Origin of the sequence: Pseudomonas sp. 6D_7.1_Bac1, from assembly GCF_025465945.1 — a bacterium.
Classification (GTDB): Bacteria; Pseudomonadota; Gammaproteobacteria; order Pseudomonadales; family Pseudomonadaceae; genus Aquipseudomonas.
This window is the reverse complement of the sequence record NZ_JANLNW010000052.1, coordinates 171,742-227,768: the sequence shown is the minus strand read 5'-3', so window position 1 is coordinate 227,768 and position 56,027 is coordinate 171,742. Positions and strand designations below refer to the sequence as shown.

The window sequence follows — 56,027 nt, the reverse complement described above, 5'->3', positions numbered from 1 at the left end:
TTCTTGAAAACCTCGCGATGCGGGGTGACATCACCACTGACTCGGTCATTCTCAGCGACTTCGCATTGCTCTGCTGCATACCTTTGCGCGACGGTTGCGATGTGCTGGATGTCATTGCGCGACGTATGGATGCAGAACCGTCCTGACGTCACAAGGGGGCGCTGTTTCAGCGCCCCCTTGTGTTCAAGCGGATGTCATGCAGCGTGCTGATCCATCCCGGCTTTCCGACAGTTCTAACTGTAGTTTGGCCGATTTCAGGACCTGTTTTCGGCCTCGTTGAGCGAACCTGCTGCCGCCGCCGCGATGCAGAATTCGTCGGCGCGCACCAGGCCCTGACGCCGCCTCCAGATCTTGACACCACAAACCATGCATGCTAGCGAGTGCTATACTTCTTTCGAATTGCATGAAGTGTGCAACGTTCCCCTCGGGTACAGATACCGACTGCAAATCTCAGTTAACGGCTGCAGGACAGAGGAGGTCTACAGCAAACACGAGATGGGAGGTGTGGTATGAATCGGCACTATTACATCAGTGACAATCTCGACGATCTTGAAACCGTTGAAAATGAATTGGAAGCCAACGGCATCAATACCGAACAAATTCATGTGCTCAGTGAAAAAGTTGCTGATGTTGAAGAACATCACCTCCACGAAGTTAACTCGTTAATGAAACAAGATACTGTTCACTCTGGCGAGATTGGCGCGGTGGTCGGTGTGCCACTCGCGGCGCTGGTCCTTGGCGGCGCCTATTGGCTGGGTTGGACCAAATCCGCCGCAGGCTGGGTGCCTTTTATCTTCCTTGCCATTGTTATAGTGGGCTTCTGCATCTGGGAAGGTGGTTTTTTTGGTATCCAGGTGCCAAACACTCACTTCCGCAATTTTAAACAGGTAGTAGAAGAGGGAAAACATATCTTCTTCGTGGATGTTGAGCCGGATCAGGAGTCGGTATTGGACCGGGTAATCAAACATTATCCAAGGCTGAAGATCGCCGGCACGGGAACGGCAGCCCCCCACTGGACAGTAGCCTGGCTGCACAAATGGCATCAGTTCAAGCGAGTGATATCGGGTTAGCCCCTGGAGGTTTAAGGCCATCCGGAAGTCACTTATTGGCCGAAGAAAATGACCCGACTGAGAAAAACATAGTCTGCCTCGGTGGCCATCAGCCCGACGAGCACCAGTAAACACAAAGGTGGCACCAATATGGCGTAGACCATGGCCAACCGTTCCCAGGCCATATGCATGAAGATGGAGACAATTAAACCTGCCTTCAACAACATGAGCGTGATAATCAGCGACCACCTGAGGTAGCCCTGGAAGTGAAAGTAGTCGACAAGATACGACAGCGTGCTGAGGACGAATAGCAGTCCCCAGATTTTAAGGTACAAACTAATTGGATGTTGCTGACCCTGAGCATGCGCCATCATCAGTGCTCCTCTTCAGAACCTGTTCACGACCTACCATAAATAGAAGAAAGCAAAAATAAACACCCACACCAAGTCCACAAAGTGCCAGTAAAGCCCGGCTATCTCGACGATCTGATAGTTTCCGGAGCGCTCAAAATCTCCGCGCAATACTTTCAGCGCCACAATGCTGAGGTAGATGACGCCGACTGACACATGCAGTCCGTGAAAACCGGTAATCATGAAAAAGCTGGCACCAAATTGTGCCGCCCCCATAGGGTTCCCCCAGGGACGCACCCCTTCTGCGATGAGCTTGCTCCATTCAAATGCCTGCATGCCGACGAAGGTCACACCCAAGGCTGCGGTCGCCAGCATCAGGGCCGTGGTTTTCGCGCGATCACGGCGGTAGGCGAAATTAACTGCCATAGCCATGGTGCCGCTGCTACTGATCAGCACAAAGGTCATGATGGCGATCAGAATAAGTGGGATTTCTCTACCGCCGATCGTCAATGCAAACACTTCACTGGGGTTTGGCCAGGCGCTGGTGATGGTCATGCGTACCGACATGTAGCCGGTTAAAAAACAGGTGAATACAAAAGTATCGCTGAGCAGGAATATCCACATCATCGCCTTGCCCCAGGGGACCTGCTTGAAAGCCTCTCTATCCGAGGACCAGTCGCTGGCGATGCCCTGCCATCCTGGTACAGGCGGTGAGCTGGGTGGATTGGATGAACTGGACTCGACTGGGGCTGGTGGGTGCGATGCCATGGCTTTTCACCTCAGGCCGCAGAATCTGGCGATGGCTTCATAGGTTGCCGGCGTACTGGTCAGCAGAGCGAATAGCACGAACCAAAGACCCAGTAAGTAATGCCAATAGATGGCACAGAGCTCTACGCTGGCGCTGAGTTGCGGCAACGGCACGCGATGCAGGAATTTAGCGACGGTTCTGCTCCAGGCTATCAGCCCGCCCAGCAGGTGGAACCCATGCAGGCCGGTCAACAGGTAGAAGAAACTGTTGGCCGGATTGCTGGCGACAAAGTAGCCCCAGGCGACAAACTGCTGCCAGACCCAGAGTTGTCCCGTCAGAAAGGCAACTGCAAATACGCCCCCCAATGCGAAGCCAATGACCGTTGCGCCCAGTCGAGCCTTTCGGGCGGCCATGCGCGACCACTGCAGTGCGATGCAACTGAATACCAGAAAAGCCGTATTCAGCCATAGCTGCCATAGATTGGCTAACGGCGCCAAGGGCTCTGTCAGGGGTAGCCAGTCGGCCATCTGTGAGCGCTCGATAAAGGCGACCAGGAAGAGAAAGAATAACGAGCTCACCACGGCCAGAAACAAGCGCAGGCCTATTCTTGCGTTTTGGATTCTATCGGCACCCTCGGCGGCCTGAATACCCTCAGGATCGCGACTCCAACTGCCGCCGGGGTCAGCGCCGTCGGCGTTTCTCAATAGCAGTCTGTTCATGTTTTAACGTCCGCTATCTTGGTTCCGGCACTGAGTTGCCGCATCTGCTCAAGCTCCTCGGCGGAGACCGTTTGCGGAACGAAATCCTGTTCTATCCCCGGCACACTGTAGTCATAGGCCCAGCGATGCACGACCGGCAGCTTCGCTCCCCAGTTACCGTGTATCGGCGGGGTGTTCGGCGTTTGCCATTCCAGACTGGCCGCGCCCCAGGGATTACTGCCTGCGGGCTTGCCTTTAAATACACTCCAGGCCAGGTTGAACAGGAACAGCAGTTGGGAAACGCCGACGGTCAATGCGACTACCGTAATGAAGGCATTCAAATCTTGCGCCGACTGCGGGATGAACGCGTAGTTTTCATAGGCGTAGTAGCGACGTGGCATACCCTGGAAACCCAGGTAGTGCATGGGGAAGAAGATGGCGTAGGTGCCCAGAAAGGTAATCCAGAAATGCAGCTTGCCCAGGGTGTCGTTCGTCATGCGCCCGGTAACTTTCGGGAACCAGTGATAAATGCCGCCGAACACCACCAGTACCGGTGCGACACCCATGACCATATGAAAATGGGCCACGACGAAATAGGTGTCCTCGAGCGGAATATCCACAATCACATTGCCGAGAAACAACCCGGTCAGACCGCCGACCAGGAAGGTGACGATAAAGGCCAGGGCAAACAGCATCGGCACGGTTAGATGGATGTCGCCCCGCCACAGGGTCAGCACCCAGTTATAGACTTTCAATGCGGTCGGCACCGCGATGATCAAGGTGGTGGTGGCGAAGAAAAAGCCAAAGTAGGGGTTCATTCCGCTGACATACATATGGTGCGCCCAGACCACAAAGCTGAGTACGCCAATCGCAATAATGGCCCACACCATCATTCGGTAGCCGAAGATACTTTTACGCGCATGCGTGCTGATCAAGTCGGAGACCAGGCCAAACGCAGGGAGAGCAACGATGTAGACTTCCGGGTGGCCGAAGAACCAGAACAGATGCTGGAATAATATTGGGCTGCCACCTTGGTGATTGAGTTGCTGCCCCAGCGAGATAATCGCCGGTATGAAGAAGCTGGTGCCCAACAGTTTGTCAAACAGCATCATGACGGCACTGACAAACAACGCCGGGAAGGCCAGCAAGGCCATAATCGAGGCCATGAAGATTCCCCATACGGAGAGCGGCATGCGAAACAATGTCATGCCGTGCGTGCGCGCCTGCAACACCGTGGTTACGTAGTTCAACCCGCCCATGGTGGCTGCGACAATAAAAATCGCCAGTGAGACGAGCATCAGTACGATGCCCCACTCGGTCCCCGGTGTCCCCCGAGTAATGGACTGTGGTGGATAAAGCGTCCAGCCCGCACCAGTGGGGCCGCCAGGGACAAAGAAACTGGCGAGCAACACCAGTACCGCCAGCAGGTAGAACCAGTAACTCAGCATGTTGACATAGGGGAAGACCATGTCGCGGGCGCCCACCATCAGTGGGATCAGATAGTTGCCGAAGCCACCCAGAAACAAGGCCGTCAGCAAATAAATGACCATGATCATGCCGTGCATGGTCATCGCCTGATAGTAAGTACTGGCGTCCATGAACCCCAAACTACCGGGGAAGCCTATCTGCATGCGCATCAAGTCGGACAACACTAGGGCTATAAAACCCACGAACAAAGCCGTCAAGGAATATTGAATGGCTATGACCTTGTGGTCCTGACTCCAGATATATTTGGTCAGGAAACTTTTGGGTTCGTGCAGTGCTTCTGTTTCGGCTTGCTCCGCATAGGCCATCACGTCATCCTCCAGCTGAAGTTTCGGTGTATTTCTGGCTGCTTTACGGCTGCTTTCCTGGCTGCGCCTTGCTCGCATCAGCGTCGGCATTCGCTTGGGATTTGATAAAAGCGATCAGTGCGTTCAACTCCTTTTCACTCGGAGCAAAGGTCGGCATGACGGGCGCATAGCCCTTGATGATTCTGGTATTGGGCTTAAGAACTGTTTCTTTGATATAGCCCTCATCGACCTTTATCGTCGTACCGTCGGCAAAGGTTTCTGTCTTGCCATACAGGCCCTGCCAGCTGGGGCCGACGCCCTTACTGCCATCGACACTGTGGCAGGCCAGACAGCCGAACGACTTGGCCAGCCGCTGTCCCTGCGCCGCCAGGTCGTCACCTGGGCCCGGCGCTCCGCTGGCAGAAAGTTCATTGCCTTGCTGCGCAGTACCCAGTGATTTGATCAGGGCGACGAGAGCACCCAGTTCATCTTCATTGAGAGTATAGGCCACCATGACCGGCGGGTAGCCCTGTACCCGTCGGGCCTTTGGATCGAGGATCGCCGCTTTCAGGTAGGCCTCATCGACTGGCACACTGGTGCCATCGGCAAGCTGTTCAGTGCGGCCGTACAGCCCCTTCCATCCCGGGCCGAGACTGGCACTGCCATCCTGGCTATGGCAGGCACTGCAGCCGTGCTTTTCGACCAACAGGCGGCCTTTTTCCAGCACGCTGTCCCGACTGGGCCTGGCCGCTGTCGCTAATGTCTGCGCAAACGTCGGTTGGCTGCTCAGCCATTGATCGAAGGCGTCCTGTTCTTCCACGATCATATGCCCGCGCATGTTGTAATGCCCTACGCCACAATATTCAGCGCAAAGGATTTCATACTTCCCGGTTTTAGTCGGTGTAAACCAAAAGTACGACACCATCCCTGGCACCATGTCCATCTTGCCGCGCATTTGCGGTACATAGAAATTGTGCAACACATCTTTAGAACGCAGTAAAACCTTTACCGGCTTATTGACCGGAAGATGAACTTCACTGCTTATTACAAGCACATCGTCCTGCCCAGCAGGATCATTGGGATCAAGGCCGAAGGGATTGGTGGCATCAACAAATTTAATATCCGATTTTCCCAGTTTCCCGTCTTGGCCGGGAAAACGAAAGGCCCACTGCCACTGTTGGGCGAGCACTTCAAGTTCATAAGCTTTTTTCGGTACCCGGACGAAATCACTGTAAACAACCAGACCGGGCGCCAACAACCCGACAATACCTACCGAGGTAACGATAACTAACCATAATTCCAACTTTTTATTTTCTGGCTGATAGGCCGCCTTGCCCCCCTCCTTGTGACGATAACGCATCACGGCTACCGCCATAAATACCGTGACAGCGATGAAAAATATTCCGGTAATGATCAGGGTGATGAACAGGGTGGTGTCTATTGACCCCCAGTTGGAAGCTGCCGGTGTCGCCTGCCAAGGCGCGAACATGTTGAACAGCACTGAGGCAACAACGATTAGAATCAAGATAATTGCTATTGCCATTTTCTCTTCATCCTATCCCAATCACTGTTACTCATTGGTTATGCAAAAGCATCGCCACTAAACAACATCGTCAAACTAATATTAATCTGACGCCCAGGCACCTATCCTGATGGCCAAGTCTGCAAGAAGTATAGTGGATACGCCGGGCTGAGCCTGGAACGAAGCCCGGACGAAACCACCGTCCTCAACGTCCGCCGCTCGCTGGAGAAGCACGAGCTGGCGGGCGGAATCCTGGCGGTGATCAACGGCGACTTGGGCGATCGTGGGCTGTCGCTGCGCCAAGGCATCATCGTCGACGCCACACTTATCAATGCGCCGAGCTCGACCAAAAACCAGGACGGCAAGCGAGGCCCGGTCGCCAGCTATACTCAACTACTAATTAGGGACGACAGAGATCGGCCAGAAGCGGCCCCCAAAAGACGAACCCTGCCCATGCGTAGTGGTCAAGATAAGTGATGGCATCGCAATCGATAAACTGGAGGTTCCGCTATGAGTGCCTTGACGATCGAAGGCTGGTGTAAAACCAGCGGCGCCCAAAAATCCACCCCGGTGGGGGAAATCCATTTCTACGTCGATGGCCCTCTGCATTTGCGTCTGGAGGAGGCCGAAGAACGCCTACAGAAGTCCCACGAGCGTGAAGCCATGGTCGATGTCGATTTGGACTCGATGGATTTGATCATTCCAGAGGGATACGGCCCTTTGTCCGACTGCCAAATGCGTGTCTATTTGCATGACGAACGCGGTCAGTTTCATCTGGTCGGGCACCGAGCGAGCGATGGTAGCTTGATCTATACCAATGCGGTTTTGATTGATCAGCTGATTGAGTAGCGACTACGTCTGTGTGAAGACGTCCAACGTCGTGATGGCTTGACGGGGGATGCGGAGACAAGAAAACCGGTCCTCAGTGACTAATGCCGGTCAGTTAAGCCGTTACGCGAACCGTAGCAGCTGGCGAAGCCTGCGTTCGGCTGCGAAGCAGTCGTAAAATCAGACACCCCGTTTTTTCAGGTTAACCGTGGAGGCAGGATTTACGGCCGCTTCGCAGCCGAACGCAGGCTTCGCCAGCTGCTACGGGGGAATGTGCCGAGCCTGAAATTCTTTAACTGACCGACATTATCCTCAGTGACCGGTTTTTTTATGCGCGCTGTTCAGCAAAAACGCCCGTTGCGCAGGCATTGAAGGAATCAGAAACACTCCTGCACTGCTCCAGAACGCCGCGCCTTGCGGCGCTTTCTACACTGTTCCCTACCACTCATCAGCTCTACCACTGGCAGCGGTGGTTATAGTGTTGATAACAAAATTTCAGTAGGTATAGTAACCACCTACACAGCACAGGGAAGTGATGTGAATAGCCGATATTTGATAACGCAAATCGTCGCAGACGGCTGGTATCTGGTACGGGTCAGGGGCAGTCACCACCACTTCAAGCATCCCACGAAGCCCGGTCTGGTTACCGTCCCGCACCCGAAAAAGGATTTACTGACAAAGACTGCCGTCAGCATTTTGCAACAGGCCCTGCTGTATTGAATCGGCGTACAGCACCCGGAGGACAACGAACATGCTTTACCCAATTGCGATTTCAATGGGCGATAACGAACACGCCTGGGGCGTGGAAGTGCCGGATATTCCGGGTTGCTTCTCGGCCGGCGATGACCTGGACGATGCGATCGCCATGGCGCGCGAAGCCATCGAAGGTCACTTCGAGATTCTCGCCGAAGACGGCTCGGCGATTCCGCCCGCCAACAAAGTCACCGTGCACGCAGCCAATCCGCAGTACGCCGGCGTCACCTGGGCGCTGGTGGACATCGACGTCACCAAGTACCTGGGCAAGGCGCAGAAACTCAACATCACCCTGCCCGGCTATTTGCTGACGCGGATCGACGAATACGTGCTGCATCACCCGGAAGAGAAAAGCCGCTCCGGCTTCCTGGCCTCGGCGGCGTTGAAAGTGCTGCAACAGGGCTGAATCGCCCAGTAGCGGAGCACCTTAGCGGGTCGCGACGATAAACAAACGCGGGAACGGCAGCAGCACCGAGCCATCGGCCAATACCGGGAAGAACGGTTCAAGGGCTTCCAGATATTGCGCGAGGTACTGCGTCTTTTCTGCCTCGTCGAGCGGCTCAAGAAACGGCCGCAAGCCGCTGCCCTTGAACCACTCGACCACCGCCGCAGGGCCGCCCGCCAGCGGGTGATGGTAGGTGGTGCGCCACACATCGACCCGCGAGGTGTACGAACACAGCATCTGGTAGTAAGTATTGGCGTCGTCCAGGGTCGTCCGTTGCCCGGCGACGTCCGCAAGCTTGTTGGCCCAGGGACCATTGCTGGCGACTTCACGCATCATCCGATGCGACGGTTGATCGAGGTTGTCGGGCATTTGAATCGCCAGGCTGCCACCGGGCGCGAGCTTGGCCACCAACGACGGCAACAGCGTGGCGTGGTCAGGCAACCACTGGAACACCGCATTGGCGAAGATCACATCGAACGGGCCAGGCTCGCTCCAGGTGGCGATATCGGCGGTGTCAAAACGTACGTCCGGCAAGCGTTTACGCGCGGCGTCGATCATGTCGGCCGAGCTGTCCAGCCCACACACCGTGGCGTTGGCAAAGTGCTGCGCGAGCAATTCGGTGGAGTTGCCGGGGCCGCAACCGAGGTCGATCACCGAACGCGCATCGGTAGTGGGGATAGCGGCCAGCAAGTCACGCGCCGGGCGCGTGCGCTCATCTTCGAAAGCCACATACTGTTTGGCAGACCAGCTCATCGCGTACTCCTGTGACGGATCAGGACATGAGCGACGCGCTAGACTTCGCGTTTCGCTCGTGGGGCGCCAGTAAGCGACGGGGCTGCCAATTTCGTCAAGACTCGGTTGGAGGAGGTGGAGCGTTAATGTGTTTGCAGGTTGATCCCGATTCATCAGCTTGCAGGCTCCCCGTCACCACGCTACCCTTCCACCGTCGCTGCCAATTCAGCGACCGGGCTTGGTCGCCCGACTCGATACAGGCGCAACAGCGCCCCAGTTCACGATTGCAGGCGCTTTTTTGTGCCCGCAAACTCGTGCAATGGCGGCTGTGCGTGGGAGGGCTTCGGCCCTGCCGGGTTCCTGTATCTCCGGTCGACCAACCTGCGCACAGCTGCCACCCATTTGTTTGGTCGCAAACGTGGTAGCTCTCACTTTGATACGGGGGTTTTACCTATGCACACCTTCAATCCGTCCAAAATCCGCGCCACCCTTCACTCGGCCCTCCACTCCCTCGGAGGTGCCCAATGACCGATCACTCAGACATCAAAACCATAGGCATTGCGCCGTTCGGCTATTGCGGTGATTCCGATCAGCCGTTGTTTCGCGTTAATCGTGGTGTGCAGATTCGTGAAGCGCTGGAGCGCGCCTCCGACATGCTGCATTGCGCGAAAGTGCTGGCGATGGACGCCGCGATGGAGCGCGACAAGCACAGTTATGCCTGGGCCTCGCACTACTTGATCGAGATGAGCAAAGCGGTGGTGGATGATGTGGTGAAGGTGGTCACGCCGATGTCGGGTAAGCGCGATCGATAGACGAGCCCGTAGGTGCATTTCAAAAAATCGACACAAAAAAGAGCGACCTGTGCAGGCAATGCCAGTCAGTTAAGCGCAATCCATGTGGGAGCGAGCCTGCTCGCGATAGCGGTGGATCAGTCAACATTGATGTTGAATGTTATGCCGTCATCGCGAGCAGGCTCGCTCCCACAGGTTTGTGCCTTAACTGACAGACATTAACCTGCACAGGTCGCTTTTTTGATTTGGAGAAACGCTGGATCTAGCCGACCCAGCCGCCCGCTCGCCAGTGCCAGCCATCGTTATGCTGTTCCCAATGCGGGTGCACATAATGGCCCGGGCGTACCGGCTCCCAGTGCCCGCGAACGGCGACATAACGTCCGCCGCCCCAGCGCCAGTAACCGTGCGACCAGACATAACCCGGCCGACCCGCAGGCTCCACTTCGATCACCTGGACCGGTGGCGGCTGTGGTGCAACGACTTCGACGTACTCGCGCGGTGGCGGACGTCGCTCATACACCACTCGCTCTTGTACGCACCCTGATGCCGCGACAACCACCGCGACCAATGCCGCGTAACGTAACCACATGCTGCCTCCCGAGGCGTAGCCGCCCGTAGCGTGAACCTGTAAAACCATGCCCCCTTTACCGCCGCGCTCCTGCTTGGCGTATGAGTCTTTGTAACAGTTGATATCTGTCTAAAACCTGAACCCACCCACAGGAAATGTGTAAAGAAAAACTGACCTTCCACAGATCGCAGAACCTGTGAGACAAAGTGGAACGCCTCCGTTGTTGAGCCGTTTTAGATGCACGTTATTCAGCATCGCGTCAGCTACACGAGTGGAAACTACACTGGCCACTGTCGATGTCTCTCTTGATACTCGGGAACCTCCTACATGCACGTGCCATCCGCCGTTTTGCGCCCATTGTGTCTGTCGGCCTGTTTGTTGTTTCCCGCACTGGCCTCGGCCGGTACGCCCGCTGCGCTCAACCCGAGCGACATTGCCTGGCTGCGCCGCGATGGCTTCGATCTGGATGCCGCCAACCTGGCGCGCTTGCGCAGCATGGGCCGAGAAGGTCTGCTTCAAGCCCAGTTGGACGACCGCCTGAACGATCCCTTGCCACCGCCGATCAACGCGCTGTTGAACAGTTATCCGGTGCTGAGCACGCCACCCGAATCCTTGCTGCTGGCGTTCAAAAGCCAGCAGGAACAGCTCAAGGCCATGCCCGAAGGCGACGCAAAAAACGCCGCAAAACAAGACGCCCAACAACACGCCAATGAACTCGCGGAGCAGGCCCGCGAAGCCGTGCTGTTGCGCGCGGTGTATGGGCCCAATCAGCTCAAGGAGCAGTTGGTGGGTTTCTGGCTCAACCACTTCAGTGTGTTCCAGGGTAAAGGTCGCCTACGGGTGCTGACGGCAGACTACGCCGAACACACAATCCGCCCACACGCCCTGGGCAAATTCAAAGACCTGGTGATGGCCACTCTCAAGAGTCCGGCGATGCTTGAGTACCTGGACAACGCGCAAAACGCCCAGGGCAAGGTCAACGAAAACTACGCCCGCGAACTGATGGAGCTGCACACACTGGGTGTCGGCTCAGGCTATACCCAGCAGGACGTGCAACAACTGGCGTTGATTCTGACCGGCGTCGGGCTGATGCCGCTCGATGGCCGGGTGCAGAAGTTTCCTCCACGGCTTCAAGCCTTGGTGGTGCGTGAAGGGCTATTCGAGTTCAACCCGCGTCGCCACGATTTCAGCGACAAGGTGCTGCTCGGCCAACCGATCAGAGGCAGCGGTTTTGATGAAATTCGCCAGGCCGTTGAGCTGATTACCCGGCAGAAAGCCTGTGCGCATTTTGTCTCGCAACAGCTGGCCGAATACTTCGTGGCCGATCAGCCGCCGCCCGCGTTGGTGGAACGGATGGCCAAGACCTTTCAGGAAAGCGACGGCGATATCGCCCAGGTGATGCGCACGTTGTTTGAGTCCAAGGAATTACTGCAAAGCGCCGGCACCAAGTTCAAGGACCCGATGCAGTTTGTGGTGTCGGCGGTGCGGTTGGCCTATGACGGTAAACCGGTGGCTAATGCCAAGCCGATGATCAATTGGCTCAACCAGTTGGGGCAGCCGGTGTTCGGCCGCGTGACACCGGATGGCTGGCCGCTGGAATCCAGCGGTTGGTCGAGCTCGGGGCAGATGTCCAAACGTTTCGAAATCGCTCGGGCGATCGGGCGCGGGGATAACCGTTTGTTTACCCCGGAAGGCAGCAACCTGCCCGGTCCCGGATTTCCGCTGATCACCACGCCGTTGTTCTACGAAGCCGTCTCTTCACACCTTTCTGCTGCGACCCTCGGCGCGCTGAACAAGGCCGTGTCGCCCCAGGAATGGAACACCTTTTTGCTCGCCTCGCCTGACTTCAATAACCGCTAAGTTGCGTAATAAGGTGCCGCCATGAATCGTCGAGAACTGCTGATTGCCGCTGCGGCCGCCGCAACCCTGCCGTCCCTGTCGTTTTCCGCAAAGCTGTTCGCCGCCCCCGTTTCGGCACCGCGCTTACTGATCGTCTTTCTGCGCGGCGGCTACGACTGCAACAACCTGCTAGTGCCCTACTCCAGCGACTTTTACTACGAGTCGCGTCCAACACTGGCGATTGCCCGGCCGGATTCGCATAACCCCAACAGCGCCATCGCACTGGACAGCCATTGGGGCCTGAACCCGGTTTTACGTGATTCGATCTACCCGTTGTGGCAGCGCAAACAGATCGCCTTCGTGCCGTTCGCCGGCACCGATGACTTGTCCCGCAGTCACTTCGAAACCCAGGACAACATCGAGTCCGGCGAGCCGACCCAACAGCGCCACCGTTACGATTCAGGCTTTCTTGCACGCTTGTCGCGTCAGGTGCCGAACAGCGCGCCCATCGCCTTCACCGATGCCTTGCCCCTGTGTTTCCAGGGTGGCAGCGCCATTCCCAACATCTCGTTGCGCGGCAATTCGAAGCCTGCCTTCGATGACCGGCAATCGGCGATTCTCTCGTCAATGTACAAAAACACACCCTACGCCGCCTCTGCAGCCGATGGCCTTGAACTGCGCCAGCAGGTGTCGAGGGATCTGCAAGAAGAGATGGTCAAGGCCAATCGAGGTGCGCCGAATGCGCAGAACTTTGCAGCCCAGACCCGGCGCATGGCAACGCTGATGCGCGACCAGTACCGACTGGGATTCGTCGATGTCGGCGGCTGGGATACTCACGTCAATCAGGGCAGCACCAGCGGCCAGTTGGCCAATAACCTGACGAACCTCGGTGAGGGTCTGGTTGCCTATGCCCAGGCGTTGGGCGGTGAATGGAACAACACCACCGTGGTGGTCGTCTCGGAGTTCGGCCGCACCTTTCGTGAAAACGGCGCCAAGGGCACTGACCACGGGCATGGCACGGTCTATTGGGTACTCGGCGGCAACGTTCGCGGCGGGCGCATCGTCGGCGAACAGGTGGCGGTCAACCCGCAAAACCTGCTGCAAAATCGCGATTACCCGGTGCTCAATAATTACCGGAACCTGCTCGGTGGTTTGCTGGGACGAACCTGGGGCTTGTCCACTTCGCAGTTGCAGAACGTGTTTCCCGGGGCGCGTCCGGATGCCTTGCAGTTGGTGTGATCAGCGTCAGAAGAAGCACCGATCATTCCTGAAAATGAACATTGTCCGATACAGAGCATCCGCTCTGGATAGCCGTTTCCTTATCGCCAAATCATCGGAAGTTAGAAGTAAAACGACCGCTCGTCGAACAGGCAGCTCCCTGTTTTGACAGCCTAAGATCGGCATCTATAGTGCAGTCGCGGTCTGTTGGAAGGAACCCTGACCCATCACTTTTATAGGCAAGGAGCCAGGCCAGCTCGTACCCTGTGATCGGTGGGTTCCCCGTAGTAGCGCGCTTACAACGGCCGCAAGGCAATCAAGCGTTGTTGCGTCTGGTCAATGCCAGGCGCTCACTATGATCAAGGAGCTTTACTATGTCTCGAGTCACGGATGTGCTTGTTTCGATCGACACCGAAACCATTCTGAAAAACTACCCGAACATCAGCAAAAACCCTAACGCGCCAACCATGATTGATGTCAATCACGTGTACATGGTCACCAACCGGGACAACGTGATCAATGGCCAGGCCGGTGGCGAACTGAATTTGAAAGCCTCGGTCGGTGACTTGATTCGCTGGCGCGAAACCAGCCTGTCGCAGAGCTTCGAAACGGCAGTGATTTTCTACAAGTTCATCGGCAACGCTGGTAATGAGCTGATCTCGACACCGACTCCGCGCAAGGCCACCGCGTGTGTTGCAGTGCCAAACACCAGCAACCCGTCAGTGCCTAGCTGCCAGAAAGTCGATAACCATTACTGGTCTTCGGAAACCCTTTCTACCGGCAGCGTGACCTATCACTTCAACTTCCTGATCGTGAACCGGGACTGCCAGATTGTAGGTTGCTGCTCGTGGGATCCGTTCATCACCATCCATAACTGATCTGGACGGCCCCTTGGCGACAAGGGGCTTTCCCCTCTGCCTCGCGCCCCGACTGGAACTGGATGTCTTGCGTAAGCCGCAGCGGTGCGCCGCGATCCACCCACATCATGAAAGGAAGCCGTGATGTCCACAGATACTAGCGCAAGCCCGTCACCCACCACTGAGCAGGCCACCAATGTGTTGCTCATCGTCGACGCCGAGACCCTGCTCACTCGCTATCCAAAACCGAGCCTCGATCCCCAGAATCCGACCGTGATCGAAGACGGCTTCATTTTCACCGTTGGCGCAACCCAAGGGCCAACGCCAGCCGCCAAGGGCACCTGCCTTGAGCTGGCCGAAAACTCCGCAAAAACCTTCCATTTGCGCGGCCGAACCGTCGGCCTGCACGCCGAACACAGCGTGGTGTTTTACGACCTGTCCGTGGGCGACGCCAGAGTGCTCTCACAACCGCAATTGGTGGTACACAACGGCCTGACCTTGCCCGCCCCCAACCCCGAAACCCCCACCGAACCGGTCGCGGTAAAAGCCGATGATCATTACTGGCACTGCCAGCAGCTGAGCACGGGTGTCGAGCAGTGCGAGCTAAGTTTCATGCTGGTGAACAGCAGTTGTGAGGCGCTGGGGTATTTCAGTTGGACGGTTGGGGTGAAGCTGTCGGGCTAAACAAAAAAACCGGCTTCAAAAGCCGGTTTTCAGTTCTTCCTGCTGCGACTAATTGTAATACCCCACTGTCTTTTTCAACCGATCCGAGTACTCGTAAATATCATCGACCGAATTGATCGGATGGCGGGTTTCGTTCTTCTCTTCGTCGAAGATACCGATGTACTTCTGTGACCGATTGAAGTGCAGGCGGCAGATCGGTTTGCGGTTGTTGTCATCGAGCAAGATACCGAAATAGCTCTGCGTGTCGCGCTGTACGATGCGTTTTGCATCGACGACCGAACGCACCACCGCGCGGACAATGTGATAACCCTCCAGCTCTTCGAGCGTGGTCAACACCTTGTCATCCGACTCATTACGCTCATCCGGTTCAGAGGTATTTGCGCCTGCCGCCGGCAATGAGGACAGGCTGGGCTGGATGGCTCCGCTCATGGCTGATTTGAGACGATCGTTGATCTGGTCGTTGAGAAACTGCACGACGGCCTTTCTCGTCAATTCCTGAAATTGCTCCCGGACTTTTTGTGTGATCACACCGTCGTAAACCCGGGAGGCAAAGACTTTTACGAAATCGTCATCAGGTTTGCTGACTTGGGCCGCGATCACTTTTTTGATCTGGCTGACGTATTTCAACTCGCCCGCTGCACTGATGATCGAGTCGACGTCGAATGCAGACTTGGTTAGCTTCGTTAGTTCCGGAACTGAATACTCGTCAATATCGAGCAGATCGAGTTCCAAGAAAGGCTTTTCGTCCATCTTGTTAGGGGCATCCAGGTCTGTAAAGAACTTGTAGACCTGGCCATTGGTGAGGATAGAGATTCGGGCGCTGGTGACATGGAAGTAACGGAACAGCTGCGACGCGTGATTGACGTGTAGTGGTTCGCCAATTTTTTTGCACTCGATCAGGATCTGAACCTCCCCTTCCTTCATGATCGCGTAATCGATTTTCTCTCCCTTCTTGGTTCCAACATCGCAAACAAACTCAGGGGTCACCTCCGACGGGTCAAAAACGTCGTAGCCCAACACCATGCTGATAAACGGCATGACAAAAGCGTTTTTGGTCGCTTCCTCCGTCTGAATTGCAGCCCCTTGCAAGCGAACTTTTGCGGCGAGACTTGCAAGCTTTTCGATAAATTCCATGAGTGGCCTCTTACCTGTTTTCGATCCATGTATATGCATGCTGGCAAATTGACTGTCATTGATACTAGACACAAACCGGCACAAAGAAAGAAACCGAACGAGGATCGAGGTCAGAAGAAGAGAGTTCTTACGAATACGAAAAATAAAACGGTTTTGTAACCGTTCTGGAAATGGATCTAGCAGCCGCAATATCGGTGACAGCGAGATGATTTCACTGCAAAACTCACCTGCTGCATAAGTATCTACACATCTTTCTGTTCCAACTCCTGTAGCAGCTGTCGAGCCTGCGAGGCTGCGTTCGGCCGCGCAGCGGTCGTCAAATCAGACAGCGCGTTCTTCCAGGCAAACCGCATACGCAGGATTTGCGAGGACTTCGTCCTCGAACGCAGCCTCGCAAGCTCGTCAGCTGCTACGGACTTAGTCCCTCACCGTATTTCAACGTTGTGTAGATACCTTTGCTGCTGACAAGCAACAGGATTTGAATCAGTGCTGATCAGTGCCAGCGTCAGCCGTCGACTCGAGCGGAATGCTGGCTGGCCTCAAGGGCTTTGGCCATTTTCAGATGATTTTCCAGTTTGGGCAGGGTTTCAGCGGCGAAGGCCTTGATCTCCGGCACGTCGGTGGTTTGTGCTTCCTGCTTCAGTTGCTCGATGGCCTCTTGGGTGGTCTGTACCTGGCTGGCGGCGTAGGCCGCGTCGAACGAATCGCCGTCCTTCACCTGAGGTATCAGCACCTTGGCCTTGCTGGCCACCTCGTCTCGAGGGGCGACCGGCAGATCGAGTTTTTTGGCGATTTTCGCCAGATGCTGGTTGGCCGTGGTGCGATCGTTGATCACCACAATCGTGTAATCCTTGACCTCTTTGGACTCGGTTTTCTGGTGAGCCAGGCGGCTGGCTTCAATGTCGGCCATGCCTTTGGCCGAAGCGTCATTGATGAATTCGGCTGGCGACTGGGCAAAAGCGCTGCTGGCGCCAAGGCCCAGCAACACGGCAAAACTGATGGTCGGTAACCGGCTGGCCATACGTTTCATGGTCACGCCCTCCTGAACAGGCAAATGAGTACAGCGGGCATCCCCGCCTGACGTCTGAAGTTAAAACACCACAAAGGTTTAGAAAAGTTGAGCCCGCCGCGACGAACGGCACCCCCTACGCAAGCCGAGTCAGGCGCGACCCAGGTGTCCACTCAGGCGCTTGGCGGCGTACATGGCCTCATCCGCATGCTTGAACAATTGCTTTTCTTCGCTGCCATGCTCGGGGTAAAGCGCGATGCCGATGCTCGGCAGAATGTTCAGGCTGTGGCTGTCCAGACGCATCGGCTGGCCGAGCACCTGACGGATCTTGATCACCACCCGTGCCGCGTCTTCGGCGGCCTGAATACTGTCGAGCAGAACGACAAACTCATCACCGCCAATGCGCGCCACCGTGTCGGATTCGCGCACACAGCCTTGCAGTCGATTGGCCACGGCTTGCAGCAGCATGTCGCCGATGCCGTGGCCGTAAGTGTCGTTGACCTGTTTGAAATGGTCCAGATCAACGTACAACAGAGCCATGCGTCCGCACTCCTTTCTGGCTTTGCCGAGGGCGGCAACCATGCGTTCACGCAACAGCTCGCGGTTGGGCAAACGGGTCAATTGGTCGTGCTGCGCCATGAATTGCAGCCGGCTGTGCAATTGCTTGCGCTCAATGGCCGCCGCGACCTGGGCACAGACGTATTGCAGCAGCTCCTTGTCGCGCTCGGTGTAGCGTTCGCCGCCGGGCACGCTTTTGACGATCAGCGCACCGATGGTGCCTTTCTGTGAATTCAGCGGCACGCCCAGCCAACAGGGTGAATCCTGGTCGATAGCGACCTCGCACAGTCCGGGCATCGCAGCAGGTTGATCAGGCGTCACCAGCACCGGCTGCCCCGTGCGAATCACCTCGGCACAGAGCCGGCCGGTAACGCTGAGCACGGGGTCGTGCTCGTGATCATCGACGTGGTACGGAAAATTCAATTGCTCGCAGCGCTCGTCGTAGAGCGCCACCGAGAAGTTCAGCGCCGGCAACCATTCGCCGATCAGCTGATGAATGCGTTTGAACAACGCCAGAAGATCTTCGGCGGCATGGGCGGCCTCGGAAATCGCGTACAGCGCGGCCTGCCGGGACTCGGCCTGTTTGCGTTCGGTGATGTCACGGGCCACGGCGATGCGCAATTGGTCGACTTCAGACCAGCGTGCCGACCAAAGAATATGCACCACCTGACCATCTTTGCGCAGGTAGCGGTTTTCGAAGTTCGGGTTGGGCTGGCCGCGCATGATTTCCCGGGCAGCGTCCAGGGTTCGCTGGCGGTCGGCCGGATGGACCATCTCGATCATCGGCTGGCCGATCAGCTCGTCCTGGGTGTACCCGAACACTTGCTCGCAGGCAGCGCTGACAAATACGAAACGCCCCTGGCTATCGACCGCACACACGACGTCGAGCAAAAGATCGATGTAACTTGCCAGCGGCGCGGAATTTCTGGTGGTCATCAAAGATGGATACTGTCCAAAAATGCAGCCGTGAGTATCAATCCCTGGACCCGGCCATCGCTAAAAACGGATGTCCCTATGCCGCTGTCGCAGCCTTGCGCGCAGCCTCAAACCTTGTTCGCCAGCAACCCCGGTACGGCGTGCAACAAGGCGTTGATGGCGAAGCCGATGAACATTACCCCGCAAATCCGGGTAATTGCCAGCTCATGACGCTGATACAGCGTGCGTACCCGACGAGCGCCCACAATGCCGATCAGAATAGTGTATGCGGCGATTCCGCCGACGAAGCTCAGAACGATCAGCCACGGCAACATCGACCAATGGAGCAACTCGGCACGACTGGACAACAGCGCGGTAAACGTTGCCACCGCCACCGGGTAAGCCTTGGGGTTGGTCAGGCCGAACACGATCCCGTGCCAGAACGGCTGACGCGCCGGGCCTTGCGGTGCGTCGTCATCAGTGCTGCGACGACTGCGGATCGCCCGCAGGCCAAGCCAGAACAGGTACAACCCGCTGAGTACACCGAGCACGTCGAAGGCGGTACTGCCGATCTCCCGCGCACCGACGATGGCAATCAACGCGGTGCTGCACCAGACCACATCCCCCAGCAAGTGCCCGCAGAGAAACCCCGCGCCAGCCCGCCGACCACGGGCCGCGCCAATCCCGAACACGGCGAGTACACCCGGCCCCGGCGTGATGCCGTAGATGAAGCCTGAGGCCAGAACGGCGAACAACAGTGATGGGGTCATCCGGTAAAACTCCATGAAAAGCGCTTCGGTACGCCCTGTTACGGTGTGAAAAACTTCATCCCGGCATAAGGTTTCTGACGACACGCCTCAAGCCGCGATATTAAATCCCCGACATGGGCTTCGAGCTTGTGCCCGTCCGGATCAAGAAAGTAGAACGACGCGCCTTCACTGCGATTGTCCCGCCACTCTGGAACACCTGCGGCTCGCAGTCGTTCAACCAACGCCGGGAAGTCGCTGGCGTCCACGCTGAACGCGTAATGCGTGTAATCGGCCGCCGCTTCAGGCTGACGCATTGGGTCGAGCGACAGACACAGCCACAACCCTGGCAACGACAGGTAGGCGCCACTCTCCCAGGTGGCGTCGAGCCGCAGTTGCAACAGCCCGTGGTAGAACGCCACGCTGCGATCCAGATCGGTGACCGCCAACGTCAGGTGATTGAGGCCTGAGAGCATCGGTTCAGAGCCCTTTGAGTTCTTTCGGCACCACATACTGCCGACCGTCATAGCGCAACGTCGTCAGTACCGTTTTCCCCACCGTGTCCTTGTACTCACATTCGCCGTTTTTCACGGTGTTTTGCGAGTTGGTGGTCACCGATTTGACGATCAGGTCGGCGAAACCATGGCTACTGGTTTTGGCCATGTCCAGGGTGCGTTTGGTGCGCGAAAATTCGCCGGTACAGTTGGTATCCCACTCTCCGCTACCGGACTCGATCACCAGTTGTTCCAGCACCGGGCGCAGTGTGTTGCCTTCGCGAACATACAGCGACAACCTGGCCTCGTCGAAGGGGTTGGCCCGCGACGAGCCGGTGAAGCCTGCACGCACGCCGAATGCCCGCAGGTCGGAGGTGAGTTTGTAGCGTGCAGTGTCGATGCCCAGTCCATCGAACCGAACGGCATCGGAGCTGTACACCGAGGCCTTGGAATAGCGGGCCAGCGGCTTGCCGTCGACGCTGGAAATCACCGCCAGTTTCAAGTCGTACATACCGGTGCCGTCCGGTGTATCGCTGAGGGTCGGATCCGGCTCGATCTGCGACAGCGCGGTGATGGTCTGGCCGTCGTAGGCCGGCCAGTCCTTGCACACCGAATAGCCCAGCACACCGTCGGGCAATGGTGGTGTCCCACACTCGGCATACGCCTGGCTCGCACCCAGCGCCCCACTCATTGCCACACACCCCAACCAGCTGTATTTCAAGGTCATTCCCTGTTCCTTGCAAACGTCATCAATCAAAAAAAATCAGCCGTGCACTATCGCCTGCCCGATCCGCCGATTCAACCAGTTCAACGCCTGATCGCCACCCCGGCGCGCATGCCAGGCGAGCACGAAGGTGAATGACGGTATATGAAACGGCGGTGGCAGGACGACCAACTGCGGTTGATCGATGCCGTGTAAACCACGGGCGGCGACGGTGAGGATCAGGTCGGTGCCGCTGATAAGCTGCGGCGCCACACTCCAGTGCGGCAAGCTAACGGCGACATGACGACGTTCGCGAATGGTGGTCAGCGCACGCTCGATTTCCGGGGTGCCGCTGCCGCGCATTTCCAGCAGTACGTGAGGCCGGGCGAGGTAAGTCGGCAGGTCGAGCACACCGTTGGCCGGCAGGCCGTTGGGGTCCACCAGACAGGCAAATTGCTCCTCAAACAACGGCGTGCAGCGTAGCTCGTTGGGCAGTTCGGGAAACACCCCGGCCGCCAGATCGATGTCGCCGTTGAGTACGCCATCAAGCATGCCTTCACGGCTGGCATGGCTGATTTGCAGATCGATGCCCGGCGCTTCATGGCGCAAGGTCCGGATCAACCCCGGCAGGACGATGGCCGCACCGTAGTCGGACATCGCCAGGCGGAACGTCCTTTTCGCCGACGCCGGATCGAAGGTGTTGGGCGCGAGTAACGCCTGCACCTGGGCCAGGGCTTCGACCAGCGGCGCGACCAGCTCCAGTGCGCGCGGGGTCGCCACCAATCCGGCACCGGCGCGCACCAGCAGCGGATCGCCGAGCATGTGGCGCAAACGCGCCAGCGCATGGCTGACCGCCGGTTGGCTGAGGTGCAGGCGCTCCGCGGCGCGGGTCACGTGCTGCTCACTGAGCAAGGCGTCGAGGATCACCAGCAGGTTCAAATCGATACGGCGCAGATCATTCATCTGATGCATGTTCTGGATAGCTATTTGGAATTTAAATCTGCGCGACGAATACCTTAGAGTCCAGCAAAACCTGTTGGAGAAGCCTCATGAGTACCTTGCACTGGGCAGGACTGTTGTTGCTGGCGGTGGTCGCCGGCGCGGTGGTGCCCTTTCAAAGCGCGATCAACGCCAACCTCGGCCGCGGTCTTGGGCATCCGTTGTGGGCGACGCTGGCCTCGTTGCTGGTGAGCATTCTGGTGTTGCTGCCAGTCATCGTCGCGTTACGTTTGCCGTTGCCATCGTTGAGTTTCATCAACAGGGCGCCGCTGTGGATGTGGGCCGGTGGCGCATTCGGTGTCTGCTTTATTTCGTTGGCGCTGATGTTGCTACCCAAGTTAGGCGCCTCAGGATTTATTGCCTTGGCGCTGGCCGGCCAGATCATCGCTTCGCTGGTGCTGGATCATTTCGGGCTGTTTGGATTGATCGAGCGGCAGATGACTCTGCCGCGTGTGTTCGGGGTTGTGTTTTTGATTGCCGGTGTCGTGATGATCCAGTTCAGCGCCGTGCCTGCAAAGGCAATGACCGCAGTGGGTTAAAGAATGATCAGGTCTTTTTACACTTCGAGGGCTCGATGACTTCAGTTCGGCCGAGCTGGCAGGAAAGCCAGGTTCCGATTTGACATTGCAAACCAATAACCCGACAGCACTGCAGGCATCGCCCTACAGCATATTTTCTGACAACTATCAACGTTCCCGGAAGCAGCCGATTCAAAGCCTACCGGGACTCTCTGTAAAGTCCGGCAACACACGCAAATTGCAACAACCCCATGGATCGCTTTACTCAAGGATGTCCCACGCACATGAGCCTGACACCGCACACGGCAAACACCTTCACCAACTACCGCAAAGTCATCTCGGTGGCCGATCATGATTGGGAGTCAGCCGACGCCGGGAAAATCTCGGGGCTCAACGTTGAAATCAAAAGTGCCAACCGGATGCTTGATCAGTATGGGCGAGCGTTTCATCATTTCTGTACGACGTCTTACCTGGGTCTGGACCACCATCCCGACATTCTCGACGGTGCCATGGCCACGCTGTGGGAAACCGGCACCCTTCGTGTCGCCAACTCCAAGAACCGCTGCAAGCTGGCGATTTTGGAGCAGTTCGAAACTGAACTGTCGGCGTTGTTCGGGGCCAGTTGTCTGAGTACCTTGTCGTGCAGTGCGGCAAGCGCAGGGGTCCTGCCGTTGCTGGCCAGCGGCGTATTCACGGAAAACCGCCCTCCGGTGATGGTTTTCGACCGGTTGGCGCACTACTCGATGAATCACCTCAAAGCTGCCTGCGCGGATGAAACCGTGGTCCTGACATGTCCGCATAACGACATGGATTACCTTGAGACGCTGTGTCAACAGCACACCAGGATTGCGTATATCGCCGACGGTGCGTACAGCATGGGCGGGGTCGCGGACATGGAGAGTCTTCTGTATCTGAAGGACCGCTACGGGTTATTTCTGTATCTGGACGATTCCCACGCACTTTCCGCTGTCGGAACCTTCGGCGCCGGCCTGGTGCGCCCCACGTTAAATGCTCTGGATCAAGACTGCATTATTGTCGCCTCGCTGGCCAAGTCGTTTGGCGCCAGCGGCGGTCTGGTGATGCTGGGCAGTGAGCGGCAGAAGACGCTCATTCAACGTTACGGCGGCCCCAGCAACTGGTCACAGAGCCTTAACAGTGCGGCCATTGGCGCGGGCAGAGCGTCCATCAAGTTGCATCGGACACTGGAATTTTCCGCGTTGCAGAAAAAGCTTCAGACTAATATCCAGCTCTTTGACAGCCTGATACGAACCGAGCAACACAACAGCAACATGGCGATTCGGCTGGTCCATTGCGGCGAAGCGGCGCTTGCCAACAGCATCGCCATCCAACTGGCCAATCAGGGGTTCTTCACCTCGGCGGTATTTTTCCCGGTGGTCGCACAAGGCAAGGCAGCCATCAGAATCACGCTGCGCGCCGACATGGAGCCGACATTGATCCAGTACTTTTGTGAACTTATCACCGAGCTTTTGCACGTTCACGGCCAAGATATCAGTTGCTGAAATCTCTGGGACGACTCCATGAAGAGCAGCACCACCCTCCTCATCACCTGCAGCACGGTTTTTCTCGCTCAGTTGGGCATGAGTATCTATCTGCCGGCGCTGCCGGAGATTGCCCGAGATCTGGCGAGCAGTGCGTCGCAGGTTTCATGGGGACTGGCGGTATATTTGATCGGCATGGCGCTGCCCATGTTGTTCTGGGGCAGCCTGGCCGAGCGCATTGGCCGCAAGACAGTGCTGCTCTCAGCATTGGGGATCTACGGACTGGGTAATCTCGCCCTGCCCGCGAGTACGACGCTCGAATCGTTTCTTGCTCTGCGACTGGTTCAAGGCATCGGCGCCAGCGGGATTTCGGTGATGGCTCGGGTACTGATCCGCGACAGTTTCCGCGGCGATGTGCTGGCCAAGGCATTGTCCTGGATATCGATTTCCTTTGTGGTGGCGCTGGGTATTGGCCAGTATCTGGGGGCGATCATCCAGGTGTCTCTGCGTTGGCCGGCGATCTTCTACCTGTTAGGTAGTGTAAGTCTGTTGATAGGGCTGATCGTGGCACGGGTCCCGTTCCCGGTGCTGACCGGCGAGAACAGTCAGTCATCCGATTGGCCGAGCTATTGGCGCATCCTGCGTCATCGAGACTTTCTGCTACCGGCTCTTGCCGGCGGCCTCGGTTACGGAGTGATCGTCGCGTTCAACACGGCGGCGCCGCTGATTCTGCAAGGACTGTTCAACTGGTCGGCAGTGGAATACGGACTGTTGGGCTGGCCCATCAGCGCGGCATATTTTTTCGGGGCTCTGGCGGTCAATCGCTTCGTGCTTCGCACCGGTCAGCGCTGGCTGATGACGGCAGGTGTCGGGCTGGTACTGGCCGGTAGCGCAGTCATGCTTCTGGGTAGCATCGCAGGCACTTCAATAGCCTTGCTGTTCTGGTTGCCCTATTGCTTTGCGGTGTTCGGCCAATCCTTGAACTACCCCATCAGCCTGTCCCTGGCCAACGACGGTTCACCAGTAGACGGTGCCTACGCCATGGCGTTAAGCGGTTTTATTCACCAACTGATGGCCGCCGTTATCGGGGGAATTGCCAGCCTGCTTGCAAGCCAGCAGGCATGGCCATTGTCGCTGCTGTGCACAGTACTGGCCGTAGGCGCTATGGTCTGCGTGATGCTTGTCTCCGGTCGTCAGCCTGACTAGAACGCGCTGCGGAAGATTTCTTCAATCTGCCGCTGATCCGCCGCCCGTGGGTTGGTCAGGCCGCAGGCGTCTTTCAAGGCGTTGGCGGCGAGGATCGGGATGTCTTGCAGCTTGGCGCCGAGGTCGCGCAAACCGCCGGGGATCTCCACATCCCTGGCCAACGTGCGGATTGCCACGATGGCCGCTTGGGCGCCCTCTTCCGGGCTGACGCCGCAAGTGTCGGCGCCCAGGGCATGCGCCACCTCTGCCAGGCGTTCGGCGCAGACCGTGGCGTTGAAACTTTGCACGTGGGGCAGCAGTACTGCGTTGCACACGCCGTGGGGCAAGTCGTAAAAACCGCCCAACTGGTGAGCCATGGCGTGCACAAAACCCAACGACGCGTTGTTGAACGCCATGCCCGCGAGGAACTGCGCGTAAGCCATGTTTTCCCGGGCGATCATATCGCTGCCATCACGTACCGCCAGACGCAGGTTGCGGCTGATCAGCTCGATGGCTTTCAGCGCACATGCGTCGGTGATCGGGTTGGCCGCTGTGGAAACATAGGCTTCGATAGCGTGGGTCAAAGCGTCCATGCCGGTGGCGGCGGTCAGGCCTTTGGGCATGGCGGCCATCAGCGCCGGGTCGTTGACCGACAGCAATGGTGTGACGTTGCGGTCGACGATGGCCATTTTCACGTGACGCGACTCGTCGGTGATGATGCAAAAACGGGTCATCTCGCTGGCGGTGCCGGCGGTGGTGTTGATCGCGATCAGCGGCAATTGCGGCTGGGTCGATTGGTCGACGCCTTCGTAATCGGCGATCTTGCCACCGTTGGTGGCGCACAGGGCGATGCCTTTGGCGCAGTCGTGCGGTGAGCCACCGCCCAGGGAGATCACGAAATCACAATGGCTGCGCTGGAGCAGCGCCAGGCCGCTTTCGACGTTGGCGATACTCGGGTTCGGTTTGGCACCGTCGAACATCACCGAGTCGATGTCCTGCATCGCCAGTTTTTCAGCGATCAACGTCGCCACGCCAGCCTTGGCCAATCCAGTGTCCGTCACAATCAAGGCCTTGCGAAAGCCGTAGTTGCGAATGGCGTTCATGGCTTCGTCGAGGCAACCGCTGCCCATGATGTTCACGGCGGGAATGAAAAACATGCTGGTCATGACGAGTCCTCTTCGATGGGGCCGAACCGACAACCCCGATTCAGCGGATATCCAAAGGATCGACCCATCAGTCACCGCGTATGTTGATCTGGCTCAACACCCGGTCGTGATAAAGTCTGCGCCCTGCACTCCACCTGCTCGAGATGACCGACGCGATGACCGATTTCCAGGAATTTGATGCCCGACTAGAAGACTGGAATGCGTTGCGCGCAACCACCTCGTTCAGCGGTCTGCTGGTGGGCAACGGTGCCAGTCGCGCAGTGTGGGATGACTTCGGTTACGACTCGCTGTTCGAGAACGCCCGCACGGTCGAAGAAAAGCCGTTGAGCCCGTCCGAGTTGAGCGTGTTCGACGCGATGCAAACCCGCAGTTTCGAACAAGTGCTGGGCGCGCTGAAAACCACCAGCCGAGTCAACAAGGCCCTGGCCGTGAGTTCCGCCGCACCGCGCAATCGCTACTACGCGATCAAGGAAGCGCTGATCAACACCGTGCACGCGGTGCACATCCCGTGGCGCCTGGTGCAGGCCGCAAGCCTGGCGGCGATCCATCAGGAATTGAGCACGTACCCGACGGTGTTCACCACCAACTACGACCTGCTCAACTACTGGGCGGTCCAGCACAACCCCGACGCCATCAGCGACCTGTTTCACGGCACCGCACCGAGTTTCGACCTGAGCGCCAGCACCGCGGACAAAACCCGCCTGCTTTACCTGCATGGCGGCCTGCACCTGGTGCGCAATCAGGACGGCACGGCACGTAAACTGACCTCGACCGAGGGCACGCTGCTGGGCAGTTTTGCGATCAACAACACGATCAAAACGTTGGACGATGTGCCGCTGTTCGTCAGCGAAGGCAGCAGCGAAGACAAGCTCAAGACCATCCGCAGTTCGGATTACCTGTCGTTCTGCTACGACCAGTTACTCAAGCAAAGCGAAGCGCTGTGTATCTTCGGCCACAGTCTCGGCAAGCAGGACAATCACATCATTCATGCACTGCGCCAGGCGAAACCGAAGACCGTGGCGATCTCGATCTATCCGCGCAGTGCGGCGTTCATCCAGAGCCAGAAACGGCATTACGCGAAGGTGTTTGAAGGGACCGCGGTGGAGCTGCAGTTTTTTGATTCGAAGACGCATGCGTTGGGTAGCCCGAAGTTATCGGTGCCCGTCGAAGTTTAGTGTCGGCCGATCGACCCCTTCGCGAGCGGGCTCGCTCCCACAGTTGATCGAGTTCCTCAAGGATAAATGCGGTTGAATGTGGGAGCGAGCCTGCTCGCGATGCGTTGCAGACGACTCATTCTTCCGAGCTATGCACCACCACCAGCAACTGCGCCTGCACCTCGCCCACCGAGCGCAGGCGATGGGGTTTTTGGGCGTTGAAGTGCAGCGCATCGCCACGGTTCAGAATCACCCGTTCGCTCATGAAGTCGACTTCGACCTGGCCTTCATGGACGAACAGAAACTCTTCCCCCGTGTGCTCTTTGAAGGTCTTGTCGCTGAACTCTTTGGGCGGATAGAGGATGAATGGCAGCAGGCTGCGCTCGCTGACCTGATGGGCCAGCACCGCGTAACCCGGAGCCTGATCATTGGCCGCCAGTGACTGGCGTTCATCGGCGCGCACCAGGCTGTAGCTGTCGAGGCTGACACTGTCCTCGGAGAACAATTCCTCGACCTTGACGTTCAGCGCCTTGGCCAGTTTCAGCGCCGCAGCGATGGACGGGGTGTTCAGCCCGCGTTCGACTTTCGACAGATAACTCTTGGTCATGCCGGATTTTTCGGCCAAGGCCTCCAGCGTAACGCCGAGTTTTTTTCGCAGTAATTTCAAACGGATAGACATGTGGAGCGATTAATCCATCAAGGAGGCAACGATTAGTCCTTGCCAATGACACCTTGTGTCATATAGCCTCTTAAGTGTCATATGTGTTCACCCAACGACCTTGCGAGCTGCGGGAGCAACACATCCGACGTCCATTGATTTGTGCAAAGGACACCCGATATGGCCAAGACATTAGCACTACCGAAAGACCAACTCATCAAGCAGGCGCTTTCGCAGATGCAAAGCACGCTGGCGGATAATACGTGGACCGACCGGCAAAAGCTGGCGCTGACCTGCCGCATTCTGTTCGAGAACGGCCACGATGCAGGCCTTGCCGGGCAAATCACCGCCCGTGGCCCGCAACCAGGCACCTATTACACTCAGCAACTGGGCCTGGGATTCGACGAAATCACCGCGAGCAATCTGCTGCTGGTCAACGAAGACCTGGAGGTGCTGGAAGGTCACGGCATGCCCAACCCGGCCAACCGTTTCCACAGCTGGGTCTACCGCGCCCGGCCGGATGTGAACTGCATCATCCACACGCACCCGACGCACATCGCAGCGTTGTCGATGCTGGAAGTACCGCTGGAAATCTCGCACATGGACCTCTGCCCGCTCTTTGAGGATTGCGCCTTTCTCAAAGCCTGGCCAGGTGTGCCGGTGGGTAACGAAGAAGGTGAAATCATCGCCGGTGCCTTGGGCGACAAACGGGCGATTCTGCTTTCCCACCACGGCCAGCTGTCGACCGGGCGGACCATTGAGGAAGCCTGCGTCATCGCGCAATTGATCGAACGCGCGGCCAAATTGCAGCTGCTGGCGATGGCGGCGGGCGAGCTCAAACCGATTCTGCCGGCACTGGGCCGCGAAGCCCATGACTGGATTTCCAAGCCCAAACGCCACGGCGCCGCCTTCAACTACTACGCTCGGCAGAACCTGCGTCAACACGCCGATTGCCTGAATTGAATCCATCCCTTTGCTTAAACGGAGAGACCCCATGTCTACCCCTTCTATTCACGGCATCATCGGCTACACCATCACCCCGTTTACCGCTAATGGCGAAGGCATCGATCTCGAGGCGCTGGGTCGCTCCATCGACCGCTTGATCGACGGCGGCGTACACGCCATCGCCCCGTTGGGCAGTACCGGCGAAGGGGCCTACCTCAGCGATGCGGAGTGGGAGCAGGTCAGCGAGTTCAGCATCAAGCACGTGGCCAAGCGCGTGCCGACCATCGTCAGCGTCTCCGACCTGACCACCGCCAAAGCCGTGCGCCGTGCGCGCTTCGCCGAGGCACACGGCGCCGACGTGGTGATGGTATTGCCGACGTCCTACTGGAAACTCAGCGAAGCCGAGATCCTCACTCACTACCGCGCTATCGGCGAAAGCATCGGCGTGCCGATCATGCTCTACAACAACCCGGCCACCAGCGGCACCGACATGTCGGTGGAGCTGATCCTGCGGATCTTCAACGCCGTAGAAAACGTGACCATGGTCAAGGAAAGCACCGGCGATATCCAACGCATGCACAAGCTGCAATGGCTCGGCGAAGGTCAGGTGCCGTTCTACAACGGCAGCAACACGCTGGCGCTGGAGGCCTTCGCCGCAGGCGCCGAAGGCTGGTGCACAGCGGCGCCGAACCTGATCCCGCAGCTCAATGGCGCGCTGTATCAAGCCGTGTTGGCCAATGACCTGGGCAAGGCGCGGGAGTTGTTCTATCGCCAATTGCCATTGCTGGACTTCATCCTCAAGGGCGGTTTGCCGGCAACGATCAAGGCCGGTCTGCGCATGACCGGGCTGGAAGTTGGCGACCCACGGCTGCCGATTTTCCCGCTGGGTGAAACCGGTCGAAGCCAGTTGCAAGGGTTGTTGAACACCTTGCGCTGATCGTCAGGCGCATACAAAACCCTTGTGGGAGCGAGCCTGCTCGCGAAAGCGGTCTTACATTCAACATGTTCGTCGAATGTAAAGCCGTCTTCGCGAGCAGGCTCGCTCCCACACTGGTTATTCGGTGTATTCAGAGGACCGGCAAAGTCTTGTCCTTGATCACCTTGGTCGGCCCGTTGGCCTTGACGCTGGCGATGCCTTTTTCCCGTGCGGCGTCGGAGGAATAAGCCTCGCTGCTGCCGATGATCTGATGGTTGTCCGCCGTGAGGTTGAAGTAAGGGTGGCCATCCTTGGTGGACTTTTTCTCGTAACGTTCATCCAGTGGACTATTGGCCTGAACCGAGGCGATGCCGCTATCGGCGGCGCCGCGCGTGGTGTACAGCTCGCTGGTGAGAATGGTCTCGGCGTTGGCCGCTTTCAACACAAAGCGAAACTGGCCATTGATGCTTTTGCTCAATTCATACCATCCGGACATGCTCGTTCTCCTGACGATCAAGAAGTTACACGCTTCAGATGCGCAGCGAGCGCGAACGTGATTCGTACAGAATCGGGTCGGCTTTGACATAGAGCTCGCACATCCGCAAACCTCCAGTTACAAGGTGATTTTGGTGCCCAGCAGACCGAGGAAACCGGCCAGCCAGCGCGGGTGCGCCGGCCAGGCCGGGGCAGTCGCCAGATTGCCCTGAACATGACCTTCAGTCACCGGAATATCAATGAACGTGCCACCGGCCAAACGCACTTCTGGCGCACAGGCGGGATAGGCGCTGCACTCGCGACCTTCGAGAATCCCCGCCGCTGCCAGCAATTGCGCCCCATGGCAGACCGCCGCAATCGGTTTACCGGCCTTGTCGAAGGCTTGCACCAGTTGCAGGACTTTTTCGTTCAAGCGCAGGTATTCCGGGGCACGACCGCCAGGCACCAGCAACGCGTCGTAATCCGCCGCATCGACCTTGGCGAAATCGAAGTTCAGCGCGAACAGGTGACCGGGTTTCTCGCTGTAGGTCTGGTCGCCTTCGAAGTCATGAATCGCGGTGCGCACGGTCTGCCCGGCGGTTTTGTCCGGGCACACTGCGTGCACGGTGTGACCGACCATCAGCAGCGCCTGAAACGGCACCATCACTTCGTAGTCTTCGACGTAATCGCCGACCAACATCAGAATTTTTTTCGCGGCCATGGGGATGACTCCTCTGGTAAATACTTAGGCAGTAAGGAGTATTCAAAGTAGTCCTAATCCGGTGAAACGGGTAATAACCGCCTACTACGAGCAGCGAATCACATGTGTGGTCCAAGGGTGGTTCTGTGACGAGGGAGCTTGCTCCCGCTGGGTCGCGTAGCGGCCCCAAAACCATGCACCTCTGTATTTCAGACAAACCGCGTCAAGCTTCTTACGACTGCTACGCAGCCGAGCGGGAGCAAGCTCCCTCGCCACGGGATAGGCGGAGTACTTCAAACTGTACGGATAAGTCTGCGTCTAGCTGTAACAGCGTAGCCTGCACGGTTTGTGGCTAGATGAAGACACTTCCACCACCCTCGATTCTGGTTACCGTTATGTCCTCGCGCGAAAACACCGGCATGGCTCTGGGCCTGCTCGGCGTCGTCATCTTTAGCCTGACCCTGCCCTTCACCCGGATCGTGGTGCAAGAAGTCCACCCCCTGCTCAATGGTCTGGGCCGAGCATTGTTCGCGGCGATTCCGGCGGCGTTGTTGTTGCTCTGGCGGCGGGAGAAATGGCCGACGTGGAAGCAGGTCAAAGGCCTGACATTGGTGATTGCCGGGGTGATTCTCGGTTTCCCGGTGCTTTCGGCCTGGGCCATGCAAACCCTGCCGGCGTCCCATGGCGCGCTGGTCAACGGTTTACAGCCGCTGTGCGTGGCGCTGTATGCGGCGTGGTTGTCCCATGAACGACCGTCGAAAGCCTTCTGGGCCTGTGCTGCATTGGGGAGTGCATTGGTGCTGGGTTATGCACTGATCAGCGGTGCCGGCAGCATCCAGGCCGGTGATTTGCTGATGCTCGGGGCGATTGCCATCGGTGGTCTGGGTTACGCCGAAGGCGGCCGGTTGGCCAAGGAAATGGGCGGTTGGCAGGTGATCTGCTGGGCGCTGGTGCTGTCGACACCGCTGTTGATCGGTCCGGTGACGTATTTGGCGCTGCAGCACCACGGCGAGATTTCAGCGAAAACCTGGTGGGCCTTCGGCTACGTGTCGCTGTTCTCGCAGTTCATCGGTTTCTTCGCCTGGTACGCCGGGCTGGCGATGGGGGGCATTGCCCGGGTCAGTCAGATCCAGCTGCTGCAGATCTTCTTCACCATCGCGTTCTCGGCGCTGTTCTTTGGCGAACACATCGAACCGATTACCTGGCTGTTTGCGGTCGGGGTGATCATCACCGTGATGCTCGGGCGCAAGACCGCAGTGCGCCCGGCGCAACCGGGTACGTTACCGGCGGGTATTCAGACCAGGCCGTTCAAATAAGCAGCCCATCGGCCCGCAGCAGGGTTTCCAGGCAATGTTCGCTGATGTGGTAGAACGCCTTGAGCTCCTGGATTTTCACCAACAGCTGGGCCGGGTCCACCGGTTCAGCGCGTTTGACCGCCAGGATCATCTTGTTCTTGTTGGTGTGATCCAGGGAGATGAACTCGAAAACCTTGGTTTCATAACCGCACGCTTCGAGGAACAACGCTCGCAGGCTGTCGGTAACCATTTCCGCCTGCTGACCCAGGTGCAAACCATATTGCAGCATCGGCTTGAGCAGCGCCGGGCTCTGGATTTGCAGGCGAATCTGCTTATGGCAGCACGGCGAGCACATGATGATCGCGGCGCCGGAGCGAATGCCGGTGTGGATCGCATAGTCGGTGGCGATGTCACAGGCATGCAGGGCGATCATCACATCCAGTTCGCTCGGTGCGACACTGCGCACATCACCACATTTGAACACCAGCCCCGGATGCTCCAGGCGCGCGGCAGCGGCGTTGCACAGAGTGACCATGTCTTCACGCAGCTCGACGCCGGTGACCACGCCTTCGGCGTGCAAGGTGTTGCGCAAGTAATCGTGAATGGCGAAGGTCAGGTAGCCCTTGCCTGAACCAAAGTCCGCCACCCGAACCGGTTTATCCAGCGCCAGTGGTGAAGACGTCAGCGCATGGCTGAAGACTTCGATGAACTTGTTGATCTGCTTCCACTTGCGTGACATCGCCGGGATCAGTTCATGCTGCTTGTTGGTCACGCCCAGGTCCGCAAGAAACGGCCGAGTCAGGTCCAGAAAGCGGTTCTTTTCGCGGTTGTGTTCAGCAGATGGCACTTCGCGCAGTTGCTGAGGTTTGCTCTTGAACAGCGAGCTCTTGCCCTTTTTGCTGTATTCGAGCTGGGCTTCATCGGTCAGCGACAGCAAGTGAGCGTTTTTGAATGCCTGCGGCAACAATGCAGCGATCGTCGCAACGCCCTCTTCGATCGGGAAATTCTTGGTGATGTCGCGCGTCTTGTAGCGATAGACGAAGGACAGGCACGGCTGCTCCTTGACGGTCAGCTGCTTGATGATGATTCGCTGCAAGTCGACTTCAGCGCCGACGTACTTGGCCAGCACCAGTTTGATGAAGGCGTTCTGCGCCAGGCTGGTGCTCAGCAGGTCGATAAATTGCGCATGATGATCCGGCGTGAGGCTGGCGGGAGTTGCGGTAACGGACATGTAAAAAACGCCTCGGGCGGTGCGGATCGGGGAATGGCAGGTATTTTAGGGGGGATGGGGGTTGAGGGCACGGGTAATTTCCCGAACGGTGCACATCCCGTGGCGAGGGAGCTTGCTCCCGCTCGGTTGCGAAGCAGCCGCAAGGCAGGCAACCGCGATTACCTGATGGACCATGTTTGCTTGTTTTAGGGCCGCTTCGCGCCCCAGCGGGAGCAAGCCCCCTCGCCACTAGAGTTCCCGGTTCTAAATCCCGGGATCAGCTTCAGCCCAACACCACCAACCGATTCGGCAACTCATTGCGCACATGGGTCACCGGCACGTGCACTTTAAGCAACTCGCCACAGGCCTCGATGCAGGTCACAAAGCCTTGCAACGTCTGGCCCTGTTTCACCTGCCGGGTGAAGGTCGCGACAATGGGGGCCCAGCGCTTGTTGTCCAGGCGCCTGGAAATGCCCTCATCCACCAGGATCTCCACATAGCGCTCGGCCTCGCAGACGATAATCAGCATGCCGGTGCTGCCGACGGTGTGGTGCAGGTTCTGCTCCAGAAACTGCCGACGCGCCAGGTTCGAGGCGCGCCAGTGGCGCACGGAACGCGGGATCAGGTGCGTGGTGATCGACGGAATCCGGAACACCAGGCACAGCGCGATAAAACTCGCCCACTGCACCAACAGCAAGGTATGCATGTTCAGCCAGCCGGAAACATAGTGCACGATGCCGGGCACGATCAGCGCCAACAGGCTGGCCCAGAGCAGCGGGATATAGGCATAGTCGTCGGCCCGCGCCGCCAGCACAGTGACCAGTTCAGCGTCGGTGTCGCGCTCGACACGGGCAATCGCCTCGGCAACCTGTCGCTGCTCGTACTCACTCAGTAATGCCATGGTGTTGAATGCTCATTCATTATTGTTATCAACCGCCACCCCCTTCAATTCGAACGCTTGGGGCATAATCTGCCCCCGCCACTGGAATGCATCGAGCCAATCGGCTAAAAGATGCCCAGCGCGAAAAGAGTTCAGAAGTTTGCTGCATTTATCCGAACAACAACAGACGCTCCCTAATTTTTGGCTGACCGGCGCGTGACCACGCGTCCGTTTAGGCTTTTGAGATCACTATTCATGAAGAAGCTGTGTTTGCTGGGCCTTGCCATCGGTCTGGCCAGTCACTCGGTATGGGCCGACACAAAGTCTGCATCTATTGAAAACAAGGACGCTTTCGTCAGCAACCTGATGAAGCAGATGACCCTGGACGAAAAGATCGGCCAATTGCGCCTGATCAGCATCGGCCCGGAAATGCCTCGCGAGCTGATCCGCAAGGAAATCGCCGCTGGCAATATCGGCGGCACGTTCAACTCGATCACCCGCCCGGAAAACCGTCCGATGCAGGACGCGGCCATGCGCAGCCGGTTGAAGATCCCGATGTTCTTCGCCTATGACGTGATTCACGGCCACCGGACGATTTTCCCGATCCCGCTGGCCCTGGCCTCGAGCTGGGACATGGATGCGATTGGCCGCAGCGGGCGCATTGCCGCCAAAGAAGCCGCAGCCGACAGCCTCGACATCACCTTCGCGCCGATGGTCGACATCTCCCGCGACCCACGTTGGGGCCGCACCTCCGAAGGTTTCGGCGAAGACACCTACCTGGTCTCGCGTATCGCCAAAGTGATGGTCAAGGCCTACCAGGGCGACACCCCAAGCGCGGCTGACAGCATCATGGCCAGCGTCAAGCACTTCGCCCTGTATGGCGCGGTGGAAGGCGGTCGCGATTACAACACCGTCGACATGAGCCCGGTGAAGATGTACCAGGACTACCTGCCACCGTACCGCGCCGCCATTGATGCCGGCGCTGGCGGGGTGATGGTTGCGCTGAACTCGATCAACGGCATACCGGCCACCGCAAACATGTGGCTGATGCAGGACCTGTTGCGCAAAGAATGGGGCTTCAAGGGCCTGGCGGTCAGCGACCACGGGGCGATCTTCGAGCTGATCAAGCACGGTGTGGCCCGCGACGGTCGCGAAGCGGCGAAGCTGGCGATCAAGGCCGGCATCGACATGAGCATGAACGACACCCTGTACGGCAAGGAGTTGCCGGGGCTGCTGAAGTCCGGCGAGATCCAACAGAGTGATATCGACAACGCCGTGCGTGAAGTGCTGGGCGCCAAGTACGACATGGGCCTGTTCAAAGACCCGTACCTGCGCATCGGCAAGGCCGAGGATGACCCGGCCGACACCTACGCCGACAGCCGCCTGCACCGCGCCGAGGCCCGTGACATTGCCCGTCGCAGTATGGTGTTGCTGAAGAACCAGAATGAAACCCTGCCGCTGAAGAAAACCGCGAAAATCGTCCTGGTCGGCCCGCTGGCCAAGGCGCCGATCGACATGATGGGCAGCTGGGCTGCGGCCGGTAAACCAGACCAGTCGGTGACGCTGCTCGACGGCATGACCCGCGCCTTGGGTGATCAGGCCAAACTGACTTACGTCCGTGGCGCCAACATCACCTCGGACAAGAAAGTCCTCGATTACCTGAACTTCCTCAACTTCGATGCTCCGGAAGTGGTGAATGATCCACGCTCGGCGCAGGTCATGATCGACGAAGCGGTGAAAGCGGCGCAGCAGGCCGATGTGATCGTGGCGGCGGTGGGTGAATCGCGCGGCATGTCCCACGAGTCATCGAGCCGCACCGACCTGAACATCCCGGCCAACCAGCGCGACCTGATCAAGGCCCTGAAAGCCACCGGCAAACCGCTGGTGCTGGTGCTGATGAACGGCCGCCCGCTGACGATTCTCGACGAGAAGGAACAGGCTGACGCGATACTCGAAACCTGGTTCAGCGGCACCGAAGGCGGCAACGCGATTGCCGACGTCCTGTTCGGCGACTACAACCCGTCCGGCAAGCTGCCGATCACCATCCCGCGTTCGGTGGGGCAGATTCCGACCTACTACAACCACCTGAGCATCGGTCGCCCGTTCACCCCAGGCAAACCGGGCAACTACACCTCGCAGTATTTCGATGACACCACAGGTCCCCTGTACCCATTCGGCTACGGTCTGAGCTACACCAGCTTCAGCCTGTCGGACATGGCCCTGTCGTCGACCACACTGAACAAGACCGGCAAGATCGACGCCAGCGTGACGGTTAAAAACACCGGCAAGCGCGACGGTGAAACCGTGGTGCAGTTGTACATCCAGGACGTGGTCGGCTCGATGATCCGCCCGCTCAAAGAGCTGAAAAACTTCCAGAAGGTCATGCTCAAGGCCGGCGAACAGAAAGTCATCCACTTCACCATCGAAGAGGACGACCTGAAGTTCTACAACGCCCAACTCAAGTACGCGGCAGAACCTGGCAAGTTCAACGTGCAGATCGGTCTCGATTCCGAGGACGTGACGCAGCAGAGCTTTGAGTTGCTCTAACCCTGAAGTTACATGAAGTACCTGTGGGAGCGAGCCTGCTCGCGATGAGGCCATAACATTCAACATCTCCGTTGACTGTTATATCGCCATCGCGAGCAGGCTCGCTCCCACATTGGTTTTTGGTGTTTGGGGAATTGTGTTCACCCCCGCCGATCCAGCAGATTCACCACCAACCGATCCACCCATCCCCACACCCGCTGCTTGACCCGGCGCCACAGCGGCCGGCGTTGCCACTCCTCAAGACTGACCCTTTGACTCAGGGCAAAGTCCTTCTCGAAACTCGCCGCCACCGCCAGGGTCAGCGTCGTGTCGAGCGCTTCCAGATTGGCTTCCAGGTTGAAACGTAGAGTCCAGTGATCGAAATTGCACGAGCCGATGCTCACCCAGTCATCGATCAGGACCATCTTCAGGTGCAGGAAACACGGCTGGTATTCGAAGATCTTCACCCCGGCCTTGAGCAGACGAGGGTAATAACGATGCCCGGCGTAGCGCACGGACGGGTGATCGGTGCGCGGCCCGGTCAGCAGCAGGCGTACATCGATGCCCCGTGCGGCGGCCTTGCGCAGCGAGCGGCGGACTTTCCAGGTCGGCAAGAAATAAGGCGTGGCCAGCCAGATCCGCCGCTGGCCGCTGTTCAAGGCACGAAACAGCGATTGCAGAATGTCCCGGTGCTGCCTCGCGTCGGCATACGCTATCCGGCCCATGCCTTCGCCCATCGGCGGCACCCGTGGCAAGCGCGACAAACCGAAGTGTGAGGCGGGTTTCCAGGCACGGCGGTGGCGGTTGGCAATCCATTGGCGGTCGAACAATAGCTGCCAGTCGAGCACCAGCGGGCCGACGACTTCCACCATCACTTCATGCCACTCACTGGTGTCATGGCCGGGTGTCCAGAACTCGTCGGTGACACCCGTGCCGCCAACCACCGCCAGCGTCTGATCGACCAGCAACAGCTTGCGATGGTCACGGTAAAGATTGCGCACCCAGCGCCGCCAGCTCAACCGATTGTAGAAACGCAGCTCCACGTCAGCTTCGATCAAGCGTCGCCGCAGGCTCAGGGTGAACGCCAGACTGCCATAGTCATCAAACAGGCAACGTACGCGCACACCGCGCTCGGCCGCTTGCACCAGCGCCTGAACCATCGCCTCGGCGCAGACACCCGCCTCCACCAGGTACAGCTCCAGTTCAACCTGTTCCTGCGCATTGGCAATCGCCGCCAGCATCCGTGGAAAAAACTGCGGCCCGTCGATCAACAGCTCATAGCGATTGCCTTCACGCCAGGGAAACACCCCGCCGCTCATGTCAGCGCGCCGCGAAAATCAGCACCGCACCCACCGGCACCGACAAACTGATGGCCGACAAGCCGGCGACTTGCCGCAGGCTTTCCAGCCCTGGCTGCAGATCGAAATCCGCCGCATTGAGCACCAGCGGCTCCAGGGTCACCACTTGAAAACGTCGATCATCGAGCCGTGTCGCCAGCAACTCGGCGTTGTAATCGTGCGCTTTGCCATGAAGGTTGACGCTCAGTGGCAAACGCAGTTCGAGTTGCGCACCGGGGGCCAGGTCTTTGATCGGCCGCAGATCGATCTGCGCACTGATCAGTGCTTCAGGAAAACGTTTAATCTCGAACATCTCCTTACGCATGCGCTCATCGCGCAGCGGGACGCCACTATTGACCGACTCCAGCTCGACCTGGACTTGCGCCTGGCCTTTGGCATCGACCTTGCCATGCAGCACCAGGAAGCGCTGGACTTCGGAGATGTCGGCGTTTTTGGTGGAAATAAACGACAGACGTGAAGACTCACCGTCCAGGTACCAGTCGGCGTGGGCTGGCAAGGTACCGAACGCTAATGGCAGCAAGGCCAGGGTGGTGCAGCAAAACCGCTTGAACATAGACACTCATGGGCAAGTAAACCTGAGCCGAACCTTAGCCTGAGTGAACGTACTTGCAAACCGCACGGGTAAAATGAACACAGCCTACGGAGGTGTCTGCGATATCAACCGACAACCCTGTCGGGCACCGAGCCATGCGGCGGTATTGCTGCGTCCCATGCCGCTGGCCGTCACACGCTTGTTGGGGGCGTCATCGAGAAAACCACTGACGGGCACGTACTGCTTCACATAGCCCTGGCAATAGTCCGCCGGGTTGTTCTCGACATAACGACACGAGCAATACTCCTTGGCGGTGTAGGCGCTGATGATGTCCGGGAAAGCCCTCAACGCCACCCGCTCCTGCCAGATCCAGCCAAGCAGCACGACGATCAACAACAGCAACACGCTGAGCCGTGGTCGACGGTGAATAAAACCGAGATTCATGGCTGCACCTTCTGCGCGAAGGCCACCAGCGCAAGCCTGAGCAATTCGTTGTGCCGGTAACTGCCGTCACGATCATCGCCATAGCGCACGATCACCAGATTTTCGCTGGGCACCACGTACAGCGCCTGCCCCCAATGGCCGAGTGCGGCGAAGGTGTCATCAGGTGCGTCCTCCCAGGGTCTCTCCGCGCCATCGACCGCACGATTGAGCCACCAATGGCCCCCGGGAACAGCCTCATCCTGATTGGCTTTGAAGCGAATGAACGGTTGGCGATTGAACGCGACCCAGTCCTTTGGCAGCAACTGCCGGTTACCCCAGCGACCATCGCGCTGCATCAGCAGGCCGATTCGCGCCAGATCGCGAGCTGTCATGTAGGTATAGGAGGAGGCAACAAACGTCCCCGTGGCATCGGTCTCCCACACTGCACTGCGAATGCCCAAGGGACCGAACAACGCGGTCCATGGGTAGTCGGCGTAGCGCTTCGCACCGACCATGGTCCTTAGTGTTGCGGACAACAGATTGCTGTCACCGCTGGAATAACGAAACGCCTCGCCCGGTGCGCTGAACTCGCCATGGGCGGCGGCAAATGCCGCTATGTCCGGGCGGCCATGGGTGTAGAGCATCGCCACCACCGAAGAATTCAGCGGTGCATATTCATAACTTTCCTGCCAGTCCAACCCCGAGCCCCAGTGCAGCAGGTCAACCATGGAAACCTGCGGATGGCTCTGCATGGGTGGGTAAAACTTCGCCGCCGAGTCCGGCAATTTGAACAACCCTTCGCCGTAGGCGACGCCAAGCACTGTAGCCATCAGGCTTTTGCTGACGGACCAAGTCAGGTGCGGTGTATCGGCAGTCGTGGGGCCGGCGTAGCGTTCGTAGATCAACTGCCCGTCACGAATCACCAACAAGGCATCGGTGCGAACGCCTTTACGGCTAACGTCGTCACGCGGTGCAAAGGCGTAATCCTCCAAGGCCAGAAGCGCCGGGCCACTGATCTTCGGCCCTGGTGACCATTGCTCGGCCGGCCAGTTTTCTGCCAGAACAGGAAGGCTGATCAGCAACATGAACAACAGAGGCAGGCGCTTGAACACGGCAGACACTCATGGGGATTAACCTTCTGAGCGTAGTCGAGATAAATGACAGTTCGAAAAATGCGGCGTCAGTAAGACCGTCATCGCGAGCAGGCTCGCTCCCACAGGAGAGGGGTGAACGACGCAGTTCCAATGTGGGAGCGAGCCTGCTCGCGATGAGGCCCATCAATACACCGCCAATGCCTTGGCCAACCGCTTGGCCCGCGCCCCCGCCGCCAGCTCCAGCACCGCCTGATCGCGCTTCCACAATGCCGCCCAATGCGACGGCCCGTCGGCAAAGGTTTCATTGAGCGCAGTCTTGAGCCCATCAAACTGCGCAAACAGACCGCCCAGCAACACATGCCCGGCGCTGCTGTTCGGGGGTTGGCGGCTGGCTTCCGCACACCCGGCCAACAGCGCCAGCAATTGCAGTTGCAGACTTTGCGACCAGCCGTTGTCTTGACCGACACCGTACAACCAGGCACTCATGGCGCTGAGTACATAAATGTCTTCAAGGGTGCGGAACGGTTTGACGTACGCGTCCCAGCCATCTCCGGCGAGCAATTCACACAACGCGTTATCGAGATACAGACGGCCGTGGCTGATGTCCGGCATCAAAGGGATTGCCGGAAGTTTTTCAACCCGAACACCCGGTTCGCCGGGGTACACCACCGCCAGACTCAAACGCGGCGACTCGCCCTCCTCCTCGCTACGCGCGGCGATCAGCAGCCAGTCCGCCGCATCGCCAGCGGTGACGAAATCCTTGCGTCCGCTCAAACGCAGATCTTTGAGGCGGGTTTGCATGTCCGCCGGGCGCAGGCTGCGCTGTTCGGTCGCACACAACGCCCCCAGACTCTGCGGTGCGCTGGGCCACAACATACGCAGCGCTGCCTGGTAACCCACCAGAAAAGCCAACCCCGGCGTTGCCATCATCCGCCCGCCGCGCACCGCCAACTCGAACGGCGTCACGGCGCCCAACACATGCAGCAACGTCGCATAACCCTCCGCCAGATCAGGGTTTTCGGGTTGACGCTGGTTGCAGTTCAACAAGGCTTGCCAAGGCATAAATGGATCCTCAAGGGCTGTCACACAAGCATCACCAAAGCTTCATGGCGATGACACCGGGGCTACATAGCCTGACTTTGCACAACAAAGTCGATCGACTGCAACCCAAGACGGGTGAGCAGCCCGTACGGAGATTCGCAATGACTCAGATCGCCCGCATCAGCGACACCGGCAATGAACGCCGCCTGCAAGCCGAACGCCTGGTCGGCGCCGAGGCTTTGCAGGAAGCCCAGGCCCTGCGCTTCAACGTTTTCAGCGGCGAGTTCAACGCCAAGCTCAAGGGTGCAGAGTTGGGTCTGGACATGGATGACTATGATGTTCACTGCGCACACATTGGTGTGCGCGATTTGAACAGCGGACGCCTGGTAGCGACCACACGCTTGCTCGACCACCAGGCCGCCAGCAGCCTGGGGCGCTTTTACAGCGAAGAAGAATTCAGCCTGCACGGCCTGGTGCATTTGCAAGGACCGATCCTGGAGATCGGTCGCACCTGCGTCGACCCGGCCTACCGCAATGGCGGCACCATTGCCGTGCTCTGGGGCGAACTGGCCGAAGTGCTCAACCAGGGCGGTTACAGCTACCTGATGGGTTGCGCGAGCATCCCGATGCAGGATGGCGGGATTCAGGCCCAGGCGATCATGCAGCGCCTGCGTGAACGTTATCTGAGCACCGAGCACCTGCGCGCCGAACCGAAGAAGCCGCTGCCGGCCCTCGACATCCCGTCCAACGTGATCGCGGAAATGCCGCCACTGCTCAAGGCCTACATGCGTCTGGGTGCAAAGATCTGTGGCGAGCCGTGCTGGGATGAAGATTTCCAGGTCGCCGACGTGTTCATCCTGCTCAAGCGCGACGAGCTGTGCCCGCGTTACGCCAAGCACTTCAAGGCGGCCGTGTAATGCGCCGGCTGCGGGTGTACGCGCGGATCGCGCGAGTGCTACTGGTGGTCGCGCTGGGCTTGAGCATGGCCAGCGTGTTCGGGCTGTTCGAGCGCATGGGCGTTGCCAACTCGATGGTTCGGCGCCAACGCTGGTCGCGTTTTTTCATGACCCGGCTGAGCAATGCCCTGCCCTTTCGCGTGACAGTGCACGGTGAGTTGCCGCAACAATCAATGCTCTGGGTCAGCAACCATGTGTCCTGGACCGACATCCCGCTGCTGGGCATGCTCACGCCATTATCCTTCCTGTCCAAGGCCGAAGTGCGCACCTGGCCAGTCGCCGGTTGGCTGGCGGCCAAGGCCGGCAGCCTGTTCATCCGTCGTGGTTCGGGTGACAGCCAGTTGATCCGCAAGCAGATGAGCCGCCACCTGGAGCAACAACATCCGCTGCTGATGTTTCCGGAAGGCACCACCACCGATGGCCGCTCGTTGCGCACCTTTCACGGTCGCTTGCTGTCCGCTGCCATTGATGCGGACGTGGCGCTGCAACCGGTGGCCGTTCGTTACCTGCGCGATGGTCAGATTGACCCGCTCGCGCCGTTTATTGGTGATGACGATCTGCTCTCGCACCTGATGCGCTTGTTCGCTAACGATCAGGGCGACGTCGAAATCCATCTGCTCAAACCGATTGCCTGCCAAGGCCAGGAACGTGCGGCGCTGGCTTTTGCGGCGCAGCAGGCGGTGCAGAAAGCGTTGTTCGGGACGTTGCCAGAAACACGGCCAGCTCCGTTACGTCCAGCGATTGCGGCTTAACATCACTCTCCTGTGGGAGCGAGCCTGCTCGCGATAGCGGTTTGTCAGTCACCTACTGTTGACTGTCAGGCCCTCATCGCGAGCAGACGGAACGCCGCCCGGCTGCTCCCACATTAGATTTGCGTAGTCAGATGGTCATGCGCGAACCGTTGCAACTCCGGATAGAACAACCGAAAGTCATCACTCAACGGTTCATACAACCGCTCCAGCTCCTGCATCGCCGCAGCCAGTTCTTCAGGCCGTGACAGGCGCCGTGAAATCCCCCGCAGTACCTGATCCAGCACCGCAAATTCCCGATAAGAACCGAGCCAGTCATTCGCTGCCATATGCGGGGCAATCTGCGCCAGCCGCCCTGGCAACTGCGGTTCGGCAGCCAGCACCCGGTACACATCCGAAGTGAAACGCGAAAGCGGCAGGTCGGCATACAACGCCCAGTCCCGCGCCAGGCAATGGTCGAAAAACACATCCAGCACGATGCCGGCATACCGCCGTCGCATCAGCGTAAACCGCGACAACGCCACATCGACCAACGGATGGCGATCGGTAAACACGTCGATGCTGCGATGCAACTGAATGGCCGCTTCGATCTCCGGATTGAACTGCCCTTGCAGCCGACCTTTGACGAAATCGCCATACAAACTGCCGAGCAATTGATCGGGGCGCTGGCCACCGAGGTGAAGATGTGCGAGATAGTTCATGGGCGCAGCTTAGCACTGCCCCCTTGTATTTTTACAATCAACATATCGTTATAACTCGATATATCGATTCAGGCTGACCTCAGACCAAAATCATATTTGTATATCGCGAAATAACGATTTAAAGTTCGCTTCATCGCGATATAACGTTTTACCCAACCCGAGCACTGCCATGTCCACCATTGACCTCGACGAAATAATAAAAGCCCTGGCACACCCGGTACGGCGAGAAATCCTGCACTGGCTCAAAGACCCGACCGTCGAATTCCCCGACCAGTCCCACAGCAACGAGCACGGCGTCTGCGCAGGGCAGATCGATCAACGTTGCGGTTTGTCGCAGTCCACTGTTTCCGCCCATCTGGCGACCCTGCAACGCGCCGGCTTGGTCAGCAGCCGTAAAGTCGGCCAGTGGCATTTTTTCAAACGCAACGAGGAAACCATTCAGGAGTTCCTCCGCACATTCAGCAAAGAGCTCTGACCCTTTACGTCAGTACGCCGATAAGGAATCAACAATGCCCCTCTCGCTCCTCATCCTGGCCTTGAGCGCCTTTGCCATCGGCACCACCGAGTTCGTCATCATGGGCTTGCTGCCCGACGTGGCAACCGACCTCGGTGTGTCGATCCCCGGCGCTGGCTGGCTGGTGACCGGCTACGCCCTGGGCGTTGCCGTCGGTGCGCCGTTCATGGCAATGGCCACCGCCAAATTGCCACGCAAGGCTGCACTGGTCGCGTTGATGGGCATTTTCATTGTCGGCAACCTGCTCTGCGCCATGGCCAGTGATTACGACGTGCTGATGTTCGCCCGTGTCGTCACCGCCCTGTGCCACGGCGCGTTCTTCGGAATCGGCTCAGTGGTGGCGGCAGGTTTGGTGCCGGCCAACAAACGTGCTTCGGCCGTCGCGCTGATGTTCACCGGCCTGACCCTGGCCAACGTGCTTGGCGTACCGCTGGGCACTGCGTTGGGTCAGGAAGCCGGCTGGCGTTCGACCTTCTGGGCAGTGACCGTGATCGGCGTGATCGCGCTGATCGGTCTGATCCGCTTCCTGCCGGCCAAACGTGACGAAGAAAAACTCGACATGCGCGCCGAACTGGCGGCCCTCAAAGGCGCCGGGATCTGGCTGTCGCTAAGCATGACCGTACTGTTCTCCGCGTCCATGTTCACCCTTTTCACCTACGTCGCACCGCTGCTGGGCGACGTCACCGGGGTTTCGCCCAACGGCGTGACCTGGACTCTGCTGCTGATCGGTCTCGGCCTGACGGCAGGCAACATCATCGGCGGCAAACTGGCGGACAAGCGCCTGGCTGCCACGTTGATTGGTGTGTTCATTTCCATGGCCGTGGTCTCGACCGCGCTGAGCTGGACCAGCGTCGCCGTAATTGCGACCGAAATCACGCTGTTCCTTTGGGCCACCGCCGCCTTCGCCGCCGTACCGGCGCTGCAAGTCAACGTGGTGACCTTCGGCAAAGCCGCGCCCAACCTGGTGTCGACCCTGAACATTGGCGCTTTCAATCTTGGCAACGCCTTGGGTGCCTGGGTCGGCGGCAGCGTGATCGCTCACGGTTTCGGCCTGACCAGCGTGCCCCTTGCGGCCGCTGCGCTGGCGATCCTGGCGCTGCTGGTAACCCTGATTACTTTCCGTCAGAGCGGCAATGCCGAGCTGGCTCCTGCTACTAACTGATCACTAACGAGGGTTGTATCTCATGACGACTATTTTCGATCCGATCAAACTGGGCGACCTGCAACTGGCGAACCGCATCATCATGGCGCCGCTGACCCGCTGCCGTGCCGACGAAGGCCGTGTGCCCAACGCACTGATGGCTGAGTACTACGTGCAGCGCGCCTCTGCCGGCCTGATCCTCAGCGAAGCCACATCGGTCACGCCGATGGGTGTCGGCTACCCGGACACCCCGGGCATCTGGTCGAACGATCAGGTGCGTGGCTGGAGCAACGTGACCAAAGCGGTCCACGGTGCCGGCGGCAAGATCGTCCTGCAACTGTGGCACGTTGGCCGGGTTTCCCACCCGTCCTACCTGAACGGCGAAGCACCGGTTGCACCGAGCGCCATTGCGCCAAAAGGCCATGTCAGCCTGGTTCGCCCATTGGCCGACTACCCAACACCGCGCGCCCTGGAAACCGCTGAAATCGCCGACATCGTCGACGCCTACCGCGTCGGTGCGGAAAACGCCAAAGCCGCCGGTTTCGACGGCGTGGAAATCCACGGCGCCAACGGCTACCTGCTCGACCAGTTCCTGCAAAGCAGCACCAACCAGCGCACGGACAACTACGGCGGCTCCCTGGAAAACCGTGCTCGCCTGTTGCTTGAAGTGACCGACGCAGCCATCGAAGTCTGGGGCGCAGGTCGCGTCGGTATGCACCTGGCACCACGGGCCGACTCTCATGACATGGGTGACGACAATCTGTCCGAGACCTTCACCTACGTCGCTCGCGAACTGGGCAAACGCGGCATCGCGTTCATTTGCTCGCGCGAGAAAGAAGCCGGCGACAGCCTCGGCCCACAACTCAAGGAAGCCTTCGGCGGCCCGTACATCGCCAACGAACGCTTCACCAAGGACAGCGCCAATGCCTGGCTCGCCAGCGGCAAGGCCGATGCGGTCGCCTTCGGCGTACCGTTCATTGCCAACCCGGACCTACCGGCGCGCCTGAAAGCCGATGCGCCGCTCAACGACGCACGTCCTGAACTGTTCTATGCAAAAGGTCCGGTCGGTTACATCGACTATCCGATGCTGTAAGTAAATCGCGTTAAAAACAAAAGCCCCGACTCTCGCGAGTCGGGGCTTTTTGTTTTGTGATCATTCCCGGGCTAACGCTTGCGCTGCCCCCCACGCCACCGCCAGACCGCTCAGGCAAATGACGGTGATCCCGGCAATTGCAATGCTGTCCGGCGTATGGCCGAAGATCAGGTAGCCGTACATCCCGGCGAACAGAACCTGCCCATAGCTGAACGGTGCCAACATCGCCGGTGGTGCGTGGCGGTACGCCTGGGTCAGCAGCAAATGGCCGAACATGCCACAAGTGCCCAGACCGATCATGAACGCAGCATGAGTCAATGTTGGCGTGCTCCAGAAAAATGGCAGCAACGCACTCATGATCAAACTGTTGAGAATACCGGTGAGGAAGTTGCTGGTGGTCGGGCTGTCGATGCTGCTGAGTTTGCGGGTCAGCAACTGATAGAACCCGAAACACAACGCCGAGCACATCGGCAGCAACATCGCCGGGGTGAACAACGCTCCACCCGGGCGCACCACAATCAGCACCCCGACGAAACCGGCGAGCACCGCCAGCCATTGGTTACGAGTGACCTGCTCACCCAGCAACGGCACCGACAGCGCGGTCACTAACAAGGGGGCGAGAAAGGTCACGGCCGTGGCTTCAGCCAACGGGATGTAGCGCAACCCGGTGGTAAAAAACAGGCTGGTGCCGATCAGGCACAACGCACGAAGCAATTGCAGCCCCGGACGCCTGGTACGCACCACCGCGGAAAGACCGCTGCGCGGCACGAAGATCACCAGCATCAGCAGCGTATGCACCACGTAACGGGCCCAGACCACCATGACGATGGGGTAAAAACCCGACAGGTACTTGGACAGCGTGTCATGACTGGCAAACAGCAATACCGCCAGACAAATCAGCGCAATGCCTTTGATGGGCTGTTCCGTGCCTTTGAAAATCGGGTGACTCGCACTCATTCACAAACCCGCAACAAATTCCCTACAAAATACGTAGCTCGCTATCTATCAACTTGGCGTGCATGCGTATATAAAAGCACCCGGTCATAACAAGGCGAACGAAGACAGGATCTTCGCTTGCCTTAAGTATTGACACAACTGGACTCAATTACGCATGTTGTCTTAATGACGCAGGCTGGGGCTCAAGCGCAGCATGTCCAGACCCGTGCCGACCAACCGCTCGGCTTCAGTGTGTAGCTCGAAGCTGTCGGGGGCCAGCAACCATTGGTACAGGATGCCGTCGATATAGGCGTGAATGCTGATAGCTGCACGGGCTGTGTCGAGATTCTCCGGCAACTGGCCCCGTTTCACCGCATTACCCAACGCCAGTTCGATACGCGCATTGCAATCCAGACTGACCGTGCGGCGCTGCTGGCGCAGATCACACATTTCATCAGTGAATTCGCACTTGTGAAACAGAATCTCATTGATGCGTCGGGTCTTCGGGTCCAGGGCAACTTGATGAAACAAATGAATCAGCAGCTTGCGCATGCATCCCAGCGGATCCTCTTCGTCTTCACTTTCGCTCGCCCTGGCCATCTCATCCAGCGGCTCATGCAAGCTGTCGAGCATGGCCTGAACCAGATCCGCCTTGTTGCTGAAATGCCAGTAGATGGCCCCACGCGTAACACCGGCCAGGGTGGCGATATCCGCCAGCGTCGTGCGCGCCACGCCCCGCTCGTAAAAGGCTTTCTCTGCTGCTTCGAGTATCTGGCTTCGGGTTTCTTGTGCTTCCTCTTTGGTGCGACGGACCATGGCAATAAAACCTCAATCAGAAATACTTCAGCGATGTCTGTACACCGTCTGAACAAATGTGGGGCGAGCTTTCTGGGGCCTCGTCCCCGGCTTACAATTCATACCTTGCATCGACTTTTGTAACCGGGTGGTTACTCAGCCAAGCTATTTACAAACAACCATGAACGTAAGTATATTCCTTAGCAAGCTACTTATCCACTCAGCGCAGTTTTTTTACCTTTCCACATTTCTAGTGCGCATCGTGCGCGCCTGACCCGAGGATCTTCATGCAATTCAAGCCAGCTGTTACCGCTCTGGTTACTGCCGTCGCCCTGGCATCACTGCTCAGCGGATGTAAAAAGGAAGAGGCGGCCCCTGCCGCTCCAGCCCCTCAGGTCGGCGTCGTAACCCTGCAACCTCAAGCCTTTACCCTGACTTCCGAGCTGCCGGGCCGCACAACGGCCTACCGCATCGCGGAAGTTCGCCCACAGGTCAACGGCATCATTCTCAAGCGCCTGTTCAAAGAAGGTGGTGAAGTCAAGGAAGGCCAGCAGCTTTACCAGATCGATCCTTCGGTCTATGAAGCCACGCTCAATAGTGCGCAAGCCAACCTGCAATCGACCAAGTCGATTTCCGATCGCTACAAACAACTGGTCAACGAGCAAGCCGTAAGCCGTCAGGAATACGACACGGCCGTGGCCAACCGGTTGCAATCGGAAGCTGCCCTGAAAAGCGCGCAGATCAATGTGCGCTACACCAAGGTTTACGCGCCGATTTCCGGTCGCATCGGTCGCTCTTCGGTCACCGAAGGCGCACTGGTCAACAATGGCCAGGCCGACGCCATGGCCGTGATCCAGCAACTGGACCCGATCTACGTCGACGTCACCCAGTCCTCGGTCGAGCTGCTTGAACTGCGCCGCGAACTGGAAAGCGGTCGCCTGCAAAAGGCTGGCGAGAACGCCGCCATGGTCAAACTGACCCTCGAAGACGGCAGCCAGTACAAGCAACAGGGCAAGCTTGAGTTCTCCGAAGTGTCGGTCGACCAGACCACCGGTTCCGTGACCTTGCGCGCAGTGTTCCCCAACCCTGAGCACACCTTGCTGCCGGGCATGTTCGTTCATGCACAGCTGCAGGCCGGTGTGAACGCCGCCGCGATTCTCGCCCCGCAACAAGGCGTGACCCGTGACCTCAAAGGTACGCCGACCGCTCTGGTGGTCGGTGCGGACAACAAGGTCGAACTGCGTCAGCTCAAGGCCAGCCGCACCGTTGGCAACCAATGGCTGATTGAAGACGGCCTCAAGGCCGGCGATCGCCTGATTACCGAAGGTCTGCAGTTCGTCAAACCGGGCGTTGAAGTCAAAGTCAGCGACGCTACTAACGTAGCCGCGAAAAACCCGGCCCCTGCGCAGGCAACAAACAAAGTAGCGGGCGGCAAAGGGGAGTAAACCATGTCGAAATTTTTTATCGACCGTCCGATTTTCGCCTGGGTAATTGCCCTGGTGATCATGTTGGTCGGGGCTCTATCGATCCTCAAATTGCCCATCAACCAGTACCCGAGCATCGCCCCGCCGGCGATCGCTATCTCCGTCACCTATCCAGGTGCTTCTGCACAAACCGTGCAGGACACCGTGGTGCAGGTGATCGAGCAGCAGCTCAACGGTATCGATAACCTGCGTTATGTATCCTCGGAAAGTAACTCCGACGGCAGCATGACCATTACCGCGACCTTCGAGCAGGGCACCAGCTCCGACACCGCGCAGGTTCAGGTCCAGAACAAACTGAACCTGGCCACCCCGCTGCTGCCGCAAGAAGTGCAGCAACAGGGTATCCGCGTGACCAAGTCCGTGAAAAACTTCCTGATGGTCATCGGCGTGGTCTCGCGTGACGGCAGCATGACCAAGGACGACCTGTCCAACTACATCGTTTCGAACATGCAGGACCCGATCTCGCGCACGGCCGGTGTCGGTGACTTCCAGGTGTTCGGTGCCCAGTACGCCATGCGTATCTGGCTCGACCCGGCCAAGTTGAACAACTTCAACCTGACCCCGGTCGATGTCAAAGCCGCCATTGCTGCACAAAATATTCAGGTCTCCTCGGGTCAACTCGGCGGCCTGCCCGCCCTGGCTGGTACGCAGCTGAACGCCACGATTATCGGCAAAACCCGCTTGCAGACGGCCGAGCAGTTCAAGGAAATCCTGCTTCGAGTCAACAAGGACGGCTCGCAGGTTCGCCTGAAAGACGTCGCCGATGTTGGCCTGGGTGGAGAGAACTACAGCATCAGCGCTCAGTTCAACGGCAGCCCGGCGTCCGGTCTTGCGGTAAAACTGGCCAACGGTGCCAACGCCCTCGACACCGCCAAAGCCCTGCGCAAGACCATCAACGACCTCAAGCCATTCTTCCCGGAAGGGATGGAAGTGGTGTTCCCGTACGACACCACGCCAGTGGTGACCGAGTCGATCAAGGGCGTGGTTGAAACCCTGGTCGAAGCGATCGTGCTGGTGTTCCTGGTGATGTTCCTGTTCCTGCAAAACTTCCGCGCCACAGTCATCACCACCATGACCGTGCCGGTGGTTCTGCTGGGTACGTTCGGGATCCTCGCGGCGTTCGGTTTCAGCATCAACACCCTGACCATGTTCGGTATGGTGCTCGCCATCGGCTTGCTGGTGGACGATGCCATCGTCGTGGTGGAAAACGTCGAACGGGTGATGAGCGAAGAAGGACTGTCGCCCAAGGAAGCCACCAAGAAATCCATGGGCCAGATCCAGGGTGCGCTGGTCGGTATCGCTCTGGTTCTGTCGGCGGTACTGCTGCCGATGGCGTTCTTCAGCGGTTCGACCGGGGTGATCTACAAGCAGTTCTCCATCACCATCGTTTCGGCCATGGCGCTGTCGGTCATGGTCGCCTTGATCTTCACCCCCGCGCTCTGCGCCACCATGCTCAAGGCGATTCCGAAAGGCGAGCACGGCGTTCCGAAACGCGGCTTCTTCGGCTGGTTCAACCGCAACTTCGACCGTAGCGTCAAAAGCTACGAGCGCGGTGTCGGCAACATACTCAAGCACAAGGCGCCGTACCTGCTGGCCTACGTCATCATCGTGGTCGGCATGATCTGGCTGTTCACCCGTATCCCAACGGCGTTCCTTCCGGAAGAAGACCAGGGCGTACTGTTTGCCCAGGTCCAGACCCCGGCAGGCTCCAGCGCTCAGCGTACGCAAGTGGTCGTGGACGAGATGCGCGAATTCCTGCTGCGCCCCGGCAAGGATGGCGGTGAAGGTGATGCGGTGGCCTCGGTGTTTACCGTGAACGGCTTCAACTTCGCAGGCCGTGGCCAGAGCTCGGGCCTGGCGTTCATCATGCTCAAGCCATGGGACCAACGGAACGCCGACAATAGCGTGTTCAATGTGGCTGCCCGTGCCCAACGGCACTTCTTCACCTTCCGTGACGCCATGGTGTTCGCGTTCGCGCCACCAGCGGTACTGGAACTGGGTAACGCCACCGGTTTCGACGTGTTCCTGCAGGACCGCGCCGGCATCGGTCACGACAAGTTGATGGCCGCACGTAACCAGTTCCTCGGCATGGCGGCGCAGAGCAAGGTGCTGTCGCAGGTGCGTCCGAACGGCCTGAACGATGAACCCCAATACCAGCTGGAAATCGATGATGAAAAGGCCAGTGCGCTGGGCATCACGATGACCGACATCAACAACACCCTGTCGATCGCGTTGGGCAGTAGCTATGTCAACGACTTCATCGACCGTGGTCGAGTGAAAAAGGTTTACGTACAAGGCCAGCCGGGTGCTCGTATGAGCCCTGAAGACCTGAAGAAATGGTACGTACGCAACAGCCAGGGCACCATGGTTCCGTTCTCCGCATTCGCCAGGGGCGAGTGGGTCTACGGCTCGCCGAAGCTGGCGCGTTACAACGGCGTAGAGGCGATGGAAATCCTCGGTGCCCCGGCGCCTGGTTACAGTACCGGTGAGGCCATGGCCGAAGTCGAAGCCCTGGCCCAGAAACTTCCGGCCGGTGTCGGTATTTCCTGGACCGGTCTGTCGTATGAGGAGCGTCTGTCCGGCTCGCAAGCACCTGCGCTGTACGCATTGTCGTTGCTGATGGTCTTCCTCTGCCTGGCAGCGCTGTACGAAAGCTGGTCGATTCCGATTGCGGTGATGTTGGTGGTGCCGCTGGGGATCATCGGTGCCCTGCTCGCCACCAGCCTGCGTGGTCTGTCCAACGACGTGTACTTCCAGGTGGGCCTGTTGACGACCATCGGTCTGGCATCGAAAAACGCCATTCTGATCGTCGAGTTCGCCAAGGCGCTGCATGAACAGGGACACAGCCTGACGGAGGCAGCCATCGAAGCCTGCCGGATGCGTCTGCGACCGATCATCATGACCTCGCTGGCCTTCGTCCTCGGTGTGGTACCACTGGCCATCTCCACCGGCGCAGGTTCGGGTAGCCAGCATGCGATCGGTACCGGGGTAATCGGCGGTATGCTGACGGCCACGGTTCTGGCGATCTTCTGGGTCCCACTGTTCTTTGTCACCGTGTCGTCGATGGGTCAACGCAAAACTGCGGACCAGGACGACGCTATTGTAACTCCTCAAGAGGCTGGCCAATGAGCAAGTCGCTACTCTCCCTAGCCATCGCCGCGTTCGTGCTCGGTGGCTGCTCGCTGATACCGGATTATCAGCAGCCTGCAGCGCCGATTGCGCCGCAATACCCACAAGGTCCAGCGTACTCGCCGGCCCAGGCCGCGAGCCAGGCCGCCGCCGAACAAGGCTGGAAGCAGTTTTTCCATGACCCGGCGCTGCAGCAGCTGATCCAGACCGCTCTGGAAAACAACCGCGACCTGCGTGTCGCGGCGCTGAACATCGACGCCTTTGCGGCTCAATACCGCATCTCGCGCGCCGACCTGTTCCCGGCCGTCTCGGCGACCGGCAGCAGCAGCCGTCAGCGGGTTCCTGCACGCTTGTCGCAAACAGGCCAGGAAACCATCACCAGCACCTACTCGGCTACTGTGGGCGTCAGCGCGTATGAACTCGACCTGTTTGGTCGTGTTCGCAGCCTGAACGAACAAGCGCTGCAATCGTACTTCGCCACTGAAGAAGCACGCCGCAGCACCCAGATCAGCCTGGTGGCCAGCGTGGCCAATGCCTACCTGACCTGGCAGGCCGACAAGGAACTGCTGAAACTGTCCCAGGACACCCTGGCCACCTTCGAAGAAAGCTACCGGCTCACCGCCCGTAGCAACGAAGTCGGCGTGGCCTCGGCGCTGGACCTGAGCCAGTCGCGTACGGCCGTGGAGACCGCCCGGGTACAACAGGCGAGATACACGCGCCTGGTTGCCCAGGATGAAAACGGCCTGGCGCTGCTGTTGGGCACCGGTGTGCCGGCCAACCTGGCAACCGGCCAACCGTTGTCGGACGACCTGCTCAGCGATGTGCCGGCCGGTCTGCCTTCCGACCTGCTGCAACGTCGCCCGGACATCCTTGAAGCCGAACACAAGCTCAAGGCCGCCAACGCCAACATCGGCGCGGCACGGGCAGCGTTCTTCCCGAGCATCAGCCTCACCGCCAATGCCGGCACCCTGAGCCCGGACCTCTCCGGTCTGTTCAAGGGGGGGTCGGGAACCTGGCTGTTCCAGCCACAAATCAACCTGCCGATCTTCAATGCCGGCGCCCTGAGCGCCAGCCTGGATTACTCGAAAATCCAGAAAGACATCACCATCGCGCAGTACGAGAAGTCGATTCAGACCGCCTTCCAGGAAGTCTCCGACGGCCTCGCCGCACGCCTGACCTTCAACGAACAGTTGCAGGCCCAGCGTGATCTGGTTGCCGCCAACCAGAATTACTACCGCCTGGCCGAGCGTCGCTACCGCATCGGTGTCGACAGCAACCTGACCTTCCTCGACGCCCAGCGTCAGTTGTTCAGCGCGCAGCAATCACTGATCACCGACCGCCTGTCGCAACTGGTCAGCGAAGTGAACCTGTACAAGGCACTGGGTGGCGGCTGGAACGCGCAGACCGCGAAGAACGAGCCGGTTAAAGAAGAAGCACCGAAGCTGAAGATGTTCTGATAACAATGTTCTAACAACACCCGCAAAAACGAAGCCCACCATTTGGTGGGCTTTTTTTTGGACTGTGTCCCGCGTAGGAGCCTGCGATCTTTTGATTTTGTTTTTAAAAGCAAAGATCAAAAGATCGCAGGCTGCGCCAGCTCCTACGTCGGTTCAGGTGGATCGAGGTGATCCAGCGCTCGATTCACCGCCAACTCGGCCAGAGAAATCATCTGCTGAATCGCCAGCGCGGTATTGCGCTTGGGCCCTTCGAGTTCAAACGCCAGATCGCTGGCCATGACATTGACCGAGGCGAGGGTCTCGCAGGCGTGGGCCAGCAGGGTTTCGCTTTCGACGTCGGGGGCGATCACGAAAATGCAGCCGGGGCGTCGGTCGGCTAACAATTGCTTGGTCTCGGGCAGCACCAGGTAATGGTCGAGCGCGCGGTGCGCGGCGGCGTGTAGCTCTTTTGAATCGAGAGAGGCGTAGGGGGAAACCGGGTCGGTTTCTGGAGGATTTGGCGTAGGTTTGAACATTGGGGGTCATCCGTAAGTAGGGCTGCAACCATTGCGCTACTAAACGAAATGTATGGGCAAGCTTAAACACCCGTAGCAGCTGCCGAGCCCGCGAGGCTGCGTTCGAGGACGAAGTCCTCGCAAATCCTGTACACGCGGTTCGTCTGAAAGAAACGTGTTGCTTGATTTTACGACCGCTTCGCGGCCGAACGCAGCCTCGCGAGCTCGACAGCTGCTACGGGTCGCGTTACGGCTTAACTGACCGGCATTGCCTTCATCACCGGTTTTTAGGGGGGCCAATTTCAACTGACAGAACGCCTCACCCCCCAACCCCATTGACCAGAAACACCGGCTCCTCCAGATAGTTGAGTCCCAGCCGGTTTTCGAACAGTTCATCGCGTAATGCCGCAGTGGTGAAACAGCCCAGGCCCAGGGCGGTGGCCACCAGTGAAAAGGTCTGACTCAGATGCCCCGCATCCATCAACGCCACCCGCAGTGCCCGGCTGAACTCGTATTTCCAGGCCATCCGTTCGACCCGCGCCGTGGAAACAAACACCGCCGCCGCGTCCTTGATCCACGGCTGCTCGCCACAGGCCTCGCTGATCCAGGCTCGCGGATCTTCCCGGGAAAGCAGTTCAAGCCCATGGCGGCGGACCGAGTAGTGGTAAAGACCGCGCTCGAAACCTTGCACATTCATCAGCACCGCATAGACCTCAGTGCCCTGCAGCGAACCGCCGGCCGGTGAGGTTTTCTTCAGGAAGTAGTCGCCCATGCGATTCTGCTCCATGACGGTCGCGCCCCAGGTGTAGTAGAGCAACACAGACAGCTGCGCCGAACTCAACGGCTGATCACTGAAGGCTCGCGATGTGCGGCGATTGCACAGCGAATCGAGCAACGTCGCTTGAGCGATCGTGCAGGAAGGCACCCGCAGCGGGTTTTCCAGGGCAATGAACGGATGGGAGAAATAGTCCTTGAACGCCGACGGCTGACGTTGCGCCGAGGCCTTTTGCTCAAGCTCCGTTTCCAGATCGCTGACGCTGATGTAGGGCGTGTGCGACCCGGTCCGGGTGCTCAGGTAAAACTCCAGCGCCGCGTCCCAATGGGCCCAAAGGCTAATCGGGTGATGACGCTCATCGGGTGTGGCAGTGGCCGATGGATTCTCGACGGGCAGCAGGACACCGTGGCTAATCAGCTCCCGCAGGAACGCCAGGTTGTCGTCCTGCTCAGGACTCTGCAAAACACCCGGCAGCAACAAGGCACTGCCCAGCGTCTGGGGACTCAGGAAATGGCGCAGCAACGGCAGAAACGTCACACCAAATTCCAGACTCAGGTCCCACTGTCGATCCCGGATAAAAAACGACGCCGAGCCGACGCTCAGCCAAGTGTTCTCCCTGAGTTTCAACAGGGTGTGCGCCCCCTGCTCGAGTTGCGTTTGCGGCTCCTGCCGATCACAGCCCTGCCAGAACATGGCTTTGGGTCGAAGGGACTTGATGGCCGTGATCAACGTCAGCAGTTCTGCGTCATCGGTTTTGCGGGAAATATCCCACTCCAGGGTGATCGCTTTCACCGGTGAGGAGGCAAGCAACTGACGC

At 58.6% G+C, this 56,027-nt stretch carries 56 protein-coding genes and 2 pseudogenes (2 of these 58 only partly in view); 27 read left to right on the top strand and 31 right to left on the bottom strand.

Annotated elements, in window-relative coordinates; translation table 11 throughout:
* A protein-coding gene (locus NTD87_RS14120) for a short-chain dehydrogenase (RefSeq protein WP_262114560.1) crosses the window boundary here: on the top strand, positions 1–146 show its 3' portion. The gene continues 124 nt to the left of window position 1, outside the view; the window shows 146 of its 270 coding nt (coding positions 125–270); its start codon lies beyond the left edge, outside the window; its stop codon occupies positions 144–146.
* Between the two features lie 363 nt (positions 147–509).
* The gene (locus NTD87_RS14115) at positions 510–1,070 is read left to right on the top strand and encodes a magnesium transporter (RefSeq protein ID WP_262114559.1); all 561 of its coding nucleotides are present in this window, start codon (positions 510–512) and stop codon (positions 1,068–1,070) included.
* A gap of 32 nt (positions 1,071–1,102) precedes the next feature.
* Here the strand turns inward: NTD87_RS14115 and NTD87_RS14110 are convergent, their stop codons facing one another.
* Genes NTD87_RS14110 through NTD87_RS14090 form a run of 5 tightly spaced genes read right to left on the bottom strand, consistent with a single transcriptional unit; the run spans position 1,103 to position 6,160 of the window.
* On the bottom strand, positions 1,103–1,420 hold the full coding sequence (locus NTD87_RS14110; protein WP_262114690.1) for a cytochrome C oxidase subunit IV family protein: 318 nt from the start codon (positions 1,418–1,420) through the stop codon (positions 1,103–1,105).
* Positions 1,421–1,453: 33 nt separating this feature from the next.
* Positions 1,454–2,167 carry a heme-copper oxidase subunit III family protein gene (locus tag NTD87_RS14105; RefSeq protein ID WP_262114558.1) on the bottom strand — a complete coding sequence of 238 codons (714 nt, stop codon included), beginning with the start codon at positions 2,165–2,167 and terminating at the stop codon, positions 1,454–1,456.
* A gap of 6 nt (positions 2,168–2,173) precedes the next feature.
* Positions 2,174–2,866, bottom strand: a complete 693-nt coding sequence (locus NTD87_RS14100) for a cytochrome c oxidase subunit 3 (protein WP_262114556.1) — start codon at positions 2,864–2,866, stop codon at positions 2,174–2,176.
* Positions 2,863–4,638, bottom strand: a complete 1,776-nt coding sequence (ctaD, locus tag NTD87_RS14095; RefSeq protein ID WP_262114689.1) for a cytochrome c oxidase subunit I — start codon at positions 4,636–4,638, stop codon at positions 2,863–2,865. The genes NTD87_RS14100 and ctaD overlap by 4 nt, the downstream gene beginning before the upstream one ends.
* 43 nt (positions 4,639–4,681) lie before the next feature.
* Positions 4,682–6,160 carry a c-type cytochrome gene (locus NTD87_RS14090; RefSeq protein ID WP_262114555.1) on the bottom strand — a complete coding sequence of 493 codons (1,479 nt, stop codon included), beginning with the start codon at positions 6,158–6,160 and terminating at the stop codon, positions 4,682–4,684.
* 138 nt (positions 6,161–6,298) lie between these two features.
* Between NTD87_RS14090 and NTD87_RS14085 the strand changes: the two are divergent.
* From NTD87_RS14085 to NTD87_RS14070, 4 genes and pseudogenes are all read left to right on the top strand, one after another.
* Positions 6,299–6,532: pseudogene (locus NTD87_RS14085) on the top strand (IS5/IS1182 family transposase); the annotation flags it as partial.
* Between the two features lie 117 nt (positions 6,533–6,649).
* Positions 6,650–6,988 (top strand): hypothetical protein, encoded by a 339-nt coding sequence (locus NTD87_RS14080; RefSeq protein WP_262114554.1) that lies wholly within the window; start codon positions 6,650–6,652, stop codon positions 6,986–6,988.
* Positions 6,989–7,504: 516 nt separating this feature from the next.
* Positions 7,505–7,687, top strand: coding sequence for a type II toxin-antitoxin system HicA family toxin (locus NTD87_RS14075; RefSeq protein ID WP_095082823.1), 183 nt, complete (start codon positions 7,505–7,507; stop codon positions 7,685–7,687).
* A 31-nt stretch (positions 7,688–7,718) separates the two neighbouring features.
* Positions 7,719–8,126, top strand: a complete 408-nt coding sequence (locus NTD87_RS14070) for a type II toxin-antitoxin system HicB family antitoxin (RefSeq protein WP_071551463.1) — start codon at positions 7,719–7,721, stop codon at positions 8,124–8,126.
* A 21-nt stretch (positions 8,127–8,147) separates the two neighbouring features.
* Here the strand turns inward: NTD87_RS14070 and tam are convergent, their stop codons facing one another.
* Complete coding sequence (gene tam / locus NTD87_RS14065) at positions 8,148–8,918, bottom strand: trans-aconitate 2-methyltransferase (protein ID WP_262114552.1); 771 nt, start codon at positions 8,916–8,918, stop codon at positions 8,148–8,150.
* A gap of 503 nt (positions 8,919–9,421) precedes the next feature.
* Between tam and NTD87_RS14060 the strand changes: the two genes are divergently transcribed.
* The gene (locus NTD87_RS14060; protein ID WP_262114551.1) at positions 9,422–9,709 is read left to right on the top strand and encodes a DUF3077 domain-containing protein; all 288 of its coding nucleotides are present in this window, start codon (positions 9,422–9,424) and stop codon (positions 9,707–9,709) included.
* Positions 9,710–9,950: 241 nt separating this feature from the next.
* On the opposite strand, the gene NTD87_RS14055 is transcribed toward NTD87_RS14060, so the two are convergent.
* Positions 9,951–10,277 carry a hypothetical protein gene (locus NTD87_RS14055; RefSeq protein ID WP_262114550.1) on the bottom strand — a complete coding sequence of 109 codons (327 nt, stop codon included), beginning with the start codon at positions 10,275–10,277 and terminating at the stop codon, positions 9,951–9,953.
* Between the two features lie 306 nt (positions 10,278–10,583).
* Between NTD87_RS14055 and NTD87_RS14050 the strand changes: the two genes are divergently transcribed.
* From NTD87_RS14050 to NTD87_RS14035, 4 genes are all read left to right on the top strand, one after another.
* Positions 10,584–12,116, top strand: a complete 1,533-nt coding sequence (locus NTD87_RS14050; protein WP_262114548.1) for a DUF1800 domain-containing protein — start codon at positions 10,584–10,586, stop codon at positions 12,114–12,116.
* A gap of 21 nt (positions 12,117–12,137) precedes the next feature.
* Complete coding sequence (locus NTD87_RS14045) at positions 12,138–13,334, top strand: DUF1501 domain-containing protein (protein ID WP_262114547.1); 1,197 nt, start codon at positions 12,138–12,140, stop codon at positions 13,332–13,334.
* A gap of 353 nt (positions 13,335–13,687) precedes the next feature.
* A complete protein-coding gene (locus tag NTD87_RS14040; protein ID WP_262114546.1) occupies positions 13,688–14,191 on the top strand; it encodes an inclusion body family protein in 504 nt (167 codons plus the stop codon).
* Between the two features lie 123 nt (positions 14,192–14,314).
* Positions 14,315–14,854 carry an inclusion body family protein gene (locus NTD87_RS14035; protein WP_262114545.1) on the top strand — a complete coding sequence of 180 codons (540 nt, stop codon included), beginning with the start codon at positions 14,315–14,317 and terminating at the stop codon, positions 14,852–14,854.
* Between the two features lie 48 nt (positions 14,855–14,902).
* Here NTD87_RS14035 and NTD87_RS14030 read toward each other — a convergent pair whose 3' ends face one another.
* From NTD87_RS14030 to NTD87_RS14000, 7 genes are all read right to left on the bottom strand, one after another.
* Positions 14,903–15,988 (bottom strand): type I restriction endonuclease, encoded by a 1,086-nt coding sequence (locus tag NTD87_RS14030; RefSeq protein ID WP_262114544.1) that lies wholly within the window; start codon positions 15,986–15,988, stop codon positions 14,903–14,905.
* Between the two features lie 505 nt (positions 15,989–16,493).
* The gene (locus NTD87_RS14025; RefSeq protein WP_262114543.1) at positions 16,494–17,018 is read right to left on the bottom strand and encodes a DUF4142 domain-containing protein; all 525 of its coding nucleotides are present in this window, start codon (positions 17,016–17,018) and stop codon (positions 16,494–16,496) included.
* A gap of 129 nt (positions 17,019–17,147) precedes the next feature.
* On the bottom strand, positions 17,148–18,491 hold the full coding sequence (locus tag NTD87_RS14020) for a GGDEF domain-containing protein (protein WP_262114542.1): 1,344 nt from the start codon (positions 18,489–18,491) through the stop codon (positions 17,148–17,150).
* Positions 18,492–18,598: 107 nt separating this feature from the next.
* Positions 18,599–19,240 (bottom strand): LysE family translocator, encoded by a 642-nt coding sequence (locus NTD87_RS14015; RefSeq protein ID WP_262114541.1) that lies wholly within the window; start codon positions 19,238–19,240, stop codon positions 18,599–18,601.
* 38 nt (positions 19,241–19,278) lie between these two features.
* Positions 19,279–19,692, bottom strand: coding sequence for a fosfomycin resistance glutathione transferase (fos, locus tag NTD87_RS14010; protein ID WP_262114540.1), 414 nt, complete (start codon positions 19,690–19,692; stop codon positions 19,279–19,281).
* A gap of 4 nt (positions 19,693–19,696) precedes the next feature.
* A complete protein-coding gene (locus tag NTD87_RS14005) occupies positions 19,697–20,437 on the bottom strand; it encodes a hypothetical protein (protein WP_262114539.1) in 741 nt (246 codons plus the stop codon).
* 36 nt (positions 20,438–20,473) lie between these two features.
* Positions 20,474–21,385: a LysR family transcriptional regulator gene (locus tag NTD87_RS14000; RefSeq protein WP_262114538.1), complete on the bottom strand. Its 912-nt coding sequence runs from the start codon at positions 21,383–21,385 to the stop codon at positions 20,474–20,476.
* A 77-nt stretch (positions 21,386–21,462) separates the two neighbouring features.
* Here NTD87_RS14000 and NTD87_RS13995 point away from each other — a divergent pair, with 77 nt between their 5' ends.
* The 3 genes from NTD87_RS13995 (at position 21,463) to NTD87_RS13985 (ending at position 24,635) form a co-directional block, all read left to right on the top strand.
* Complete coding sequence (locus NTD87_RS13995; protein ID WP_262114537.1) at positions 21,463–21,951, top strand: DMT family transporter; 489 nt, start codon at positions 21,463–21,465, stop codon at positions 21,949–21,951.
* A 263-nt stretch (positions 21,952–22,214) separates the two neighbouring features.
* On the top strand, positions 22,215–23,450 hold the full coding sequence (locus NTD87_RS13990) for an aminotransferase class I/II-fold pyridoxal phosphate-dependent enzyme (RefSeq protein WP_262114536.1): 1,236 nt from the start codon (positions 22,215–22,217) through the stop codon (positions 23,448–23,450).
* A gap of 18 nt (positions 23,451–23,468) precedes the next feature.
* On the top strand, positions 23,469–24,635 hold the full coding sequence (locus tag NTD87_RS13985; protein ID WP_262114535.1) for a multidrug effflux MFS transporter: 1,167 nt from the start codon (positions 23,469–23,471) through the stop codon (positions 24,633–24,635).
* Here NTD87_RS13985 and yiaY read toward each other — a convergent pair.
* On the bottom strand, positions 24,632–25,780 hold the full coding sequence (gene yiaY, locus NTD87_RS13980) for an L-threonine dehydrogenase (RefSeq protein ID WP_262114534.1): 1,149 nt from the start codon (positions 25,778–25,780) through the stop codon (positions 24,632–24,634). The genes NTD87_RS13985 and yiaY overlap by 4 nt on opposite strands.
* Before the next feature lie 155 nt (positions 25,781–25,935).
* Between yiaY and NTD87_RS13975 the strand changes: the two genes are divergently transcribed.
* Complete coding sequence (locus NTD87_RS13975; protein ID WP_262114533.1) at positions 25,936–26,955, top strand: DUF4917 family protein; 1,020 nt, start codon at positions 25,936–25,938, stop codon at positions 26,953–26,955.
* A gap of 115 nt (positions 26,956–27,070) precedes the next feature.
* Here the strand turns inward: NTD87_RS13975 and NTD87_RS13970 are convergent, their stop codons facing one another.
* Positions 27,071–27,613: a helix-turn-helix domain-containing protein gene (locus NTD87_RS13970; protein WP_262114532.1), complete on the bottom strand. Its 543-nt coding sequence runs from the start codon at positions 27,611–27,613 to the stop codon at positions 27,071–27,073.
* Positions 27,614–27,772: 159 nt separating this feature from the next.
* Here NTD87_RS13970 and NTD87_RS13965 point away from each other — a divergent pair, with 159 nt between their 5' ends.
* Positions 27,773–28,555 carry an aldolase gene (locus tag NTD87_RS13965; RefSeq protein WP_262114531.1) on the top strand — a complete coding sequence of 261 codons (783 nt, stop codon included), beginning with the start codon at positions 27,773–27,775 and terminating at the stop codon, positions 28,553–28,555.
* A gap of 31 nt (positions 28,556–28,586) precedes the next feature.
* Entirely contained in the window at positions 28,587–29,474 is an 888-nt protein-coding gene (locus NTD87_RS13960) for a dihydrodipicolinate synthase family protein (protein WP_262114530.1), read from the top strand.
* Between the two features lie 130 nt (positions 29,475–29,604).
* On the opposite strand, the gene NTD87_RS13955 is transcribed toward NTD87_RS13960, so the two are convergent.
* The 3 genes and pseudogenes from NTD87_RS13955 to NTD87_RS13945 all read right to left on the bottom strand — a co-directional run bounded on the left by NTD87_RS13955 (position 29,605) and on the right by NTD87_RS13945 (position 30,648).
* Positions 29,605–29,949 carry a YegP family protein gene (locus NTD87_RS13955; protein WP_262114528.1) on the bottom strand — a complete coding sequence of 115 codons (345 nt, stop codon included), beginning with the start codon at positions 29,947–29,949 and terminating at the stop codon, positions 29,605–29,607.
* Positions 29,950–29,986: 37 nt separating this feature from the next.
* Positions 29,987–30,052 (bottom strand): annotated as a pseudogene (locus NTD87_RS13950) (aryl-sulfate sulfotransferase); the annotation flags it as partial.
* A gap of 14 nt (positions 30,053–30,066) precedes the next feature.
* Positions 30,067–30,648, bottom strand: a complete 582-nt coding sequence (locus NTD87_RS13945) for a DJ-1/PfpI family protein (protein ID WP_262114527.1) — start codon at positions 30,646–30,648, stop codon at positions 30,067–30,069.
* 374 nt (positions 30,649–31,022) lie between these two features.
* On the opposite strand from NTD87_RS13945, the gene NTD87_RS13940 reads away from it, so the two are divergent.
* Entirely contained in the window at positions 31,023–31,943 is a 921-nt protein-coding gene (locus tag NTD87_RS13940; RefSeq protein ID WP_262114526.1) for a DMT family transporter, read from the top strand.
* Here NTD87_RS13940 and NTD87_RS13935 read toward each other — a convergent pair.
* Positions 31,936–33,153, bottom strand: coding sequence for a class I SAM-dependent methyltransferase (locus NTD87_RS13935; RefSeq protein WP_262114525.1), 1,218 nt, complete (start codon positions 33,151–33,153; stop codon positions 31,936–31,938). The genes NTD87_RS13940 and NTD87_RS13935 overlap by 8 nt on opposite strands.
* A 262-nt stretch (positions 33,154–33,415) precedes the next feature.
* Positions 33,416–34,033 carry a TPM domain-containing protein gene (locus NTD87_RS13930; RefSeq protein ID WP_262114524.1) on the bottom strand — a complete coding sequence of 206 codons (618 nt, stop codon included), beginning with the start codon at positions 34,031–34,033 and terminating at the stop codon, positions 33,416–33,418.
* Positions 34,034–34,267: 234 nt separating this feature from the next.
* Between NTD87_RS13930 and bglX the strand changes: the two genes are divergently transcribed.
* Positions 34,268–36,559 (top strand): beta-glucosidase BglX, encoded by a 2,292-nt coding sequence (bglX, locus tag NTD87_RS13925; protein WP_262114523.1) that lies wholly within the window; start codon positions 34,268–34,270, stop codon positions 36,557–36,559.
* A gap of 140 nt (positions 36,560–36,699) precedes the next feature.
* On the opposite strand, the gene NTD87_RS13920 is transcribed toward bglX, so the two are convergent.
* The 5 genes from NTD87_RS13920 to NTD87_RS13900 all read right to left on the bottom strand — a co-directional run bounded on the left by NTD87_RS13920 (position 36,700) and on the right by NTD87_RS13900 (position 41,007).
* Positions 36,700–37,857, bottom strand: a complete 1,158-nt coding sequence (locus NTD87_RS13920) for a phospholipase D-like domain-containing protein (RefSeq protein WP_262114522.1) — start codon at positions 37,855–37,857, stop codon at positions 36,700–36,702.
* A gap of 1 nt (position 37,858) precedes the next feature.
* Positions 37,859–38,449, bottom strand: a complete 591-nt coding sequence (locus tag NTD87_RS13915; RefSeq protein ID WP_262114521.1) for a YceI family protein — start codon at positions 38,447–38,449, stop codon at positions 37,859–37,861.
* An 84-nt stretch (positions 38,450–38,533) separates the two neighbouring features.
* Positions 38,534–38,872 carry an amidase gene (locus NTD87_RS13910; RefSeq protein ID WP_262114520.1) on the bottom strand — a complete coding sequence of 113 codons (339 nt, stop codon included), beginning with the start codon at positions 38,870–38,872 and terminating at the stop codon, positions 38,534–38,536.
* Positions 38,869–39,963: a serine hydrolase domain-containing protein gene (locus NTD87_RS13905; protein ID WP_262114519.1), complete on the bottom strand. Its 1,095-nt coding sequence runs from the start codon at positions 39,961–39,963 to the stop codon at positions 38,869–38,871. Before NTD87_RS13905 ends, NTD87_RS13910 begins: the two co-directional genes overlap by 4 nt.
* A gap of 165 nt (positions 39,964–40,128) precedes the next feature.
* Entirely contained in the window at positions 40,129–41,007 is an 879-nt protein-coding gene (locus NTD87_RS13900) for an acyl-CoA dehydrogenase family protein (protein ID WP_262114518.1), read from the bottom strand.
* A gap of 140 nt (positions 41,008–41,147) precedes the next feature.
* On the opposite strand from NTD87_RS13900, the gene olsB reads away from it, so the two are divergent.
* Together olsB and NTD87_RS13890 are read left to right on the top strand one after the other, a co-directional pair.
* Positions 41,148–41,903 (top strand): L-ornithine N(alpha)-acyltransferase, encoded by a 756-nt coding sequence (gene olsB / locus NTD87_RS13895; RefSeq protein WP_262114517.1) that lies wholly within the window; start codon positions 41,148–41,150, stop codon positions 41,901–41,903.
* Complete coding sequence (locus NTD87_RS13890) at positions 41,903–42,694, top strand: lysophospholipid acyltransferase family protein (RefSeq protein ID WP_262114516.1); 792 nt, start codon at positions 41,903–41,905, stop codon at positions 42,692–42,694. The genes olsB and NTD87_RS13890 overlap by 1 nt, the downstream gene beginning before the upstream one ends.
* 113 nt (positions 42,695–42,807) lie before the next feature.
* Here the strand turns inward: NTD87_RS13890 and NTD87_RS13885 are convergent, their stop codons facing one another.
* Positions 42,808–43,392, bottom strand: a complete 585-nt coding sequence (locus NTD87_RS13885) for an ACP phosphodiesterase (RefSeq protein WP_262114515.1) — start codon at positions 43,390–43,392, stop codon at positions 42,808–42,810.
* Between the two features lie 169 nt (positions 43,393–43,561).
* Here NTD87_RS13885 and NTD87_RS13880 point away from each other — a divergent pair, with 169 nt between their 5' ends.
* Genes NTD87_RS13880 through NTD87_RS13870 form a run of 3 tightly spaced genes read left to right on the top strand, consistent with a single transcriptional unit; the run spans position 43,562 to position 46,140 of the window.
* Positions 43,562–43,867 carry an ArsR/SmtB family transcription factor gene (locus tag NTD87_RS13880; RefSeq protein WP_262114514.1) on the top strand — a complete coding sequence of 102 codons (306 nt, stop codon included), beginning with the start codon at positions 43,562–43,564 and terminating at the stop codon, positions 43,865–43,867.
* Between the two features lie 34 nt (positions 43,868–43,901).
* A complete protein-coding gene (locus NTD87_RS13875; RefSeq protein ID WP_262114513.1) occupies positions 43,902–45,068 on the top strand; it encodes an MFS transporter in 1,167 nt (388 codons plus the stop codon).
* Between the two features lie 22 nt (positions 45,069–45,090).
* On the top strand, positions 45,091–46,140 hold the full coding sequence (locus NTD87_RS13870; protein ID WP_262114512.1) for an alkene reductase: 1,050 nt from the start codon (positions 45,091–45,093) through the stop codon (positions 46,138–46,140).
* A gap of 60 nt (positions 46,141–46,200) precedes the next feature.
* Here the strand turns inward: NTD87_RS13870 and NTD87_RS13865 are convergent, their stop codons facing one another.
* On the bottom strand, positions 46,201–47,097 hold the full coding sequence (locus NTD87_RS13865) for a DMT family transporter (protein ID WP_262114510.1): 897 nt from the start codon (positions 47,095–47,097) through the stop codon (positions 46,201–46,203).
* Between the two features lie 162 nt (positions 47,098–47,259).
* Positions 47,260–47,892, bottom strand: a complete 633-nt coding sequence (gene emhR / locus NTD87_RS13860) for an efflux system transcriptional repressor EmhR (RefSeq protein WP_262114509.1) — start codon at positions 47,890–47,892, stop codon at positions 47,260–47,262.
* Between the two features lie 266 nt (positions 47,893–48,158).
* On the opposite strand from emhR, the gene emhA reads away from it, so the two are divergent.
* Genes emhA through adeC form a run of 3 tightly spaced genes read left to right on the top strand, consistent with a single transcriptional unit; the run spans position 48,159 to position 53,941 of the window.
* Positions 48,159–49,316: an efflux RND transporter periplasmic adaptor subunit EmhA gene (gene emhA, locus NTD87_RS13855; RefSeq protein WP_262114508.1), complete on the top strand. Its 1,158-nt coding sequence runs from the start codon at positions 48,159–48,161 to the stop codon at positions 49,314–49,316.
* Positions 49,317–49,319: 3 nt separating this feature from the next.
* Positions 49,320–52,484 (top strand): efflux RND transporter permease subunit EmhB, encoded by a 3,165-nt coding sequence (gene emhB, locus NTD87_RS13850; RefSeq protein WP_262114507.1) that lies wholly within the window; start codon positions 49,320–49,322, stop codon positions 52,482–52,484.
* Positions 52,481–53,941: an AdeC/AdeK/OprM family multidrug efflux complex outer membrane factor gene (adeC, locus tag NTD87_RS13845; protein ID WP_262114506.1), complete on the top strand. Its 1,461-nt coding sequence runs from the start codon at positions 52,481–52,483 to the stop codon at positions 53,939–53,941. The genes emhB and adeC overlap by 4 nt, the downstream gene beginning before the upstream one ends.
* 143 nt (positions 53,942–54,084) lie before the next feature.
* On the opposite strand, the gene NTD87_RS13840 is transcribed toward adeC, so the two are convergent.
* Together NTD87_RS13840 and NTD87_RS13835 are read right to left on the bottom strand one after the other, a co-directional pair.
* On the bottom strand, positions 54,085–54,456 hold the full coding sequence (locus NTD87_RS13840) for a DUF6124 family protein (RefSeq protein WP_262114505.1): 372 nt from the start codon (positions 54,454–54,456) through the stop codon (positions 54,085–54,087).
* A gap of 298 nt (positions 54,457–54,754) precedes the next feature.
* Positions 54,755–56,027 carry the 3' portion of a DUF692 family multinuclear iron-containing protein gene (locus NTD87_RS13835; RefSeq protein ID WP_262114504.1) on the bottom strand. It continues 701 nt past the right edge of the window, so only the last 1,273 of its 1,974 coding nucleotides appear in the window; the start codon falls outside the window, past its right edge — the gene reads right to left on this strand; the stop codon is at positions 54,755–54,757.

Coding starts and splice junctions, on each gene's coding strand:
- NTD87_RS14115 (WP_262114559.1), top strand. CDS start 510: ATGAATCGGCACTATTACATCAGTGACAATCTCGACGATCTTGAAACC.
- NTD87_RS14110 (WP_262114690.1), bottom strand. CDS start 1,420: ATGGCGCATGCTCAGGGTCAGCAACATCCAATTAGTTTGTACCTTAAA.
- NTD87_RS14105 (WP_262114558.1), bottom strand. CDS start 2,167: ATGGCATCGCACCCACCAGCCCCAGTCGAGTCCAGTTCATCCAATCCA.
- NTD87_RS14100 (WP_262114556.1), bottom strand. CDS start 2,866: ATGAACAGACTGCTATTGAGAAACGCCGACGGCGCTGACCCCGGCGGC.
- ctaD (WP_262114689.1), bottom strand. CDS start 4,638: ATGGCCTATGCGGAGCAAGCCGAAACAGAAGCACTGCACGAACCCAAA.
- NTD87_RS14090 (WP_262114555.1), bottom strand. CDS start 6,160: ATGGCAATAGCAATTATCTTGATTCTAATCGTTGTTGCCTCAGTGCTG.
- NTD87_RS14080 (WP_262114554.1), top strand. CDS start 6,650: ATGAGTGCCTTGACGATCGAAGGCTGGTGTAAAACCAGCGGCGCCCAA.
- NTD87_RS14070 (WP_071551463.1), top strand. CDS start 7,719: ATGCTTTACCCAATTGCGATTTCAATGGGCGATAACGAACACGCCTGG.
- tam (WP_262114552.1), bottom strand. CDS start 8,918: ATGAGCTGGTCTGCCAAACAGTATGTGGCTTTCGAAGATGAGCGCACG.
- NTD87_RS14060 (WP_262114551.1), top strand. CDS start 9,422: ATGACCGATCACTCAGACATCAAAACCATAGGCATTGCGCCGTTCGGC.
- NTD87_RS14055 (WP_262114550.1), bottom strand. CDS start 10,277: ATGTGGTTACGTTACGCGGCATTGGTCGCGGTGGTTGTCGCGGCATCA.
- NTD87_RS14050 (WP_262114548.1), top strand. CDS start 10,584: ATGCACGTGCCATCCGCCGTTTTGCGCCCATTGTGTCTGTCGGCCTGT.
- NTD87_RS14045 (WP_262114547.1), top strand. CDS start 12,138: ATGAATCGTCGAGAACTGCTGATTGCCGCTGCGGCCGCCGCAACCCTG.
- NTD87_RS14040 (WP_262114546.1), top strand. CDS start 13,688: ATGTCTCGAGTCACGGATGTGCTTGTTTCGATCGACACCGAAACCATT.
- NTD87_RS14035 (WP_262114545.1), top strand. CDS start 14,315: ATGTCCACAGATACTAGCGCAAGCCCGTCACCCACCACTGAGCAGGCC.
- NTD87_RS14030 (WP_262114544.1), bottom strand. CDS start 15,988: ATGGAATTTATCGAAAAGCTTGCAAGTCTCGCCGCAAAAGTTCGCTTG.
- NTD87_RS14025 (WP_262114543.1), bottom strand. CDS start 17,018: ATGAAACGTATGGCCAGCCGGTTACCGACCATCAGTTTTGCCGTGTTG.
- NTD87_RS14020 (WP_262114542.1), bottom strand. CDS start 18,491: ATGACCACCAGAAATTCCGCGCCGCTGGCAAGTTACATCGATCTTTTG.
- NTD87_RS14015 (WP_262114541.1), bottom strand. CDS start 19,240: ATGACCCCATCACTGTTGTTCGCCGTTCTGGCCTCAGGCTTCATCTAC.
- fos (WP_262114540.1), bottom strand. CDS start 19,692: ATGCTCTCAGGCCTCAATCACCTGACGTTGGCGGTCACCGATCTGGAT.
- NTD87_RS14005 (WP_262114539.1), bottom strand. CDS start 20,437: ATGACCTTGAAATACAGCTGGTTGGGGTGTGTGGCAATGAGTGGGGCG.
- NTD87_RS14000 (WP_262114538.1), bottom strand. CDS start 21,385: ATGCATCAGATGAATGATCTGCGCCGTATCGATTTGAACCTGCTGGTG.
- NTD87_RS13995 (WP_262114537.1), top strand. CDS start 21,463: ATGAGTACCTTGCACTGGGCAGGACTGTTGTTGCTGGCGGTGGTCGCC.
- NTD87_RS13990 (WP_262114536.1), top strand. CDS start 22,215: ATGAGCCTGACACCGCACACGGCAAACACCTTCACCAACTACCGCAAA.
- NTD87_RS13985 (WP_262114535.1), top strand. CDS start 23,469: ATGAAGAGCAGCACCACCCTCCTCATCACCTGCAGCACGGTTTTTCTC.
- yiaY (WP_262114534.1), bottom strand. CDS start 25,780: ATGACCAGCATGTTTTTCATTCCCGCCGTGAACATCATGGGCAGCGGT.
- NTD87_RS13975 (WP_262114533.1), top strand. CDS start 25,936: ATGACCGATTTCCAGGAATTTGATGCCCGACTAGAAGACTGGAATGCG.
- NTD87_RS13970 (WP_262114532.1), bottom strand. CDS start 27,613: ATGTCTATCCGTTTGAAATTACTGCGAAAAAAACTCGGCGTTACGCTG.
- NTD87_RS13965 (WP_262114531.1), top strand. CDS start 27,773: ATGGCCAAGACATTAGCACTACCGAAAGACCAACTCATCAAGCAGGCG.
- NTD87_RS13960 (WP_262114530.1), top strand. CDS start 28,587: ATGTCTACCCCTTCTATTCACGGCATCATCGGCTACACCATCACCCCG.
- NTD87_RS13955 (WP_262114528.1), bottom strand. CDS start 29,949: ATGTCCGGATGGTATGAATTGAGCAAAAGCATCAATGGCCAGTTTCGC.
- NTD87_RS13945 (WP_262114527.1), bottom strand. CDS start 30,648: ATGGCCGCGAAAAAAATTCTGATGTTGGTCGGCGATTACGTCGAAGAC.
- NTD87_RS13940 (WP_262114526.1), top strand. CDS start 31,023: ATGTCCTCGCGCGAAAACACCGGCATGGCTCTGGGCCTGCTCGGCGTC.
- NTD87_RS13935 (WP_262114525.1), bottom strand. CDS start 33,153: ATGTCCGTTACCGCAACTCCCGCCAGCCTCACGCCGGATCATCATGCG.
- NTD87_RS13930 (WP_262114524.1), bottom strand. CDS start 34,033: ATGGCATTACTGAGTGAGTACGAGCAGCGACAGGTTGCCGAGGCGATT.
- bglX (WP_262114523.1), top strand. CDS start 34,268: ATGAAGAAGCTGTGTTTGCTGGGCCTTGCCATCGGTCTGGCCAGTCAC.
- NTD87_RS13920 (WP_262114522.1), bottom strand. CDS start 37,857: ATGAGCGGCGGGGTGTTTCCCTGGCGTGAAGGCAATCGCTATGAGCTG.
- NTD87_RS13915 (WP_262114521.1), bottom strand. CDS start 38,449: ATGTTCAAGCGGTTTTGCTGCACCACCCTGGCCTTGCTGCCATTAGCG.
- NTD87_RS13910 (WP_262114520.1), bottom strand. CDS start 38,872: ATGAATCTCGGTTTTATTCACCGTCGACCACGGCTCAGCGTGTTGCTG.
- NTD87_RS13900 (WP_262114518.1), bottom strand. CDS start 41,007: ATGCCTTGGCAAGCCTTGTTGAACTGCAACCAGCGTCAACCCGAAAAC.
- olsB (WP_262114517.1), top strand. CDS start 41,148: ATGACTCAGATCGCCCGCATCAGCGACACCGGCAATGAACGCCGCCTG.
- NTD87_RS13890 (WP_262114516.1), top strand. CDS start 41,903: ATGCGCCGGCTGCGGGTGTACGCGCGGATCGCGCGAGTGCTACTGGTG.
- NTD87_RS13885 (WP_262114515.1), bottom strand. CDS start 43,392: ATGAACTATCTCGCACATCTTCACCTCGGTGGCCAGCGCCCCGATCAA.
- NTD87_RS13880 (WP_262114514.1), top strand. CDS start 43,562: ATGTCCACCATTGACCTCGACGAAATAATAAAAGCCCTGGCACACCCG.
- NTD87_RS13875 (WP_262114513.1), top strand. CDS start 43,902: ATGCCCCTCTCGCTCCTCATCCTGGCCTTGAGCGCCTTTGCCATCGGC.
- NTD87_RS13870 (WP_262114512.1), top strand. CDS start 45,091: ATGACGACTATTTTCGATCCGATCAAACTGGGCGACCTGCAACTGGCG.
- NTD87_RS13865 (WP_262114510.1), bottom strand. CDS start 47,097: ATGAGTGCGAGTCACCCGATTTTCAAAGGCACGGAACAGCCCATCAAA.
- emhR (WP_262114509.1), bottom strand. CDS start 47,892: ATGGTCCGTCGCACCAAAGAGGAAGCACAAGAAACCCGAAGCCAGATA.
- emhA (WP_262114508.1), top strand. CDS start 48,159: ATGCAATTCAAGCCAGCTGTTACCGCTCTGGTTACTGCCGTCGCCCTG.
- emhB (WP_262114507.1), top strand. CDS start 49,320: ATGTCGAAATTTTTTATCGACCGTCCGATTTTCGCCTGGGTAATTGCC.
- adeC (WP_262114506.1), top strand. CDS start 52,481: ATGAGCAAGTCGCTACTCTCCCTAGCCATCGCCGCGTTCGTGCTCGGT.
- NTD87_RS13840 (WP_262114505.1), bottom strand. CDS start 54,456: ATGTTCAAACCTACGCCAAATCCTCCAGAAACCGACCCGGTTTCCCCC.